The sequence below is a fragment of the Fictibacillus sp. UD genome (assembly GCF_043558025.1).
Taxonomy (GTDB): domain Bacteria; phylum Bacillota; class Bacilli; order Bacillales; family Fictibacillaceae; genus Fictibacillus.
The window spans coordinates 288,176-345,846 of sequence record NZ_JARUHH010000003.1 but is presented as its reverse complement, the minus strand read 5'-3'; the positions used below and the strand labels follow the sequence as shown (position 1 = coordinate 345,846).

Annotated in this window: 54 protein-coding genes, 1 tRNA gene and 1 pseudogene (2 of these 56 running past the window's edge); 40 read left to right on the top strand and 16 right to left on the bottom strand. The window is 38.6% G+C overall.

Translation table 11 applies throughout. From position 1 onward, the window contains the following. From spoVS to hfq, 12 genes and pseudogenes are all read left to right on the top strand, one after another. A protein-coding gene (gene spoVS, locus P8610_RS07970; protein WP_010193268.1) for a stage V sporulation protein SpoVS crosses the window boundary here: on the top strand, positions 1 to 112 show its 3' portion. The gene continues 149 nt to the left of window position 1, outside the view; the window shows 112 of its 261 coding nt (coding positions 150-261); its start codon lies beyond the left edge, outside the window; it ends in the stop codon at positions 110 to 112. A 351-nt stretch (positions 113 to 463) separates the two neighbouring features. Beyond that, positions 464 to 2,206 (top strand): 2-oxoacid:acceptor oxidoreductase subunit alpha, encoded by a 1,743-nt coding sequence (locus P8610_RS07965; protein ID WP_394603885.1) that lies wholly within the window; start codon positions 464 to 466, stop codon positions 2,204 to 2,206. A gap of 1 nt (position 2,207) precedes the next feature. Further along, on the top strand, positions 2,208 to 3,074 hold the full coding sequence (locus tag P8610_RS07960; RefSeq protein ID WP_289495627.1) for a 2-oxoacid:ferredoxin oxidoreductase subunit beta: 867 nt from the start codon (positions 2,208 to 2,210) through the stop codon (positions 3,072 to 3,074). 178 nt (positions 3,075 to 3,252) lie between these two features. Next, complete coding sequence (gene tdh / locus P8610_RS07955) at positions 3,253 to 4,293, top strand: L-threonine 3-dehydrogenase (RefSeq protein WP_394603883.1); 1,041 nt, start codon at positions 3,253 to 3,255, stop codon at positions 4,291 to 4,293. A gap of 22 nt (positions 4,294 to 4,315) precedes the next feature. After that, on the top strand, positions 4,316 to 5,491 hold the full coding sequence (locus P8610_RS07950) for a glycine C-acetyltransferase (RefSeq protein ID WP_394603882.1): 1,176 nt from the start codon (positions 4,316 to 4,318) through the stop codon (positions 5,489 to 5,491). A 360-nt stretch (positions 5,492 to 5,851) separates the two neighbouring features. After that, on the top strand, positions 5,852 to 7,372 hold the full coding sequence (gene miaB, locus P8610_RS07945) for a tRNA (N6-isopentenyl adenosine(37)-C2)-methylthiotransferase MiaB (protein ID WP_394603881.1): 1,521 nt from the start codon (positions 5,852 to 5,854) through the stop codon (positions 7,370 to 7,372). Next, positions 7,372 to 7,806, top strand: coding sequence for a RicAFT regulatory complex protein RicA family protein (locus tag P8610_RS07940; protein WP_289495623.1), 435 nt, complete (start codon positions 7,372 to 7,374; stop codon positions 7,804 to 7,806). The genes miaB and P8610_RS07940 overlap by 1 nt, the downstream gene beginning before the upstream one ends. Before the next feature lie 475 nt (positions 7,807 to 8,281). Further along, positions 8,282 to 8,854, top strand: a complete 573-nt coding sequence (gene cotE / locus P8610_RS07935; RefSeq protein WP_289495622.1) for an outer spore coat protein CotE — start codon at positions 8,282 to 8,284, stop codon at positions 8,852 to 8,854. A gap of 104 nt (positions 8,855 to 8,958) precedes the next feature. Beyond that, positions 8,959 to 11,550: a DNA mismatch repair protein MutS gene (gene mutS / locus P8610_RS07930; protein WP_394603880.1), complete on the top strand. Its 2,592-nt coding sequence runs from the start codon at positions 8,959 to 8,961 to the stop codon at positions 11,548 to 11,550. A 16-nt stretch (positions 11,551 to 11,566) separates the two neighbouring features. Beyond that, positions 11,567 to 13,432 (top strand): annotated as a pseudogene (gene mutL / locus P8610_RS07925) (DNA mismatch repair endonuclease MutL). 9 nt (positions 13,433 to 13,441) lie between these two features. Next, positions 13,442 to 14,392 carry a tRNA (adenosine(37)-N6)-dimethylallyltransferase MiaA gene (miaA, locus tag P8610_RS07920; RefSeq protein ID WP_394603878.1) on the top strand — a complete coding sequence of 317 codons (951 nt, stop codon included), beginning with the start codon at positions 13,442 to 13,444 and terminating at the stop codon, positions 14,390 to 14,392. A 31-nt stretch (positions 14,393 to 14,423) separates the two neighbouring features. After that, entirely contained in the window at positions 14,424 to 14,660 is a 237-nt protein-coding gene (hfq, locus tag P8610_RS07915; protein ID WP_289495618.1) for an RNA chaperone Hfq, read from the top strand. 54 nt (positions 14,661 to 14,714) lie between these two features. On the opposite strand, the gene P8610_RS07910 is transcribed toward hfq, so the two are convergent. Continuing rightward, positions 14,715 to 15,689 (bottom strand): tyrosine-type recombinase/integrase, encoded by a 975-nt coding sequence (locus tag P8610_RS07910; protein ID WP_394603876.1) that lies wholly within the window; start codon positions 15,687 to 15,689, stop codon positions 14,715 to 14,717. Between the two features lie 101 nt (positions 15,690 to 15,790). Here P8610_RS07910 and P8610_RS07905 point away from each other — a divergent pair, with 101 nt between their 5' ends. Then, positions 15,791 to 16,369, top strand: a complete 579-nt coding sequence (locus P8610_RS07905; RefSeq protein ID WP_394603875.1) for a YhcN/YlaJ family sporulation lipoprotein — start codon at positions 15,791 to 15,793, stop codon at positions 16,367 to 16,369. 108 nt (positions 16,370 to 16,477) lie between these two features. Here P8610_RS07905 and P8610_RS07900 read toward each other — a convergent pair whose 3' ends face one another. Next, positions 16,478 to 17,101, bottom strand: coding sequence for a YitT family protein (locus P8610_RS07900; RefSeq protein ID WP_394603873.1), 624 nt, complete (start codon positions 17,099 to 17,101; stop codon positions 16,478 to 16,480). 274 nt (positions 17,102 to 17,375) lie between these two features. On the opposite strand from P8610_RS07900, the gene spoVK reads away from it, so the two are divergent. From spoVK to P8610_RS07865, 7 genes are all read left to right on the top strand, one after another. Next, positions 17,376 to 18,326 (top strand): stage V sporulation protein K, encoded by a 951-nt coding sequence (gene spoVK / locus P8610_RS07895; protein ID WP_289495613.1) that lies wholly within the window; start codon positions 17,376 to 17,378, stop codon positions 18,324 to 18,326. Between the two features lie 39 nt (positions 18,327 to 18,365). Then, complete coding sequence (gene hflX / locus P8610_RS07890) at positions 18,366 to 19,622, top strand: GTPase HflX (protein WP_289495612.1); 1,257 nt, start codon at positions 18,366 to 18,368, stop codon at positions 19,620 to 19,622. Position 19,623: 1 nt separating this feature from the next. Next, a complete protein-coding gene (locus P8610_RS07885) occupies positions 19,624 to 20,898 on the top strand; it encodes an aminotransferase class I/II-fold pyridoxal phosphate-dependent enzyme (RefSeq protein ID WP_394603872.1) in 1,275 nt (424 codons plus the stop codon). Positions 20,899 to 21,013: 115 nt separating this feature from the next. Then, positions 21,014 to 21,415, top strand: a complete 402-nt coding sequence (locus P8610_RS07880) for a MerR family transcriptional regulator (RefSeq protein WP_394603870.1) — start codon at positions 21,014 to 21,016, stop codon at positions 21,413 to 21,415. 74 nt (positions 21,416 to 21,489) lie between these two features. Next, the gene (glnA, locus tag P8610_RS07875) at positions 21,490 to 22,824 is read left to right on the top strand and encodes a type I glutamate--ammonia ligase (RefSeq protein WP_289495609.1); all 1,335 of its coding nucleotides are present in this window, start codon (positions 21,490 to 21,492) and stop codon (positions 22,822 to 22,824) included. A 185-nt stretch (positions 22,825 to 23,009) separates the two neighbouring features. Further along, positions 23,010 to 25,259 (top strand): nucleotide sugar dehydrogenase, encoded by a 2,250-nt coding sequence (locus P8610_RS07870; protein WP_394603869.1) that lies wholly within the window; start codon positions 23,010 to 23,012, stop codon positions 25,257 to 25,259. A 1-nt stretch (position 25,260) separates the two neighbouring features. After that, positions 25,261 to 27,117, top strand: a complete 1,857-nt coding sequence (locus tag P8610_RS07865) for a polysaccharide biosynthesis protein (protein ID WP_394603868.1) — start codon at positions 25,261 to 25,263, stop codon at positions 27,115 to 27,117. Positions 27,118 to 27,457: 340 nt separating this feature from the next. On the opposite strand, the gene P8610_RS07860 is transcribed toward P8610_RS07865, so the two are convergent. The 10 genes from P8610_RS07860 to P8610_RS07815 form a co-directional block, all read right to left on the bottom strand. After that, the gene (locus P8610_RS07860) at positions 27,458 to 28,474 is read right to left on the bottom strand and encodes a hypothetical protein (RefSeq protein ID WP_394603867.1); all 1,017 of its coding nucleotides are present in this window, start codon (positions 28,472 to 28,474) and stop codon (positions 27,458 to 27,460) included. Positions 28,475 to 28,501: 27 nt separating this feature from the next. Beyond that, positions 28,502 to 29,659 (bottom strand): DegT/DnrJ/EryC1/StrS family aminotransferase, encoded by a 1,158-nt coding sequence (locus P8610_RS07855; protein WP_394603866.1) that lies wholly within the window; start codon positions 29,657 to 29,659, stop codon positions 28,502 to 28,504. 33 nt (positions 29,660 to 29,692) lie between these two features. Next, on the bottom strand, positions 29,693 to 30,607 hold the full coding sequence (locus P8610_RS07850; protein ID WP_394603865.1) for a glycosyltransferase: 915 nt from the start codon (positions 30,605 to 30,607) through the stop codon (positions 29,693 to 29,695). Between the two features lie 30 nt (positions 30,608 to 30,637). Further along, a complete protein-coding gene (locus P8610_RS07845) occupies positions 30,638 to 31,294 on the bottom strand; it encodes an acetyltransferase (protein ID WP_394603864.1) in 657 nt (218 codons plus the stop codon). Positions 31,295 to 31,367: 73 nt separating this feature from the next. Next, positions 31,368 to 32,495 carry a glycosyltransferase family 4 protein gene (locus tag P8610_RS07840; protein WP_394603863.1) on the bottom strand — a complete coding sequence of 376 codons (1,128 nt, stop codon included), beginning with the start codon at positions 32,493 to 32,495 and terminating at the stop codon, positions 31,368 to 31,370. After that, positions 32,492 to 33,787, bottom strand: coding sequence for a hypothetical protein (locus P8610_RS07835; RefSeq protein ID WP_394603862.1), 1,296 nt, complete (start codon positions 33,785 to 33,787; stop codon positions 32,492 to 32,494). Before P8610_RS07835 ends, P8610_RS07840 begins: the two co-directional genes overlap by 4 nt. Before the next feature lie 10 nt (positions 33,788 to 33,797). Beyond that, a complete protein-coding gene (locus tag P8610_RS07830) occupies positions 33,798 to 35,249 on the bottom strand; it encodes an oligosaccharide flippase family protein (protein WP_394603860.1) in 1,452 nt (483 codons plus the stop codon). 26 nt (positions 35,250 to 35,275) lie between these two features. Beyond that, entirely contained in the window at positions 35,276 to 35,911 is a 636-nt protein-coding gene (locus P8610_RS07825) for a YveK family protein (protein WP_394603859.1), read from the bottom strand. A gap of 55 nt (positions 35,912 to 35,966) precedes the next feature. Beyond that, positions 35,967 to 36,590, bottom strand: a complete 624-nt coding sequence (locus tag P8610_RS07820) for a sugar transferase (protein WP_289497627.1) — start codon at positions 36,588 to 36,590, stop codon at positions 35,967 to 35,969. 11 nt (positions 36,591 to 36,601) lie between these two features. Then, the gene (locus tag P8610_RS07815; protein WP_394603858.1) at positions 36,602 to 36,931 is read right to left on the bottom strand and encodes a hypothetical protein; all 330 of its coding nucleotides are present in this window, start codon (positions 36,929 to 36,931) and stop codon (positions 36,602 to 36,604) included. A 230-nt stretch (positions 36,932 to 37,161) separates the two neighbouring features. Here P8610_RS07815 and P8610_RS07810 point away from each other — a divergent pair, with 230 nt between their 5' ends. Continuing rightward, complete coding sequence (locus P8610_RS07810; RefSeq protein ID WP_394603857.1) at positions 37,162 to 37,641, top strand: hypothetical protein; 480 nt, start codon at positions 37,162 to 37,164, stop codon at positions 37,639 to 37,641. A 114-nt stretch (positions 37,642 to 37,755) separates the two neighbouring features. Here P8610_RS07810 and P8610_RS07805 read toward each other — a convergent pair whose 3' ends face one another. Together P8610_RS07805 and lexA are read right to left on the bottom strand one after the other, a co-directional pair. Further along, complete coding sequence (locus P8610_RS07805) at positions 37,756 to 38,004, bottom strand: DUF2642 domain-containing protein (protein WP_394603856.1); 249 nt, start codon at positions 38,002 to 38,004, stop codon at positions 37,756 to 37,758. 151 nt (positions 38,005 to 38,155) lie between these two features. Continuing rightward, positions 38,156 to 38,770, bottom strand: a complete 615-nt coding sequence (gene lexA / locus P8610_RS07800; RefSeq protein WP_289495595.1) for a transcriptional repressor LexA — start codon at positions 38,768 to 38,770, stop codon at positions 38,156 to 38,158. A 159-nt stretch (positions 38,771 to 38,929) separates the two neighbouring features. On the opposite strand from lexA, the gene yneA reads away from it, so the two are divergent. The 14 genes from yneA (at position 38,930) to P8610_RS07730 (ending at position 51,591) form a co-directional block, all read left to right on the top strand. Next, a complete protein-coding gene (yneA, locus tag P8610_RS07795) occupies positions 38,930 to 39,196 on the top strand; it encodes a cell division suppressor protein YneA (protein ID WP_066241054.1) in 267 nt (88 codons plus the stop codon). Between the two features lie 20 nt (positions 39,197 to 39,216). Beyond that, complete coding sequence (locus P8610_RS07790; RefSeq protein WP_394603855.1) at positions 39,217 to 39,861, top strand: YneB family resolvase-like protein; 645 nt, start codon at positions 39,217 to 39,219, stop codon at positions 39,859 to 39,861. A gap of 60 nt (positions 39,862 to 39,921) precedes the next feature. Next, on the top strand, positions 39,922 to 40,161 hold the full coding sequence (locus P8610_RS07785; protein WP_066241060.1) for a DUF896 domain-containing protein: 240 nt from the start codon (positions 39,922 to 39,924) through the stop codon (positions 40,159 to 40,161). Positions 40,162 to 40,266: 105 nt separating this feature from the next. Then, positions 40,267 to 40,551, top strand: a complete 285-nt coding sequence (locus tag P8610_RS07780) for a HesB/YadR/YfhF family protein (protein ID WP_394603854.1) — start codon at positions 40,267 to 40,269, stop codon at positions 40,549 to 40,551. A gap of 172 nt (positions 40,552 to 40,723) precedes the next feature. Next, positions 40,724 to 42,727 carry a transketolase gene (tkt, locus tag P8610_RS07775; protein WP_394603853.1) on the top strand — a complete coding sequence of 668 codons (2,004 nt, stop codon included), beginning with the start codon at positions 40,724 to 40,726 and terminating at the stop codon, positions 42,725 to 42,727. 150 nt (positions 42,728 to 42,877) lie between these two features. Then, positions 42,878 to 43,318: a sporulation inhibitor of replication protein SirA gene (gene sirA / locus P8610_RS07770; RefSeq protein ID WP_394603852.1), complete on the top strand. Its 441-nt coding sequence runs from the start codon at positions 42,878 to 42,880 to the stop codon at positions 43,316 to 43,318. Positions 43,319 to 43,396: 78 nt separating this feature from the next. Further along, the gene (locus tag P8610_RS07765; RefSeq protein ID WP_066241071.1) at positions 43,397 to 43,615 is read left to right on the top strand and encodes a YneF family protein; all 219 of its coding nucleotides are present in this window, start codon (positions 43,397 to 43,399) and stop codon (positions 43,613 to 43,615) included. Positions 43,616 to 43,701: 86 nt separating this feature from the next. After that, positions 43,702 to 44,748 carry a tRNA 2-selenouridine(34) synthase MnmH gene (mnmH, locus tag P8610_RS07760; RefSeq protein ID WP_394603850.1) on the top strand — a complete coding sequence of 349 codons (1,047 nt, stop codon included), beginning with the start codon at positions 43,702 to 43,704 and terminating at the stop codon, positions 44,746 to 44,748. Positions 44,749 to 44,857: 109 nt separating this feature from the next. Continuing rightward, on the top strand, positions 44,858 to 46,609 hold the full coding sequence (locus P8610_RS07755) for an ABC transporter transmembrane domain-containing protein (RefSeq protein ID WP_394603917.1): 1,752 nt from the start codon (positions 44,858 to 44,860) through the stop codon (positions 46,607 to 46,609). Then, positions 46,606 to 48,411: an ABC transporter ATP-binding protein gene (locus P8610_RS07750; RefSeq protein ID WP_394603849.1), complete on the top strand. Its 1,806-nt coding sequence runs from the start codon at positions 46,606 to 46,608 to the stop codon at positions 48,409 to 48,411. The genes P8610_RS07755 and P8610_RS07750 overlap by 4 nt, the downstream gene beginning before the upstream one ends. 567 nt (positions 48,412 to 48,978) lie before the next feature. Next, positions 48,979 to 49,821, top strand: a complete 843-nt coding sequence (locus P8610_RS07745) for a M15 family metallopeptidase (RefSeq protein ID WP_394603848.1) — start codon at positions 48,979 to 48,981, stop codon at positions 49,819 to 49,821. Positions 49,822 to 49,930: 109 nt separating this feature from the next. Beyond that, a complete protein-coding gene (locus P8610_RS07740; protein ID WP_289495587.1) occupies positions 49,931 to 50,641 on the top strand; it encodes a cytochrome c biogenesis CcdA family protein in 711 nt (236 codons plus the stop codon). A gap of 27 nt (positions 50,642 to 50,668) precedes the next feature. Then, entirely contained in the window at positions 50,669 to 51,124 is a 456-nt protein-coding gene (locus P8610_RS07735; RefSeq protein WP_289495586.1) for a Na(+)/H(+) antiporter subunit B, read from the top strand. Between the two features lie 2 nt (positions 51,125 to 51,126). Then, positions 51,127 to 51,591: a CcdC family protein gene (locus P8610_RS07730; protein WP_289495585.1), complete on the top strand. Its 465-nt coding sequence runs from the start codon at positions 51,127 to 51,129 to the stop codon at positions 51,589 to 51,591. Between the two features lie 47 nt (positions 51,592 to 51,638). Here the strand turns inward: P8610_RS07730 and P8610_RS07725 are convergent, their stop codons facing one another. Next, a complete protein-coding gene (locus P8610_RS07725) occupies positions 51,639 to 52,064 on the bottom strand; it encodes a DUF2621 domain-containing protein (protein WP_394603847.1) in 426 nt (141 codons plus the stop codon). Between the two features lie 26 nt (positions 52,065 to 52,090). Continuing rightward, positions 52,091 to 52,187 (bottom strand) — tRNA-Sec (locus P8610_RS07720). Positions 52,188 to 52,587: 400 nt separating this feature from the next. On the opposite strand from P8610_RS07720, the gene selB reads away from it, so the two are divergent. The 5 genes in view from selB to phnC are tightly spaced (at most 13 nt apart) and all read left to right on the top strand, a layout consistent with a single transcriptional unit that may run on beyond the window. Beyond that, entirely contained in the window at positions 52,588 to 54,477 is a 1,890-nt protein-coding gene (gene selB, locus P8610_RS07715) for a selenocysteine-specific translation elongation factor (protein WP_394603846.1), read from the top strand. A 2-nt stretch (positions 54,478 to 54,479) separates the two neighbouring features. Further along, on the top strand, positions 54,480 to 55,496 hold the full coding sequence (locus P8610_RS07710; protein ID WP_394603845.1) for a glycosyltransferase: 1,017 nt from the start codon (positions 54,480 to 54,482) through the stop codon (positions 55,494 to 55,496). Positions 55,497 to 55,509: 13 nt separating this feature from the next. Beyond that, positions 55,510 to 56,403 carry a phosphate/phosphite/phosphonate ABC transporter substrate-binding protein gene (phnD, locus tag P8610_RS07705; RefSeq protein ID WP_394603843.1) on the top strand — a complete coding sequence of 298 codons (894 nt, stop codon included), beginning with the start codon at positions 55,510 to 55,512 and terminating at the stop codon, positions 56,401 to 56,403. Positions 56,404 to 56,412: 9 nt separating this feature from the next. Further along, a complete protein-coding gene (gene phnE / locus P8610_RS07700) occupies positions 56,413 to 57,171 on the top strand; it encodes a phosphonate ABC transporter, permease protein PhnE (protein ID WP_394603841.1) in 759 nt (252 codons plus the stop codon). An 8-nt stretch (positions 57,172 to 57,179) separates the two neighbouring features. Continuing rightward, a protein-coding gene (phnC, locus tag P8610_RS07695) for a phosphonate ABC transporter ATP-binding protein (RefSeq protein WP_394603839.1) crosses the window boundary here: on the top strand, positions 57,180 to 57,671 show its 5' portion. 246 nt of this gene lie beyond the right edge of the window; only the first 492 of its 738 coding nucleotides appear in the window; the start codon lies at positions 57,180 to 57,182; its stop codon lies off the right edge, out of view.

Here is a 57,671-nt window from a genome sequence, read left to right as displayed (position 1 = left end):
AGGTTTCGTAGCACCGAGCGGAGTCGACCTCATTTGTATACCAGCATTTACAGATATCTTAATTGATGGGGAAGAAAGAACGGCCATTAAATTAATAGTTGAACCGCGATAACAAATGAAACCTGTTTACTTATCTAGATAAGTAAACAGGTTTTTAGTTTATAGTAAGAGTCTTTGAATGATTATATAAGATGAGACATAAGGAGGAAATCGAGTAACTTTACTCGAATTCATTAAATAGTTTCATGTTGTTTCTATGAACTTTTAATTTTTACCTTTTTTTGCAATAGTTTGAATTATACTAGTCGAATACTTGCATTTTTATGAAGTTAAGTCTAGAATTGTAGACGTTTAGTACATAATTAATTTAAACGTGTAAAAGCGTAAAAATCAGCATGAAACCATACTAAATTTAGTTATTGGTTAAAAAACTAACGTTTGGGTTACTGAAAGGGTGGAGTACATGATTGATCAACTTTCTTGGAAAGTTGGCGGACAGCAGGGTGAAGGAATTGATAGTACAGGTGAAATTTTTGCAATGGCACTCAACCGCCTAGGCTACTATCTGTATAGCTATCGACACTTTTCTTCCAGAATTAAAGGCGGTCATACCAACAATAAAATTCGTGTAAGCACGAGTGAAACCCGTTCGATTTCTGATGATCTTGATATTTTAATAGCATTCGATCAAGAAACGATTGATGTGAATGTTCATGAGCTTCGTGACGGAGGAGTAGTGATTGGAGATTCTAAATTTAATCCTACTGTTCCAGAGGACCTTAATGTTAGATTGTATGCGGTTCCATTTACAGAAATCGCGAGTGAACTTGGAACATCTCTTATGAAAAACATGGTGGCGATCGGTGCTACGAGTGCTGTATTAGGTCTGCCTGTTGAAAGCTACCTTGAAGTAGTAGAAGAGATCTTCTCACGTAAAGGTGCAAAAGTAGTAGAAAAGAACATGGAGGCTATTCAAAAAGGCGCAGATCATTTTAACGAACTATCTGGCGGACAGATTGATGGTTTTCAATTAAATAAAGCAGATGGCAAAAAAAGAATGTTCATGATCGGAAACGATGCGATCGCTCTAGGTTTTGTTACAGGCGGCGTGCGCTTTATGGCAGCATATCCAATCACTCCAGCGTCTGAGATCATGGAATACTTGATCAAGAAACTTCCGGAGTTCGGTGGAACCGTTATTCAAACAGAAGATGAGATCGCAGCATGTACGATGGCAATTGGAGCAAATTATGCCGGAGTAAGAACCATAACGTCTTCAGCAGGTCCTGGTCTATCCTTAATGATGGAAGCTCTTGGATTATCAGGGATGACTGAGGTACCTCTCGTTGTCGTTGATACACAGCGTGGCGGACCTTCAACAGGCCTTCCTACAAAACAAGAACAGTCAGACTTGATGGCGATGATCTATGGTACTCATGGAGAAATCCCTAAAGTTGTAATGGCACCAAGTACTGTGGAAGAAGCATTTTATGATGCAGTAGAAGCATTGAATATTGCAGAAGAATATCAAATACCAGTTATCTTATTAACAGATCTTCAGCTTTCTCTAGGTAAACAATCTGTAGAACCATTAGACTTCAGCCGCGTGGAAATTCGCCGCGGAAAGCTAGATCCAAACCAAGAACTTCCTGTTACGGAAGATAAGGATGGTTATTTTAAACGCTACGAAGTGACAGAAGATGGAATATCTCCTCGTGTTATTCCAGGCATGAAAAATGGCATCCACCATGTAACGGGTGTTGAGCATGATGAGACAGGTAAGCCTTCTGAAGTGGCAGAAAACCGTCAGAAACAGATGGATAAACGTCTTCGCAAGCTTCAAAGTTTGCGCTTCAACGTTCCAGTTGTTAAACAAGCTCCACATGAGGAAGCTGACATCCTGCTTGTCGGATTCAACTCAACAAGAGGTGTTATTGAAGAAGCGATCCCTCGTTTAGAGGCAGAAGGACTAAAGGTAAATCATGCACATATTCGTTTAATCCATCCGTTCCCTGCGGATGAAATGAAATCGATGATTGATCGTGCAAAGAACGTTATTGTCGTTGAGAATAACGCAACAGGTCAGCTTGCTAATATTCTTAAAATGAATGTTGGGCAACATGAAAAGATTAAGAACTTATTGAAATATGATGGGAATCCTTTCTTACCATCAGAAGTTGTCATGAAATGCAAGGAGCTGATTTAATATGGCTACATTTAAAGATTTTCGTAACAGCATCAAGCCGAACTGGTGCCCAGGCTGTGGTGATTTTTCCGTACAAGCTGCCATTCAAAGGGCATCTGCCAATGTAGGTTTAGAACCAGATGATCTTGCTGTAATTTCAGGGATCGGATGTTCTGGACGTATCTCCGGTTATATTAAATCTTACGGATTCCATGGCATTCATGGACGTTCACTTCCAATCGCACAAGGTGTTAAGATGGCCAACCGTGATCTGACTGTTATTGCTTCGGGTGGAGACGGTGATGGTTTTGCGATAGGTATGGGTCACACAGTGCATGCGATTAGAAGAAATATTGATATTACTTACATCGTTATGGACAATCAGATCTATGGTTTAACAAAAGGTCAAACATCTCCGCGTTCTGATGTCGGTTTTAAAACGAAGAGTACACCAGAAGGTTCAGTAGAATCTGCGATCGGTATCATGGAATTAGCCTTAACAGCTGGTGCTACATTCGTTGCTCAAAGTTTCTCCACTGACCTTAAAGAGCTAACGTCCATCATTGAAGCAGGAATCAATCATAAAGGATTCTCTCTGATCAATGTGTTTTCACCATGTGTTACATATAACAAAGTGAACACATATGATTGGTTTAAAGAACATCTGATTTCTTTAAGTACGATAGAAGATTATGATTCTTCTAACCGTATGATGGCGATGCAGACACTTATGGAGAATAAAGGTCTAGTTAAAGGGATCATCTATCAAGACAAGGTGAAGCCTTCATACCAAGATCTTGCTCATGGTTACAGCAAGGATGCTCTAGCAAAAGCTGATTTGAAAATGCCGGAAGAAAAGTTCAATCAATTGATGGCAGAATTTATGTAATATCAAGCTCTTCTCCTGATTTAGGAGAAGAGTTTTTTACTTATAGAAAAAATTTTTAAAATTTTTTTCAGTATCTGCGAATGTCCGTGTGATGTGGACAGTGCCCTTTACCTCACTATTTAATCCATGTACAATAATTGTGGATATGATATTTTGTGTTTAGTGAGGAGTGTTTTCTGTGCAAGGAAAAATGAAAGCAATTGTTAAGCATCATGCGGGTTACGGAGCTAAATTAGATACAGTAGATATTCCTGAGATTAACGAGAATGAAGTTTTGATCAAAGTAAAAGCAACTTCAATCTGCGGGACTGATGTCCATATTTATACATGGGATGAGTGGTCGCAAAGCCGTGTTAAGCCTCCATATGTATTTGGTCATGAGTTTTCTGGAGTGGTTGAGAAAATCGGGGATGCTGTAACAAATGTTTCAGTAGGAGATCATGTTTCAGCTGAAACACATATTGTTTGTCATTCTTGTCCACAATGCTTAAAGGGACAGTTTCATATTTGTAAAAACACCAAGATTATCGGTGTAGATACTCATGGCTGTTTTGCAGAATATGTTGCGATGCCAGCAGAAAACATCTGGAGAAATGACCCTAAGATGCCTTTCGAACATGGTTCGATTCAAGAGCCGATGGGTAATGCGGTGCATACCGTTTTAGCGGGTGATGTTGCTGGTAAGACAGTTGCAGTCATCGGCTGCGGACCGATTGGTGTCATGGCGGTAAATGTAGCCAAAGCTGCAGGAGCAAGCCAAGTGATTGCAATCGATCTGAATGAATATCGTTTAGATCTTGCGGAAAAAGTTGGAGCGACAGAAGTAATCAATCCTAAAACCCAAGACCCTGTTGAAAAAGTTATGAACTTGACAGATGGCAATGGAGTAGATGTCGTATGCGAGATGAGTGGTCATCCTGTAGCAATCGATCAAGGATTTAAAATGATCACAAACGGTGGCCGGGTATCTATTTTGAGTCTTCCTGTAAAACCAGTTGAGATCGATCTAACGAATGACGTTGTGTTTAAAGGTGTAACGGTTCAAGGAATCACAGGAAGAAAGATGTACGAAACATGGCAGCAGGTATCAGGACTTTTACAGTCAGGCAGCATGCATCCAGAAACGATTATTACACACACTCTTCCACTCGAGCAGTTTGAAGAAGGCTTTGATTTAATGATAAAAGGGAATTGCGGAAAAGTAGTTCTTATTCCTTAAATTTGAAAGGAGCTTGAAACGAATGAAAGGTTTTGAATACTTACAAGAAGAATTGGACCACATGAAAGATGAAGGTACGTTTAGAAAATTAGTACCTCTAGAATCAGAGCAAGGTTCCAAAGTTGTGATCAACGGAAAAGAAGTGATTCAGCTTTCTTCTAACAATTACTTGGGCCTTACAAGCCATCCTAAGATGAAAGAAGCAGCTTTAGAAGCTGTCGAGAAGTTTGGTGTTGGGACGGGTTCCGTTCGTACGATTGCTGGAACGCTTTCTATGCATGAAGAATTTGAACAAAAACTTGCTGAATTTAAACATACTGAAGCGTGTCTTGTATTCCAATCAGGTTTTTCTACAAATCAGGGAATACTTTCTGCAATTCTTACTGATCAAGACGTTGTTATTTCTGATGAGTTAAACCATGCATCTATCATTGACGGTATACGTCTAACAAAAGCGAAGCGCAGAATTTACAAACACGTGGATCTTGAAGATTTAGAAGCAGCTTTAAAAGAAACACAAAAATTTAGAAAAAGAATCGTCGTAACAGATGGCGTGTTTTCAATGGACGGAAATATTGCACCACTCCCTGGAATCGTGGAGCTTGCAGAAAAATATGATGCTCTCGTTATGGTAGATGACGCGCATGCAAGTGGTGTGTTAGGAACAAACGGCCGTGGTACGATCGACCATTTTAACTTGAATGGACGCGTTCACATCCAAGTTGGAACCTTAAGTAAGGCGATTGGTGTTCTTGGGGGATATATTGCAAGTACACAAACATTAAGAGACTACCTGATCCATAAAGGCCGTCCGTTCTTGTTTAGTACATCTCATCCGCCTGCAGTTATTGCTGCAAGTTCAGCAGCAATCGATGTATTAGAGGAAGAACCAGAGCATATGGAAAGACTGTGGGAAAACACAAAATTCTTTAAAGCAGGATTAAAAGAACTTGGGTTTAATACAGGAGTAAGTGAAACACCGATTACACCAGTACTTGTTGGTGATGATGCCTTAGCACATAAACTATCAGATACGTTGTTAAAATACGGTGTTTTTGCTCAAGGAATTGCATTCCCAACTGTAGCAAAAGGAAAAGCGCGTGTCCGTACGATCGTAACGGCTCAGCACACGAAAGAAGAACTTCAAACAGCGCTAGATGCGTTTGAAAAAGCAGGGAAAGAACTAGGAATTATATAATCTAACGATAAAGTTGACTTATTAAGGGCTTATGAGCTTTTTAAGTCAACTTTTTTAAGCTGTTTGTAATTTGTTTTGCTAATACATAAACATGAATAGGTTTAGTTGTTTTACAAGGAAAGACAGACTTGTACCTACTACTGAAGTGGAGACCAACCAATTATAAGCTGTCTTATAAGCGTTACAGACATGTCGTAAAACCTTAGCTAGAAATTTACTGTAATATCATTATGTTAACTAATAGATTGCACGTTTAACTATAACCTAATATTTGATATAATGTTACAGTTAGATGATTCATTAGACTCAAAAATTGGAACGGATAAGTAAGCAGTAGAGGCAATAAGGAGTGAAGGTGTCTTGGATACTACGAAAGACAATCTTAAAGAAACTACGAACGATAAAAAAAGAGACTACTCACAATACTTTCAAACTACTTATGCTCCACCATCGTTAAAAGATGCAAAAAAGCGTGGTAAAGAGCAGATTCAAATACTTAAAGATTTTTCCATTCCGGAAAATTTGAAAGATATTGGTGTTGGAAAAAAGTTTTATATTCGTACGTATGGCTGTCAGATGAACGAGCACGATACAGAAGTTATGGCTGGTATTCTAAATGAAATGGGCTATGAGACTACACATTCTACAGAAGAAGCGGATATTATCCTTCTTAACACTTGTGCGATTCGTGAAAATGCTGAAAATAAAGTGTTCGGTGAACTTGGGCATTTAAAACATACGAAAGCAAATAACCCGAATCTTCTTTTAGGTGTATGCGGATGTATGTCCCAAGAGGAATCAGTTGTAAATCGAATTTTATCAACGTATCCTCAAGTAGATATGATCTTTGGTACACACAACATCCATCGACTTCCGCAAATTATTGAGAATGCATTATTCTCAAAAGAAATGGTAGTTGAGGTTTGGTCCAAAGAAGGGGATATCGTTGAGAATCTTCCGAGAAAGCGTAAAGGAAACGTTAAAGGCTGGGTAAACATTATGTACGGCTGCGATAAGTTTTGTACGTATTGTATCGTTCCATATACAAGAGGAAAAGAACGAAGCCGCCATCCACAAGATATTATTGAAGAAGTTAGACAGCTTGCTAGAGAAGGATATAAAGAAGTTACGCTGTTAGGACAAAATGTTAACGCATACGGTAAGGATTTTGAGGATTTAGAATACGGACTTGGCGACTTGATGGACGAGATCCGCAAGATCGATATTCCTAGACTTCGCTTTACAACAAGCCATCCTCGTGATTTTGATGACAGGCTGATTGAAGTTCTTGCTAAAGGCGGAAACATTGTAGATCATGTGCATCTGCCTGTCCAACATGGAAACAGCGATATACTCAAATTAATGGCTCGTAAATATACACGTGAACACTATTTAGAGCTTGTAAACAAGATCAAAGCTGCAATGCCGAATGTAGCTTTAACAACGGATATTATTGTCGGTTTCCCAAATGAGACCGAAGAGCAATTTGAAGAGACCTTATCTCTTGTTAAAGAGGTTCAATATGATGCTGCTTATACGTTCATTTATTCACCGCGTGAAGGTACTCCAGCAGCAAAAATGCAAGACAATGTACCGATGGAAGTTAAACGAGAGCGCCTTCAGCGATTGAACGCGATATTAAATGATATTTCTTTAGAAAAAAATAAGGCTTACGTTGGAAAAGTAGTTGAAGTATTGGTTGAAGGTGAAAGTAAAAAGAATCCTGATGTACTCACGGGTCACACAGGTTCAAATAAAGTAGTAAACTTTAAAGCACCTAAGCACCTGATAGGTGAAATCGTTAAAGTTCGGATTACCGATGCTAAAACGTGGAATCTTGGCGGAGAATGGGTAGAAGAAAAATCAGAGGTGGTAAGCTAATGAGCACTTATACAAAAGAAGATATTTTAGGAAAAGCGAAAGAACTTGCAAAAATGATCGCTACGACTGACGAAGTGGAATTCTTTAAAAAAGCAGAAGCACAGATCAACACGAATGCAAACGTAGCTAGACTTATGGGGCAAATTAAGAACCTTCAAAAACAAGCTGTAAATCTTCAGCATTATCAAAAGCATGAAGCTTCAAGAGAAGTAGAGGGGAAAATTGATGCGCTCATGGCTGAACTAGACAGCATTCCAGTTGTTCAAGAATTTAAACAGTCTCAAAGCGATGTAAACGACATTCTGCAGATGGTATCTCATACGATCTCAAACAAAGTGACGGATGAAATCATCGAATCTACTGGAGGCGACCTATTAAAAGGAACGACAGGTTCTCAAGAAGGCTGCTCACCTGGCGGCTGCGGCTGTCACTAAAAATCTTTCATATTTTAAGCACGGTGTCTCTCCTAGGCATCGTGTTTTTATTTTAGGCTCAGTTTTACTTTTTTGTTGATACCACTAAAATCTCACTGCAATTTCCAAAGCTCTTTTTTATGGATCGTTTCTATTGAATCATTTTTTCTTCATTCGAAAGTTGATTGGAGCGCAAGGTGCGAGACTCCTGGGGGATGAGTGGGCCAGGTGAGACTCCTAACAGCGCAAGCGCTAGGTAGGCTCACCGCACACCCCCCCCCGGAAAGCGAGCAACATGGAGCGGAGATCAACCACTTCCAAGTGCAACAACGATTGCGGAAAATAATTTCACGTACCGTACATAAATAATATTTTTAGAACATTGGACAACAAGCGCCCATATACTTAGAGTAATTGTGATTATAAAATTATTCAAGCACAATAGGCATCAGCCCAGCATACTATGTATGGAGATTGGTAGAGGAGGGGTTCATGTATGTCAAGACGCGTTGAACAAGACCTGACTTACAGAGAAATCATCACGAAAGCGGTTTGCGGGAAAGGAAGAAAATTTTCTCAGGCCACACATACAATTGCACCGAGCCATCGGCCGAGCAGCATTTTAGGGTGCTGGATTATCAATCATGCTTATAAACCAAACCGAAACGGTGAAGCGGTGGACGTAGAAGGAAGCTATGACATCAATGTCTGGTATTCGTACAATGATAATACACGTACCGAAGTAGTGACCGAAACCATTCATTTCGTAGACAAAGTGGATCTTAGTGTGAGAGATAAGAATGCTTTGGGGAATCAATATGAAGTTACATGCCGAGCACTTCAAGAGCCAAATACGTTAGAAGCTACGATTTCTCCAAACGGAAGTAAAGTTATTGTCCAAGTAGAAAGAGAATTTGTATGTGAGATTATTGGAGAAACAAAAGTATGTGTGTATGTAAATCCGGATGGTTTTGACGATGACCACAAGAGGGATTGGGAATATGATGTAGAAGATGAAAATTTCGAAGATCTAGATCCTAATTTTTTAATCGGTGATTTGGAAGAATAACGAGCGGGGAGAAAGCTTCCCGTTTTTTTCATGCAGAGAAAACGATAGAACTTATAAATTATGATATAATAGCGACATTGAAATGTTATGAAAAAGGTGAAATTATGGCTCAATATACTCCAATGATTCAACAATATTTATCAATCAAGGCAGCTCACCAGGATGCCTTTTTATTTTTTCGTCTAGGCGATTTTTATGAAATGTTTTTTGATGATGCCGTTAATGCATCACAGATTCTTGAAATTACACTTACAAGCAGAGATGGTGGATCTAAGGACAGAATTCCGATGTGCGGTGTGCCTTATCATTCTTCTGCAGGTTATATTAAAACGCTAGTTGAGAATGGTCATAAAGTGGCGATCTGTGAACAAGTGGAAGACCCGAAGCAGGCTGTTGGGGTTGTAAAGCGTGAAGTGATTCAGATCATTACGCCAGGAACAGTTATAGATGATCATCTGTTGCATGACAGAGAAAATAACTATCTTGTTTCAATCGAAAAAGAGAAAGAGTCCTATGCTTATATCCTTTGTGATTTGTCTACCGGTGAGTTGAAAGGCTATACATATTCCGGAAATGATCTTTCTTTTATTCAATTACTATTAAGTCATGGTGTTAAAGAAATAGTAGGTAACAAAGAGTTATCCGATGCATGGACGAGCATCATAGCACAAACTGGACAAGCATCAATTTCTATTCAAGAAGAAAACAGACTTGAAGACCAGTTCAGTCATCTTGTCAAAACAATTACCCATCCAGCATTAATACGTGCTGCAGGAAGATTGTTTTGTTATTTAACACATACACAAAAACGCTCTTTTCAGCACATTAAAACGGTTGAATTTCAGCAGAACGATAAAAGAATGAAGCTAGATGCGTTCTCTAAACGCAATTTAGAACTAACTGAATCAATCCGTGCAAAAGGAAAAAAGGGTTCATTGCTTTGGCTGTTAGATGCTACGATGACCGCGATGGGTGCCAGGAAGTTAAAGCAGTGGGTAGAAGAACCCTTGTTTGTAAAAGAGACGATTGAGAAGCGCCTTCAACTTGTTGAGAATTTAATCGGTGAGTTCTTTGTTCGTGAAGAAATAAAAGAAAAATTAAAGTCTGTTTATGATATGGAGCGTCTTATTGCAAAAATTTCATACGGAAACGCTAGTCCAAGAGATTTAGTTCAATTAAAACGATCTCTTTTTAGTGTTCCTGTACTAAAAGAAAAGATAAAAGACATTCAAGGAGTATATGCTGCTGAACTGCACGCGAAGATGAACGATCATAAGGCACTTGCAGACTATTTAGACTCTGCGATCCATGATGAAGCACCTATCAACATTAAAGAAGGCGGCTTAATTAAATCAGGTTATAATGAAAAGCTTGATGAATATAAAGACGCAAGCAGCAACGGCAAAGCGTGGATTGCTGCACTCGAACAGCAAGAGAAGGCAGCTTCCGGCATTAAGTCGTTAAAGATCGGTTTCAATAAAATTTTCGGCTATTATATCGAGGTAACAAAATCTAATTTATCTCAAGTACCTGAGCGCTATGAACGAAAACAAACACTGGCGAATGCTGAGCGCTACGTTACACCTGAACTCAAAGAGAAAGAGCGGATTATTTTAGAAGCCGAAGAGAAGATTTCAGGACTTGAATACACACTCTTTTTACAAGTTAGAGAACATGTGAAACAATATATCCCAGGGCTTCAAGAACTCGCTTCAGCCATTTCAGAACTGGATGTTATTCAGTCTTTTGCAGCGATTAGTGAACAATATAGATATGTAAGACCAACTGTTTCTGAGGATGGAAAAGTAAATATTCTCGGAGGAAGACACCCTGTTGTCGAAAAAGTCATGGACGCGCAAGAATATGTTCCAAACGACATCTATTTAAATCATGAACGAAGCATGCTCCTGATCACGGGACCAAACATGGCTGGTAAGAGTACGTATATGCGTCAGCTTGCTTTAACATCTGTTATGATGCAGATCGGCTGCTTCGTTCCGGCAGAAAGTGCAGAGCTGCCTATGTTCGATCAGATCTTTACGCGAATTGGAGCTGCTGATGATTTAGTAGGTGGACAAAGTACGTTCATGGTCGAGATGCTTGAAACGAATTTTGCTTTAACGAGTGCAACGGAAAATAGTTTAATTCTATTAGATGAAATCGGTCGCGGAACATCTACGTATGATGGTATGGCTTTAGCACAATCAATCATCGAATTCATACACGAAAAGATATCAGCAAAGACACTGTTTTCAACTCATTATCATGAACTGACCGTTTTAGAAAAATCACTGCCGTCTCTTAAGAACGTATTTGTTAGTGCAGTAGAGGAAAATGGAAGCCTAGTATTTTTGCATAAAGTAATTGATGGGCAAGCCGATAAAAGCTTTGGTATCCAAGTGGCTGAGTTAGCTGAACTGCCAACAGAGGTCATATCAAGAGCTAAGACCATTTTACAAACATATGAGAATCATGAAAAAAGAGAAACACTCCCTATTCAAGAGGTTTCGGCTTCAAAAGAAGATGAGATGGAAGAAAGTCAGCTGAGTCTTTTTGCAGTCAAAAGTGAGAATGTAAGAAAAAAAGATTCAAAAGAACTCGACATTATTAAAGAAATAAAGGATTTAAATGTATTAGAGATGACACCTCTTGATGCGATAAATGCTCTGTATAAACTTCAGAAAAAAGTAAAATAAAAGGAGGCACTATATTATGGGCAAAATCGTCCAGTTAGATGAACATTTATCAAATAAGATCGCTGCTGGTGAAGTAGTTGAACGCCCAGCCTCTGTTGTGAAAGAACTTGTTGAAAATTCAATCGATGCGAATGCAACAAGAATCGAGATCGAAGTAGAAGAGGGCGGACTGTCACTGATTCGTGTGCTAGATAACGGAGACGGAATCGAGCCAGATGACTGTGTGCTGGCTTTTAACCGCCATGCAACAAGCAAGATTAAAAGTGAGCAAGACTTAATCCAGATTAAAACGATGGGTTTTCGAGGAGAAGCATTGCCAAGTATCTCGTCAGTCGCACAAGTGGAACTTAAATCTTCTACGGGGGAAGGTCCTGGTGCATATCTGTTCATTGAGAACGGAAAGATCAAGAATCAGCAGCAGACGAATAGCAGAAAAGGTACAGATCTGACGGTACGGAATTTGTTTTATAACACACCGGCTCGGTTAAAGCATGTTAAAACAATACAGACTGAATTGGGTACAATCAGTGATCTAGTAAACAGACTTGCCTTAGCGAATCCTAACATTTCTTTTCGTTTAAAACACAATGGCAAAGAGCTTCTGCATACATCAGGAAATGGCAATCTTCTGCAGATCATTGCTTCTGTATATGGCATTCAAACAGCAAAGAATATGATTCCTGTTTCTTTTTCGTCACTGGATTATGAAGTGTCAGGATATATTGCAAAACCTGAGATGAACCGTGCTTCACGGCAATATATGTCTCTTTTTATGAACGGAAGATATATTAAAAACTATGCAATCTCTAAAGCCATACAAAACGCCTATCACACGTTCTTGCCGATCGGACGTTTTCCAATATCCATTCTAGCCGTAAAAATGGATCCGACCATCATAGATGTGAACGTCCATCCATCTAAACATGAAGCGAGATTAAGCAAGGAAGCAGAACTCGTTCAGTTGGTAGAAAACGAGCTAAGAAAAGTTATAAGAAATCAGCAGCTTATACCGGATGTACAGTATAAGAAGAAAGAGCAAAAGAAAATAGATAGTGATGAGCAGCCTTCGTTTTCTTTTGATTATCGAACGAAAAAAGAAGACATAGAACTCGATCCTATCATCGATATAATGCCGGCTAGAAACTTGAACGCTACTCTTATTACTCAAACAAATCCTACTCATGTAAAAGAAGCGGCTAAACTTTTAGATGAGAATGAAGAAGTGCCAATTCCGACTAATGAGCCAGAGTCAGACATAATTCAGGGTCAAAATCTTTCAAAATCAGAGGGAATTCAAGAGAAAATACCGGTCATGTATCCCATCGGACAGATGCACGGAACATATATTCTAGCTCAAAATGAAAACGGACTTTATATGATTGATCAGCATGCCGCACAAGAACGGATAAAGTACGAGTATTTCAGAAAAAAAGTAGGACAAGTAGATCGAGAAGTCCAGCTTTTAACGGTTCCTTATACGTTTGAATTTACAGCGAGTGAAGCAGCATTTTTAGAAAATCATATACAAACCTTAAGTGAAGTCGGTCTGTTTCTTGAATCGTTTGGACAAAATACATTTATTGTAAGAGAGCATCCACAATGGTTTCCTAAGAGTTATGAAAAAGAAATCATGATGGATATTATGCATCAGGTGCTCGAATATAGAAAGATTGACATTGAAAAACTTAGAGAAGAAGCGGCCATCATGATGTCTTGTAAAGGATCCATTAAAGCTAATCATCATTTAAGAAATGATGAAATCTTTGCATTGCTAGAGTCACTAAGAGCATCTGAAGATCCATATACATGACCGCATGGAAGACCGATTACCATTCATTTATCAACTTATGAACTCGAAAAAATATTTAAGCGAGTCATGTAGGAGTCTATGATGAAAGAAAAATTAGTAGTGATTGTAGGGCCAACTGCTGTTGGAAAAACGAAAACAAGTATTGAACTGGCAAAAGCGATAAACGGTGAAATTATTAGCGGTGACTCCATGCAGGTCTATAAGGGGCTCGATATTGGAACGGCTAAGATCACTGAGGAAGAAAAGGAGGGAATCCCTCATTATTTAATCGATATAAAAGATCCTTCAGAGCCTTTTTCAGTTGCAGAGTTTCAAGTGTTAGCCAGAGAACGAATCTCGGAAATCAACAAAAGAGGTAAAATTCCGATCATTGTAGGAGGTACAGGTCTATACATTCGAGCTGTAACACACCATTATGAATTCTCGGAAGCCACTAAAAACATTGAAGTACGTAATCAGCTGCAAAAAAAAGCTGATACAGAAGGACGAGATGCTCTATATGCTGAATTGCTGAAAATTGATCCTGAGCGTGCGAAAGAAATTCACCCAAATAATGTGCAGCGTGTAATCAGAGCGCTTGAAATCTTTTATGAAACAGGAAATGCGCCATCAACACAACAGGGAAACCGAAAAAATGAGTATGAATCTCTCTACCAATTAGCTTTAGTAGGTTTGACGATGGATCGTGAACGGTTATATGAGCGAATTGATGAACGAGTGGATCTTATGGTTCAGCAAGGCGTAATTGAAGAAGCTAAAATGCTGTTTCAACAGGACATTACAAACAGTCTTGCAGCAAAAGCAATAGGATACAAAGAATTCTTTCCTTATCTTTCTGGTGAAAGTACATTAGAAGAATCGATCACACTTTTAAAACGTGACTCGAGGAGATATGCTAAGAGACAATTCACATGGTTCCGAAACCAAATGGATGTAGAATGGTTTTCGATGGATGAAGCTTCATTTCATAAAAAATTTACAGAAATTCGTCACTTTGTTGAAGGGAAATTAAAAATTTCCGAGAATGTATAAGGGTAATGCCCAAAGAGGAGGATCTGTTCACATGAAGCAATCAATCAATTTACAGGATCATTACTTAAACCAATTACGTCGCGAAACTATTTATGTGACCGTATATTTGCTGAATGGTTTTCAGCTTAAAGGTTTAGTGAAGGGGTTTGACAACTTTACTGTTGTACTAGAGGCAGATGGTAAGCAGCACCTCATTTACAAGCATGCCATTTCTACGTTTACCCCGCACCGAAATGTCGATTTATCTTCTGCAAATACGAATGAATAAAAAATACTCCCTAAGAGCCTGGATTTAAGGTTGTTAGGGAGTTTTTATATAGTTTTATGCTTTTAAAGTCTCGTCTAAGAATGTCTCATACCGATGTAGGGTAAGATGCGATTTTAAACCAAACCACATCTGTACTTCTTCTTCATCTTTTCCTTCTTTTAACAGATTTAGTATGGAAGTCCTCCTTAAATGGTGAGAACTAATTCCTTTTCTTAAACCCGAGCGCTGAATTTCTTGTCTTAGCATTTTTTGAATGGCAATAACCGTAAGTGGTTTTGGTTCATAATTTGCATAATCAAATCGGAAAGTTCCCCTCTGATAATCAAAAGCTATAAAGAAGCGGTCACAAGAATAACTCCTCGGTCTAATAGCTTCAGGAATATCTTCTTTGTAATCGTAAATGAAACGTTGTGTTTCATCATCAAGAGGAATCAAACGTGTTTCATTTTTATTTACAACAGTTAACTCATGTTGAGTAAAATGTACGTGTCTCATTTCAATGTTTGTTATTTCTTGCAATGTAAGGCCGTAATGATACAGAAGTGAAACGATTGCTTTGTTTCTTTTAATCAGCAAGTGTCTATATTTTTGTTGTTTTTCAGTTAAACCTTCATACGAAGACAGTGTATGAAAGAGAATTTGAAACTCTTCCTCTGAAATAAAATCCTCTTCAGTAAAATGAGTGTCCTCTTTAAGCTTTTGTTCGATTTCAACAAAAGGGTTGTATGTAATAAACCTGTTTGCATGCAGAAAGTGAAATAGACTTTTTATCACGGTAAACACTCTTTTAGTCGTTGCGGTCTTATATTCCCTTTGTTCGGTAAGAAATAAAAAATATTCTTCTAAAGCAGCAGCATCTAATTGTTGGATCACTTTCAAGTCATCTGTTTTCTTAATTACGCGAACCCAAGCAAAAAAATCACAAAGATCATAATAATAACGTTTAATCGTACTATTTTTTCTGCCTTTACTCTGTAAATGGGCAATAAATGAATCGGCATATTCGGGTAAGTGTGGATATTCTTCCATAATTGCCTCCTATAACCTCTTTTTCCCATTATAACAAAGGCTTATTTTTTTGCATATTTCAAACAAGTCCTATGGAAACTATGTAAAAAAGGATGATGAATATGCGAAAAGTAGGATTGCTGCTGTTATGTGCTATTTTTACTGTAAGTGCTTGTTCTGGAAAAACGGGGTCAGGTGATGAAACGCTCGATACGAAGCAAGTTAAATACGATACTTCAGAACGCAAACCGAATACTCAGATTGATTCACCGCTTGTTGTCGAAAAGTCTGATGAAGTTCATCAATCAAAAGATTTAGTTCAACTTGCCGAGAAAGTAAATGGAGTCGATAAAGCGTACGTAATTGTTAGTGGTATTTACACTTTAGTGGGGATTGTTCCTTCAGTACCGGTGGAGCCAGGTGAAGAAAACGATTCATTACGAAAAGAAGTATATAAAGTATTAAAAGGCAATGCACACGGAAGAAATGCTGCGATCACGACTGATCCTGTAAAGATAAAAGAAATAAAAAAAATAGGAAGTATTGCAGCTCAGAGTAAAAATGACTCAAAAAGCGGTGTTTACAATGAAATGGGAATTTTAATCGGGAAAATTAAGCCGGTGAAAGGACATTCACAATCAACAAAAAGGCAAGATATGCACGAAAATATGAATCAGCATCGTGATGATTTGTACGAGTAGTAGTCGGATATTTCCTAAGGAAGCGCAGAAAATGACAATGGTAGACATCAAGTTAACATAATAATGTTTATGTAAATAAAAAAGCATTTTCCTTAATGGAGAATGCTTTTAGCTGTTTTGAACGGGTTCAGATTCAGATGTATGGTAAATCGTAGAAGAAGGTTTGACTGAAGTTTTTAATTTCCCCGTTAACAATGATGCAATTGCGATTGCGATTATTGATATAAGTGCATTTTTAAATCCAAACATAACAACCGCAGATGATACGATGATAAAATCAGTTACGAACAATGAAACACCTCGGTTGATGTCCGACTTTTGCTCCAAGTAAAGAGCCAATATGTGAATTCCGCCTAAGGAAGCCCCAGAATTCAAGACGAAACTTACGCCTATACCGATTAACGTGCCCGCAATTAAAGAAGCTGCAATCGGAGAAATGAGAGGAAGAGTTAAATAATCCATCATATCTGAGATTGCCGAAATTAATAAGATGCATAGAAAGGTCGATAAAGAGAAAGTCCATCCTAGTTTTTTTATGGATAAAATAAAAAAGGGCAGATTTACGATTAAGAACAAGATGCCCCAAGACCAGCTCGTCATAAAGGAGCCGAGAGTAGCAATTCCCGCTGTCCCGCCGAACGTTAAAGCGTGAAGCGTTAACAGTTTTATGCCGATAGCTGTTAAGAATAATCCCGATAAGATCAAGATGATTTTTTGAAATTTAATATGCATGATTTTTTCTTCCATTCGTAAGTAAACTTTTTTCACATTATTTAACATAACACGGAAATCTTGCATACTTGAGTATTTTTATTCGTCTGAAAATAGAAAACGGTTTCAATTATCTAATAATTATTCATATTTAAAAACAAAGCTTGTCTTTGTAGTAGATCTAAAGAATTCAACATAAATTGATAACAGTGATCAAGAAAGAGTATAGGCATTTGTCACGGAAAATGATGTTGCTGCGTATAATGATTCGACTGGCAAAGTGAGGTGATCCCGCTTGAATGAACCTATTGCGATAAAAAAGCAAAGGCAGATTAACATTGTCTTAAACCAAGGAAACGAAAAAACGAAGATTGACGATGGAGCAACCCTTGCTGGAAAAGAAAAGGCATTGGAGCAGCATCATCCGTTGCTTCGAATGGAAAAAGATTTAAATCGTTTGGTTGGAATGGAAGATTTAAAATATCACGTAAAAGAAATCTATGCATGGCTTCATATTAATAAATGCCGTCAAGAATTGGGATTGAAGGCAGAAAAACAAGCACTTCATATGTTGTTTAAAGGAAATCCAGGAACAGGAAAGACAACGGTAGCTAGAAAGTTGGGCACCCTTTTTCATGAGATGAAAGTACTTTCAAAAGGGCATCTGATTGAGGCGGAAAGAGCCGATCTTGTAGGTGAATATATTGGCCATACTGCTCAAAAAACAAGAGAGTTGTTAAAGAAAGCAAGCGGGGGAATTCTGTTTATTGATGAAGCGTATTCTTTAGGACGCGGCGGGGAAAAAGATTTTGGGAAAGAAGCCATTGATACACTTGTGAAAGCAATGGAAGATCAACAGCATGATTTTATACTCATCCTCGCAGGATATCCAAAAGAGATGGAACGTTTTTTGAAACTAAACCCTGGTTTGCCATCAAGATTTCCAATCAAGATTTCTTTTCCTGACTATTCTGTTGAAGAATTAATGGAGATTGCGAAAAGGATGATAATCGAAAGAGAATATGTTCTTACGAGAGACTGTGAATGGAAATTAAAAGCTCATATTGAAAGAGTAAAGAATTCGAACCCCGGCTCATTCTCTAATGGGAGATACATTCGTAACATGATTGAAAAGGCAGTCAGAAGGCAATCGGTACGTCTTCTAAACGAAACGAGCCAAGACAAAAAAACATTGATGACGATACAAAGTGACGACCTTGTGCTAGAAGAACGTGATTCGATTTGATATGATGATAGGAGACTATGGAAAGCAGGGATCGCGAATTTGAACAATAACAAAGATTCAGTTCAGGAAAAAGCGATTCTCGTCGGCTGTCAGCTTCCACGGCAGAACGACGAGCGTTTTTTTTATTCGATGGAAGAATTAAAATCATTAACAAAAACAGCTCAAGGAACAGTCTGTGCTGTTATTACTCAAAAAAGAGATAGATACGACTCAGCCACTTTCATCGGTAAAGGTAAAGTAGAAGAAATCATCACGCTTGAAGAAGAACTTGAAGCAGACATTATCATTTTTAACAGTGAACTCTCACCATCTCAAGTACGAAATCTATCGCAGCATTTCAACGCTCGAGTGCTTGACCGAACACAGCTGATTCTCGATATCTTTGCACAGCGTGCGAAAACACGTGAAGGTAAACTTCAGGTGGAGCTTGCGCAACTTGAATATTTGCTTCCGAGGCTTTCAGGAATAGGAACAAGTCTCTCTAGATTAGGGGGCGGAATCGGAACAAGAGGTCCGGGTGAGACGAAACTCGAAAAAGACAGACGACACATTCGTTTTCGTATTCATGAGCTTAAACAGCAAATCAATTCAGTAGTAAGTCATAGAGAGAGGTATCGTGAGCGCCGCAAACATCAAGGGGCATTCCAAGCAGCTCTTGTTGGCTACACAAATGCTGGGAAGTCAACAATATTCAATAAATTAACGGAAGCTGATAGTTATGAAGAAGATCAGTTATTTGCAACTCTCGATCCGTTAACAAGAAAAGTTAAACTTAAAAGTGGGTTCCAGATGCTTCTTACTGATACAGTAGGTTTTATCCAAGACTTGCCAACTTCACTCATTGCTGCTTTCAGATCAACACTTGAAGAGGCGGCTGAAGCAAATCTACTCATTCATGTGATCGATGGATCAAGCGAGGATCGAGCACAGCATGAAAAAACGGTAAAACGCATATTAAATGAACTAAATGCAAGCCATATACCTATGTTAACGGTCTATAATAAGAAAGATCAGTTTGCAGATGACTTTATACCAGAAAACCCTTCGATCTCCATTTCGGCTTTATCTGGTGAAGACATATCACAATTACAAGAAACCATTGAAAAAGAAGTAGTGAAGCAGATGACTTTTTATCAGATTAAAGTACCTGCTCACGATGGTAAGCTTCTTTCACAACTGCGTGGAGAAACGATTCTTATAGAGCAAGAATTTAATAAAGAAGAACTGGTTTATGAATGTAAGGGATACGCGCTATCAAATTCTTCCATTCCATCCATCAGCACCAAAGGAGAATAACATGTATTCGCAGTTTCAAAATGAAAAGATTTTAGAACAAACAACACTAACGGTTTCTGAACGAATTAAAGACGTACATGCATCCATTGATAAAATGAGTGAGTTTAATCAGCTAAAGGTTTTAAAGGCTTTTCAAAACAATCAAGTTGGAGACCATCACTTTCATCCTTCAACAGGCTATGGCTATGATGACAATGGGCGTGACACACTCGAAAAGGTTTATGCAGATGTTTTTAAAGCAGAAGCAGCAATCGTAAGACCTCAAATTATTTCGGGAACTCATGCTATCACATTAAGTTTGTTTGGGATGCTTCGACCTGGTGACGAATTACTTTATATGACCGGAAAACCTTATGACACCCTTGAAGAAATTGTTGGTATCAGGGGTACTGGAGAAGGCTCTTTAAAAGAATATGATATTTCTTATCAGCATGTAGATTTAACTTCTGACGGAAAAATTGATTTTGAAAATGTACAAAGGGCTATCTCGGACAAAACAAAAGTAATCGGAATTCAGCGATCAAAAGGATATGCGGATCGTCCTTCATTTACTGTTGATGAAATTGAAGAGATGATTACCTTTGTCAAAGAAATCAAAAAAGATGTAATCGTTTTTGTTGACAACTGTTATGGAGAATTTGTTGAACAAAGAGAACCTATTGAAGCGGGAGCCGATATTATCGCAGGTTCATTAATTAAGAATCCAGGAGGCGGCCTAGCAAAGACTGGGGGTTACATCGCTGGAAAAGAAAGTCTGATCAATAAAATCTCTTATCGTCTAACATCACCAGGAATTGGAAGAGAAGCTGGTGCGTCTCTTTACAGTCTTCAAGAGATGTATCAAGGATTCTTTTTAGCTCCTCATGTCACAGCTCAAGCGTTAAAAGGTGCCGTGTTTACAGCTGCGTTCTTAGAAGAACTAGGTATGCAAACGCGTCCATCATGGAATGCAAAAAGAACAGATCTTATTCAGTCCGTAATCTTCGAAGACAAAGAGCGGATGATTAAATTTTGTCAGTCCATACAAAAAGCTTCTCCAATCAATTCATATGCTGTTCCATATCCGGATTATATGCCTGGCTATGAAGACGATGTTATTATGGCAGCAGGAACATTTATTCAAGGAGCAAGTATCGAACTAACTGCTGATGGTCCGATTCGTCCGCCGTATATTGCGTTCGTACAAGGCGGATTAACGTATGAACATGTCAAAATTGCTGTTGTTTCAGCAGTAGATGAACTTTTAACTCATGGACTCATTAATAAACCATTATAGAAAAAGAGGCAGATTGCCTCTTTTTTTATTTGATGTCATTTTTTCTAACATTAAGATTGACATGTGAGCTTTTGTGACATAAGATATAAAAAGAAGTTGAAAGGAGGTAGGCAAAATGAACGATTTGAATCGTCGGAACTTACCTTTGTTCCCAATCAGTATTGTAATGCAGCTGACTGAATTATCCGCAAGACAGATTCGTTATTATGAAGAAAACGATTTGATTCATCCTGCACGAACTGAAGGGAACCGTCGTTTGTTTTCATTTAACGATGTTGATAAACTTCTTGAGATTAAAGCACTCCTTGAACAAGGTGTTAACTTAGCCGGAATCAAAAGAGTGTTTGAGCTCAATGAACAAGCAGCAGAATTTATCAAGAACCAGCCAAATGTGCAAGCTGCTCAACAAATTTCTGAATCTGCGCTTCATCGCAGGTTAAAAAGGGAATTGATTCATGCTGGGCGGCACGGAAAGACGTCTTTAATTCAAGGAGAACTTTCCAGGTTTTTTCATTGATAAGTTCTAAATAATACTTAATGAGTGAACAATCGCCATAAAAGGCGTTTTATATTCAAAAGGAGGAGAAAGATTTGTCTAAGTATACTAAAGAAGATATCTTAAGAATGGTAAAAGAAGAAAACGTAAGATTTATTCGTTTACAATTTACTGATTTATTGGGTGTAATCAAGAACGTTGAAATTCCAATCGGACAGCTTGAAAAAGCTTTAGAAAATAAAATGATGTTTGATGGTTCTTCAATCGAAGGATTTGTACGTATTGAAGAATCTGATATGAATCTTTTTCCTGATTTAGACACATTTATGATTTTCCCTTGGACATCAGAAAAAGGCAAAGTAGCACGTTTGATCTGTGATATCTACATGCCTGATGGAAATCCATTCGATGGAGATCCGCGCGGTATTTTAAAACGAGTATTAAAAGAGATGGAAGAGCTAGGATTCTCGGACTTCAACATCGGACCTGAGCCAGAATTCTTCTTATTTAAAAACGATGAGAAGGGTGAACCTACTCTAGAACTTAATGATAAAGGCGGATACTTTGACCTTGCTCCAACAGATCTAGGTGAAAACTGCCGTAGAGATATCGTATTAGAACTTGAAGACATGGGCTTTGAAATAGAAGCTTCTCACCATGAAGTAGCTCCTGGTCAGCACGAAATTGACTTTAAATATGCTGATGCAGTAAGTACATGTGATAACATTCAAACGTTTAAACTAGCTGTTAAAACGATTGCGCGCAAACATGGTCTTCACGCTACTTTCATGGCAAAACCTTTGTTTGGTGTAAACGGATCTGGAATGCATGCGAACATGTCTCTATTCAAAGATGGAGAAAACGTATTCTACGATGAGAAATCAGAAACTGGTTTAAGTGAAACTGCTATGCATTTCCTTGCTGGAATCTTAAAGCACGCTCAAGATTTTACAGCGATTACAAACCCTACTGTAAATTCTTATAAGCGTCTAGTTCCAGGTTACGAAGCACCTTGTTATGTTGCTTGGTCTATGCAAAACAGAAGCCCGCTTATTCGTATCCCGGCTTCTCGCGGAATCAGCACTCGTATCGAGGTAAGAAGCGTTGATCCAACTGCTAACCCGTACCTTGCGATGGCTGTACTTCTAGCTGCTGGTCTTGACGGAATTAAGAATAAATTAAATGCACCAAAACCAATCGACAGAAACATTTATGTAATGGATAAAGAAGAGCGTGAAGCTGAAGGCATCAAAGATCTTCCTGCAACACTTAAAGAAGCTCTAACTTTATTCGCTAAAAACGAAGTACTTACAAAAGCTCTTGGAGCACATGCTACTGAGCACTTCGTAGAAGCAAAAGAAATCGAGTGGGATATGTTCCGTACACAAGTTCACCCTTGGGAACGCGAACAATATATGAGCATGTACTAAAACTAAAACTAAAACCCCTGATACCAATGGTGTCAGGGGTTTTTTTATTTGTGGGCGAATAATTTTTCTTTTTGAACTTCTTAATATTTGGGTTTCACCTATTTTTCTAATAGCCCTTAACTTCTTGTACACTTCTGCATATACAAGCAATACAGGAGTTAATTCAAAATGTAAGGGAGAAACAAATGAAGGTTCTAATAACAGGATGTGCAGGTTTCATTGGATTTCATGTGGCTCAACGTTTACTTTCAGATGGATTTAAGGTTATAGGAATCGATAATATCAATGACTATTATGATCAAAACCTAAAGAGGGCGAGGTTAAGTCAGCTTACGAAGTGTGATCATTTCGATTTTGTTTATGGTTCGATTGAGAACCGTTCGTTGGTTGAAGATATATTTATCGAACGCGGAGTAGATATCGTCATCCATTTAGCTGCACAAGCTGGAGTTCGCTACAGCATCGACCATCCTCATGTGTATATTGAGTCCAATATTGTCGGGTTTATGAATATATTGGAGGCCTCGCGCCGCCACAAAATTAAACATTTTCTATACGCTTCCTCTAGTTCTGTTTACGGGTTGAATGAGCAGAATAGTTTTTCTGTTGAAGATCGGGTAGACCAGCCTATCAGTTTATATGCTGCAACAAAACGGTCGAATGAACTGATGGCATTCACATATAGCCATCTTTATGGATTACCAACGACGGGCTTGAGGTTTTTTACAGTTTATGGACCGTGGGGGAGACCGGATATGGCTTTATTCAAATTCACTCAGTCAATTTTAAAAGATGAGCCAATCCAAGTATATAATTACGGACGTATGGAACGAGATTTTACCTATGTTGACGATGTAGTAGAATCCATTAGACGATTAATGGATCGACCTCCTTCAGGAGAAAAAAACGCACCATACGTGCTTCATAATATCGGGAATAACGGTCCTGTTTCATTGGAAAATTTCATAGGAGCTCTAGAGAAGCTGCTTGGTAAAAAAGCTATGAAAGAGTATTTACCTCTACAGCCAGGAGATGTACCCAAAACTTATGCGGAGACAGGTTCATTAATTAAATCAATCGGATTTACTCCTCAAACACCGGTCGAGAAAGGTGTAGCTGCTTTCGTGAAATGGTATATGGATTACTTTCAAAGTCTTCCTCGTCAAAGGATGGGGGTCGTTGGTCTTGGTTATGTAGGACTTCCTTTAGCTGTGGCATTGTGCGAACAATACGAAGTAGTAGGTTATGATACGAACTTAAGACGGGTGAAGGATTTACGGAAAGGAATAGATGTAAATAAAGATATTAGTTCTGAGAAACTAGCCACTTCTTTCATGTCATTTACTGAAGACCCCTCCTCTCTCTCTTCGTGTGAATTTATTTTCGTTACTGTTCCCACCCCTGTAAATTCTGACAATAAGCCTGACCTCAATCCGTTGCGTTCAGCCTCTGCTGTCATTGGTAATCATCTGTCAAATGGGTGTATCGTTATCTATGAATCAACAGTTTATCCAGGTGCGACAGAAGAAGTTTGCATCCCTATTCTAGAAGAAAAGTCAGGGTTGAAAGAAGGTAGGGATTTTTTTGTCGGCTATTCACCAGAAAGAGTCAATCCAGGTGATCATGAACACACTCTGAAGAATGTTGTGAAAGTCGTTGCCGCTGAGAAACCTGAAATCCTTGAGAAAATTGCTTCTGTCTATCAAAAAGTAATCGAAAGAGTTCACAAAGTAGGTTCAATAAAAGTGGCCGAAGCTAGTAAGATTGTGGAAAACACTCAGAGAGATATCAATATCGCTTTTGTTAATGAACTTTCTATGCTATTCACAGGAATGGGAATAGATTCATCAGAAGTGTTTGAAGCAGCAAAAACAAAGTGGAATTTCTCTCCATTCAAGCCTGGATTAGTAGGCGGACACTGCATAAGTGTTGACCCGTATTATTTAATTTATAAGGCAGAAGAATTGAATTTCACCCCATCATTGATGAAAGAGGCAAGGAACACGAACGAACGGATGCCTATTTTTATCGCAAATTCTATCAGATCTTATCTACTTGAAAAAGGAATTCCGTTGAAAGAGGCAAGAGTGACAGTACTAGGAGTAACTTTTAAAGAGGGAGTCTCAGATATTCGTAACTCCAAAGTCTTCTCTATCGTGGAAGTATTGAAAGAGAATGGGATTCAAGTTCAGGTATCGGACCCACTAGCTAACCAAAAAGATGTTGAGGATCATTATAACATGTCACTGGATTCTTTTGCGGATCTTGAGCGGAGTGATGTTGTCTTACTCGCAGTTCCTCATGAACCGTATAAAATGCTCACATGGAAAGTCATAGAAAACCTACTGAAAGATGGAAAAGGTGGAGTCTTTGACTTGAAAAGAGTTTTGGACCACACAACCTGCCCTGATTCGATCACTTACTGGGGAGGGTAATGTGTATCGGAATACCTCATTTGAAAAAGGTGGAAAAATGAAATTTAATAAGAAAAACTTCGTTTCAGCAGGGCTTTACTTTTCTTTGATAACAGCTTTTGTGATAGTTGGGATGAGTGTACTTGGGTATCCATCGGAGGAGAGTCTGTGGATAGCCGTTTTATATGCTTTTTCTATTACAGGATCAATTTTCTTTAGAACCGTATACCACCATTTGGGAGCTTTTAAGCATCTCCGGGACGTAAAAGAAATGACGAAAGCTTTGTTGATCTCTGTCATGTTTGTTGTCGTGGTGACAGCTGTGTCGAACTTAACAGGATTTTATATGGTATCACTGGAACAGCTGTTGGTTGGAGGAGGGGGAGCGATATTCGGATTGATTATCTCACGATTTCTTTACAATGTGAAAGCGGCTCCGTCTTACCCATTGAATAAAAAGGGGAAGCGGACGTTGATCATCGGTGCAGGTGAGGCCGGTGGAATCGTGCTAAATGAACTGAAAAAAGAATCTGAGCAATCATTGCTACCTGTCTTGTTTCTGGATGATGATGATTCGAAACAAAAATTAAAGATTCAAAGCATTCCGGTATTAGGAAAAGTGGATGACTTGGATTGGATTATCCACAAGTTTAAGATTGAAGTAGTTATCATAGCCATCCCTTCTGCACCGAAAAAACAAATTTTCCGAATTGTACGCCTTTGTAAAGAACATAAACTGGAAGTAAGAATTCTCCCTTTAATCCGGGATATTATTGATGGCAAAATCAATGCGCAATCTTTGAGAGAGGTCAAAGTTGAAGAGCTGCTAGGGAGAAATCCGATTCAGTTAAATTCCATGGGGATTTTGGAATACGTGAAAGGTAAGGTTGTCCTTGTATCAGGAGCAGGAGGATCGATCGGCTCAGAGATCTGTCGACAAGTCGCGACATTTGATCCAAGTTCTATAATATTATTAGGACACGGTGAAAACAGCATTTACGCCATCGAAAAAGAAATCCAACAAAGTTTCCCTCGATTGACCGTTCATGCCGTCATCGCAGATGTTCAAGACTTTCTTCGCTTGAAAAATGTATTCTCTAAGCATCAACCTCAAGTTGTATTTCATGCTGCTGCCCACAAGCATGTCCCTTTAATGGAAGCAAACCCGACAGAAGCTATAAAGAACAATATTTTTGGAACTAAGAATATGTCGGAATGTGCTGATCAGAGTGGTGTAGAACGATTTGTAATGATTTCGACGGATAAAGCGGTCAACCCTACAAGTGTTATGGGTACGACGAAGAGAGTTGCAGAAATGGTCGTTCAGAACCTAAACAAAACCAGTGAAACGGAATTTGTAATTGTAAGGTTCGGAAATGTACTCGGCAGCCGTGGGAGTGTCATTCCGTTGTTTAAGAAGCAGATTTTGGAAGGTGGTCCTGTTACCGTCACACATCCTGAGATGACCCGTTATTTTATGACGATTCCAGAGGCGGTTCAGCTGGTGCTTCAGTCCGGGGCACTAGCAAAGGATGGAGATGTGTTTGTTCTAGATATGGGGGAACCTGTGAAAATTTATGACCTGGCCAAAAACTTGATTACACTTTCAGGTCTCGTTCCGGAGAAAGACATTGATATCGTATTTTCAGGAATGCGGCCGGGAGAGAAGCTATATGAAGAGTTGATGACACATGAAGAAGAGAGTGTGTCGTCCAAACATTCGCTTATCTTTATTTCAAAGTCTATGCCTGTTGATGAGAACATAATGGTGGAGACTTTAGTGGAATTGAATGAGAATCTTTATATTAATGAGTCGATAGAAAAAGAAGATCATTTGAAACAACTTCTTCGCAAATTGGTTCCTACTTTTAAATTATAAAAGTAATTAACCCACTATTATTCTCGGTCTTTCTGACATAGATATAAATCAAACGTACAAGTTCCTAAAGGTTAAGGTTTTATGGCTGTTAGTCAAAGGCAAGTATGCACCTTTGAAATGAATGGCTCCAGAGGATTGGGTGTCGTTAATGAAAAGCCACGAATAGGCGAAATCTATAAAAGGATAGGGGCATATCTCCGAGAGTCCAAACCTATACAAAACCCTAAACGATTCCTAACCGTTTAGGGTTTTAACATTTAAGATGACAATTCTTACATCACTCTTAAAGAAACAGCTGTATATGGAAGATTAAGTACGGTGGAGGTTTAGTCACCTCCTCTTACTCAATGATGATTTTTTCCTGTACATATCGGACGTTTGTATGATCTGAAGAGGTGTATTCATCGAGTAGCTTTAAGCCTCCTGTGCCATTTGCGACACCGACCAATTGTTTAGGTTGACTGATGTTATCGACTACTATATCCCCTTCGAACCCGATAATCCCACCAGCAACAATTCTGATATGATCAACAAAGATTTCCCCTTGGATGTGTTGATAAAAATTCTTAGTGTGCTCATTCAAGTAAAGGACAGTGTGCGGAAAGGCTGTACGAACATCAAGTCGGTAGCACTGTAGGTTGTAATCTGCCGCCTTTTGAATAAATTCCGGTGTGAAATTATCAATCCCGCCATCGATGGCAAGGCCGTTTTTCTTCATGAAGTGAAGAGAAGAAGCAGGGATCACATTAGAGGCAGAGGTAAAAGCGATAAAGACATCCATTTTACTTGAAAGTTCCTGTGGGTCCTGAACCGATTTAATGAAGTTCTTGGATTGACGAGGTAGTAGATAATTTAATACTCTGACGATTTCTATTGTTTTTGATTGATTTCTTGAATCAAGATAAACTTTAGACCCTCGTTCAGCTAACCGCAAGGCCAGTTTTGTTCCTAGGTTACCTGCCCCGTAAATGAGAATTTTTTTGTCTTTTAGCTGATCCTCGAAATAATTCCGTAGAAACATATCGGCAGCTTCTAATGTGGTATCGTTGGGCTTATAAGTGTGAATCTTCGATTGATGAATATGTGTTTTTGCAAGCGTCATCAAGTCAATGTTTTTCTTTAACTCGATATCGATCAACAGGTAACGTACTTTGCCATCAAGATATTTCATACAGGTCTTCGCACTCTCAGGGTCCTCGATTAGAAAATTGATCGCTTGAAAACCGAGCGCTTGCCTTCTCGGAAGAACAGCAAAGGACTGCGAAGTTCGGGCAGTCGTACCAATCGTTGCGATACGTTTGTTCATTTGGCATGTGAAACTTTCAATTTCTTTCTTGATCTTATTTTCAATACTCACACCAATCACCCTGTTTCATTATTGTTGTCAATGTATTGAAAAGAACTGATTGATCATTTTGATGATTCTTTTCTGATCTTTTGCACTTAGGTTCGATCCGGAGGGCAGACATATTCCTTGCTTAAATAATTCATCACTTACGCTTTTGTTTTCTGTATGGGAATAATAGAGGTACTGTCGATAAAGGGGTTGCAGGTGCATCGGTTTCCATAACCGACGCGTCTCGATATTATGATTTTCAAATTCGTTGATGAATTGATCAGGTGTGGCTTGTGTGTGTTCGGGTTTTATGGTGAAGCACGACAACCAATGGGTCGGTTCACCATATGTAGCAACAGGCATGAATGATATGGCGTCAAGATGGGACAGTTCTTTCTGATAAGTTTCGAAAATTTTCCTTCTCGCTTTAACACGCTGGTCTAAGACTCTTAGTTGACCACGTCCGATGCCGGCAAGGATATTACTCATCCGGTAGTTATAGCCGACTTCGGTATGTTGATAGTGATTTGCTTTTTCTTTCGCCTGGGTAGACCACTTGCGGATTTTTTCTAACGCTTCAAGATCATCAGAGACAATCATTCCCCCATTTGAAGTGGTGATGATTTTATTTCCATTAAACGAATAAATACCAAAATGCCCGTAAGTTCCGCTAGCGTGGCCTTTATACGTTGTACCCAGTGATTCCGCAGCATCTTCGATGATTGGCACATTGTATTGAGTGCACAGGCGTCCGATTCTTTCCATGTCGGCATTTTGACCGTACAGATGGACTACGATTACAGCTTTAGGTAGCTTGCCTTCTTGATCGGCTTCAATCAGTGCTCTTTCTAAGGCTTTTGGACTCATATTCCACGTTGCAGGGTCCGAATCGATAAAGACGGGGGAAGCTCCTTGATACAAAATGGGATTGGCGCTTGCGACAAATGTAAAGGAAGAGCAGAACACAGAATCCCCGGCTTGCACACCAATTGCTCGGAGAGCCAGATGAATCCCTGCTGTTCCTGAACTTATCGCAACCGCTCCTTTGGAACCCGTATAGGCCGCTAATTCCTGCTCGAATAAAGTGATATGAGGCCCCACAGGTGCAATCCAGTTATTCTGAAATGCTTCTCGTACATACTTCATCTCTAAGTTTCCGATGTGAGGAGGAGACAAGTAAATACGTTTTGTCTGATGATTCATCATCATTCACTTCTCTTCCATTAATAATAAATGCACTCATAAAATTTTAATTAATTGTTCTTCAATCCCAGACTGTTTGATGATTCCATCCCACAGGTATCGCTCCATGTTCAAGGAGGAGGTGACTGGGGATTGGTAAGATGTGAGCTGTTGTTCAAGATTGGATAACCTCTCATCAACGGTAATCAATTGTATTTCATTTTTCTCCATGAAGGTTCGTACCCACTTATAATCCGTTGTAATTACATCCAATCCCATCGCAAGGTACTCAAGCAATTTCGTGGATGTTTGGAGGTTAAAGGGGTATTGATCGGGAATATAATTTATCCCGAATCTGGCTTTGGTTGCATACTTTGGAACTTCTTCATAAGGCACTCTTCCAGAAAAGTGAATATTAGAGATACCTGAGAATTCTTGGTGGATCTCATCAGGTACATCTCCGATTAACAAAATCGATCGTTTCTTGTTTTCATTTTTGAAATACCTTAAAAGAGTGGGGATCTTTCGAGCTTTCGTGATTGAGCCGATATAAACAAAATCGTACTCTTTATTTCCACTGGAACGGTGAAAAAAAATATCGTCCACACCCATATCCCGGTAGCAGTACTTGATGTTATCTTGGAAATCAAATCCTTCTTTAACTTGGCTGTTAAGAAACACGCGCAAGTCCGGTTTTACATTGAATGTCTTTTTTATCCAGTTCTTGCTGTGGGGAAATGCCCCTGTTGATAAAGATGGATACTCATGGATAAGGGGAAGACCGTTTACTTTACTGAAGTGGGTTCCCATGCTTTTCCAAACACCATCAAAATCATTAAGTTGATAATGTTTTAATTTTGAGGCATCGTGAAATTTGATGCCAAGCTCTGGTCTTTGATCAAAGTATTTAATCATTGCCCATATACCAGGGGAATAGGATTTCCCTGTAGGTTCGACTAAAATATTTTTCATAAACAAAGCCTCTCCATTCGTTGAGTTTATCTACAAGTAAGGGTCGCCAATTCTCCTTTTCCTCACTACTCTTGCTGGAGTACCATAGGCAGTACAGTGGGACGGAATATCTTTCAAAACTGTTGCACCTGCACCAATGATTGAATGGGGGCCGATCGTTCGTTCATGGATTACGTTTGCACCTAGGGCGACTGCACTGCAAAAGGACACCACTACTGATCCACCAAGCGTACAACCCGGCCCTATGCTCACAAAGTCTTCTAATATACAGTCATGGTCTACGTTTGCTCCCGTATTAACAATACAATGGTTACCGATTATCGTATCGTTTGTGATGGTCGTTCCGGCCATCACAACCGTTCCGCTGCCGATCTTTGTGCTTGGACTGATATCAGAAGAAGGGTGAATCAGGGGAGGGAATTGGAACTCGGGTACTTCCCTAGAAATTCTTTCAACAAATTGTTTGCGAATCCAGTTGTCCCCTATGGCCACAAAGCCGAATGGGGTTTTTTTCAATAATGTTCGATCCAATTTATTAGATAAAATCTGATAGCCTCTGATCCTTTTTGTGACCTTTAATCGCTCATCCACTACGCCTGCAATATCGTAATGACCGCATTGTTCAATCAGGTCGATGATGACCTTAGCCTGTGATCCTCCTCCAAAAATTAGAATACGCTGTTTCATATTTCACCTGCTTTTAATCGGCTTTATCTAAACAATCATATGCGTGTGGGATAAGAATATGAAGCCGCGTTTTTCATTCGTATATTTTCAGCTCTTTATAAATCTTGTCTAACTCATCCATTACATGTTCTAGGGAGAAATGATTTTGTATTCGTTTTAATCCTTGTTCACCAAATTCATTAATATTGTCATTCTCGAGTAAATCGCGGCATCTCTTAGCCACAACCAAAGGAGATTTTATAGGAACGAGATACCCAGTTATCCCATCTAGCAGCAAATCCCGGTTACCTCGGATATCAGTTGCCACTACGGGTAATTCCATGCACATCATTTCCATTACCGACCGAGGAAGACCCTCTCTCAAAGATAGTAATATCCCTATATCACTTATCTCGAGCAGGAGGGGAATATCCTTTCTGAAGCCAAGACACTTTACATGTTCAGTCAATTTTTCTTTATGAATGACATCCTGAATGTCTTGCATAAGCTCCCCAGTTCCGATAAGGAGAAGGAGTACGTCTGGATGAGTCTTTCGCAGTTCAAGTATGGAAAGTACTGAATCTATCTGTCGCTTATTTGCATTGAACTCTGCAATGTGGACTAGAATCGTACGGTCTTCTCCAATACCGAGCGATTGCCTAAACTGCTGCTTTTGATCCGTTGTCAGTTGACCTTTTGAATAATGGGACAGATCTACACCGACACCGGGAACGTATTGGATCAAGTGTCTTGGAATAAGTTCATTTGCCGCTACCAGGTCTTCAGTATTCGTTACGATAATCAGCGATGTTTTAAAACCAGCTAACTTTTCTGCACATCTGTAGATGAAGTTGGTCAACCAATTTCCATTTTCATTGAAATGAAAACCGTGAGACATATAAATCGTAGTTTGTCTCCTTGTTGAAGCCATTCTGGATAAAAAGCTTGAGATGGGAGTATGTGCATGAAGGATATCATAGTGTTTCATGCATTTTCTTAATTGGAGGAAGGCTCGAATATTGTCAAAATGCCAAGGCTTTCGACTGAATGGAATAAAATGTACCGTCACCCCAAGCTCTTCAAGATCCTTCAAGTCATCTGAGGTGGCATTTGTTGCAACACCAACATCAAAACCGCGTTCTAGAAAGAACTTCAAATGAGGGATGAGAAAAGATTGAATTGTCAGTCCTATGGTTGAGGTAAATAGGATTTTTTTTCTCACTTATTCTCATCCTTTCTTGACTTTCGACCAGCAGATTTTGCGTAGACTAGGGGAAGAAGCAGGGTCAAGGCAGCTAAACGGTAACGGTAAATAGAGCCAAGGTTAGGCAGGCTGAAAGAAACGGCGATGAAAACAGAGAAGGCGTAAATAAGCAGAAAGAGGCCTGTTTTATTACCTAGGAACCATGATTTGTTTTTCCACATATAGACATATATAAAATACCAGCCGATCATCTCAAAGGCGGTTAAAAAGTAAATCATCTGTCCAAAGTTGAACCATTGCCATGGAAAGGGAGCTAGAATAGAAAAGGGAAGCTGTGCGATCCATTTTACTTCTGCTGGCACTGTGGTGAGAAAATGAATGGCTGATCCACCTTTAAGTGCAATATCATTCGTATGTTCTACCCCTTCTGTAGTCGTTGAATCTTCAAGCCGGTCGCGAATAACTTCCCCACTTGCAGCCGCTCCGAAGAAACCTATACAACATAGAATCAGAATCATATTTCTTAAGAATGAAGTTTTTCCCTTTAAAAATTGATAACCGATGATAGTAAGCATAGGAAGCGCTATCGCCAACAAAAATTGGGGCCTCATGTAACTAACTAAAATGATGCCGCAGAAGCCTAGAAAGATATCAATCCTATTAAATTTTCGTTGACTTATTCCTAGTATGAGAAAGGCAGCAAGGACCATGCCCAAATTCAAAAAAGAGTCTTTGAGTAATGACACAGACCAATAAATGGCGCTTGGGAATACGGACCATAGTAGAGATGCGATAACACCTGCTTTTACTCCGTTGATTCGTCGACCTAGTTCAAACAATAAAGGTACAACTAGAACGGAGGCACCTAGATTAAATAATTGAGGGATGATCATATCAACACCGAGAGTTTTATAAAGGAAAGCAACGAAATGTGCATAAGGCAGGTTGCCTTCTAGCGCCTGTATCCATGAAGCCGATCGGATTGCCTCGAGTGCTTCCCGATGATAGGCGTATGCATCCACATCACCTGGAAAGAAACCATCCAACCCAAGTTGATAAGAGTGTAGCTTCAAGTATAGAAAAATAATGATTCTGACGGATAGGGCCAAAACAATAATTTGGATAACGATTGGGGGGTGCTTGAATAGAATCGAAATGAATGTCGAAAGCGTGAGAGTTAGTAGTACGATAAGGAAGTAGATGTTCATAGACATATTGTTAAAAGAGACAAGTAATCCGATGGTAGAAGAAAGAAATAGAATTCCAATCATCCAAGAAAAGACTTGTATTTTGGGGAGTGTGGTGTACACAGGCATCACCTTACTTTCCGTTCAATTTAGCCATTATCGATTGAAAGGTAGCATTTGGCAGATTGAATAAAAATGGTAGGAATCTCGAAGCTACGAACAAGAAAAAGCTGTAAAGCAAGACATAACATGAAATCAAGAGTAAAACGTGTTCCTCAATGTGAGAAAGGAAGAATAGAGTTACGGCCATGAAGAGGAAGGGAAGTATAATAATCCCTGCCTGTTTTAAAAAAATTTTAGTAGATAGACTCATGTCTCTGAAACATAGCCACATCAACAGAAGCGGGTAAATCATATACGAGATGGAGGTAGCTAAGGCGATCCCTTCAATGTATAACCCCTGAAGCACAAAGCCTATATTTAGAAGGATGTTTACGATTACTACGATAATCAATAATTTTAACTGTAGCCATTGTTTATTGACGACATTCAAGTAATGTGAAAAAAGAGCAGCCCATAATAAGAAGAACAACCCCATTGTAACGATCTGGGCCGAACGGGTACCTTCATCATACTGAGGCATGTAGTTATTAATAAAAGAAGGAAGTCCTAAATAGATGACACCAAGAGTGAAAGGACTATAGTAAGATAAGTAGACAGTAGGATTCAAAATTAATTTCTTTAATGCCTTTTTGCTTTTAACCTTTCCGTAGGTGAAGCTAATCTTAGGATAGGCAACCTGATGAAGGACTTTAGGAAGCACCATTATTCCTTGATAGACAAACGCTGTAATTCCGTAAAAACCAACGGCAGTCGAATCAAAGAAATATAATATTATTAATCGATCGAGTGTTGTAAACACACTGAGAAAAATTGTAACCATGGTAATCGGGAAACCGATACTCATCATTTTTATTAACAATTTTTTGTCTAGTGTAAATGTTAACCTGAATTTGAGTCTGAATCGCGCATACGTAATGGCCAGAATATTTCCTAATACGACTCCTATAAACAATCCAAGCAATCCTAAGTACACTGAGAAAACGGTCATTAGAATATATTGAACACAACCAATGATGAACTGAATCATAGCGACGCCTTTGAATTCCTGCATAGTTAAAAAAATAGCATTGTGGTAAAGGGTCATATTTTGAATAGGGATTAACAGGAGCGCAATCACCGCAAATATTTTTGTTGCCAGTGGCATGTGCATAAATAAAACTATAACCACGGCCACTATAGATAACACGCCAGACAAAGCCATCCAGGAAAAGACGACGTTCCGTATATGGGCTACTTGTTCATGTTTTTTTTGGCCCGTAAGGAGTGGTATGTCACGGTTGAAGCTGTCTAGAATACCTAAATGCATAACATATCCATAGGTCAAGACCAGCGAGAAAACTAGCCACATTCCATATTCTTCAGGACCGAGAATGTTACGTAGCCAGATCCCAGATAAGAAAGCGATTAACGCTGAAAGAGCTGAAGTCAAAAAGAGTACGTAACTATCTTTAATGAGATACATAAGCGTTCTCCTTCAATGTCCAATCGCTAAACAGAAGTTCTAATACGTTTGACGTTGTGTATAAGGAGCGTGATCCATACAGAAACGATGAGAGAAGTGATAAAAGTAATTCCCATAATTAAGATCGGATTAGGTTTCACAGGATCTTGGGATACAGTCGCATCGCTCAACAATTTCACGTTGGATTGGCTCAGATTCATGAGCGAATCGATATTGTGATTGAATGCCTTAGCTAGGGCATCTGCAATTTGCTTACCTATTTGTGGGTCTTCGTGATAAACAATAATACTGAATACTTGAGAATCGTTTTTTGTGACTATCTTCACATCTTCTTTTTTGATAATGATGTTTTTATTATTGGTAGTATTCAGTTCGGATTGGGCGTATTTCAGAATGAGAGGGCTAAGGACGATATCCTGATAGGTAGGTACTAGCTTTATCGATTCGTCAATGGTGGTATTTAATCCAATGTTCTCTTCTTCCGAGTTTTTCTCAGTTCCACTGATCAGAACGTCTACTTTAGCTTCATAGATAGGTGTGAGGGCATAATAAGAAACTAAAGCACTGACTAAAACAGAAATTAAAGTAAACAGAACGATGATCCAACCTCTTTCCCAAATAACGGCTAAGAAACCCCATAAACTTAATGAACCTTTATTCATAGATTCTCTCCCTTTCTGAAAATAAGTAACTTAACTAAATCACGCTGTAAATTCTTCATTCGAAGGGGTGTTTTTTGGGATCCTTACACTTTTTATGCCCCTTAAACTGATCTCGCGTGACATGGCCGGGATGGTTGATTCCTTTTGACTTTAATGCTATCGGGATGGTTTTTATAAGAATCTTTATATCGAGCCAAAGAGATTGGTTATGGACATACCACAGGTCTAAAGCAAAGGTTTGATCCCAAGAGTTTTGGTTTCGTCCGTTCACTTGGGCCCATCCCGTCAATCCTGGTTTAACATTATGCCTTTTACGCTGGTTCGTTGTGTACAAAGGAAGATATTCCAACAATAATGGTCTAGGACCTACAAGACTCATGTCACCCTTCAAAACGTTATACAACTGAGGGATTTCATCAATGCTGAACTTCCGAAGCCATTTTCCATAAGGAGTGAGCCGTTCCTTGTCTGGGAGAAGTTCTCCGTCAACTCCTGTGATCGATTTCATGGTCCTGAGTTTATAAAGGAGGAATGGTTTTTCATAAAGTCCCGGACGCCACTGTGTATATAGAACAGGGGGACCAAGCTTTAAACGGACACCAATCGATGCCAGTAGAAGCAAAGGTCCGAGAATCACGAGAAGTATAAAAGATCCTATAACATCCATTAAACGTTTCAGCTGCTGGTTGTTCATTTCGATGATTTCCTGTTTACATCTCTTATAGGCATAAAAGGTTCAGCAACTTCCACACCAATAAGATTCCCCCAGGAGGCAGCGGTGTAGGGACGTAAATCGAATTGATAATGGGAGATCGCCTTCTGCTTTTTTTTCAGTTGATTCGTGATTTCGAGATTGACGTTTGGAATAAACCGGTTCTGTGCCTGCGTTTCCCATTCTGTGGAAGAGCCTTCAATGACTACGAACACGTAGATATCTTTTGCTTTTAAGTGGTTGATATTGGCACCGCCTACTCCTAAAACTTCATCATCTAGATGAGATGCAAATACCGATGCTTTCATCGAATAACCTCCATCCTATATGGGTTCATTTCGCAGATGAACAAATATGACCCCAGATTAGACAACAGACACCTAAACTACTCCGGAACGCGACTTCCATATGCTCCTTTTAGCAAATTGAGCATATGTCACCACCTACACCTTTTGTATATGACCCGATAGATAAAGTGTGAATGAATAGTTACACGCAACAAGTTCTTTGTTCATATATCATAGCGAGGAGGGATTGCATGAACATCATTCGGTGGATAAGCGTCATTGTATTAGCAGTCATCTTATGTCTGGTCATTTGGAAAGGAGCTAGTGAGAATCAAAGACTTTCGGAAAGTCTGGACATTAATAACATAACACCTGGTTCTCTTGCAGATCGGGTGACATATCCTTTACAATTAACCGATTCTGAGTGGGAAAACTTGACGGAATCGTATCAGTACTTTCATGAGCAAGGCATTTTGGTTGAAGATACATGGATAAAGAGATCTGATAACAAACAATTATCTTTGACAGATGTCCTTGTCAGTCATCAGGAGATACAAAAGGGATTGCAAAAGTATATTCAGGAATTGCAAGAGAAGAACCTCAAACATACTGATCAAATCCACTCGTTGCGTATTGATCTTACTGAACTGCAGGAAAGGATCGGGATGAAGAATCAGTCCAAGGACGCTGATACTAAAGCTGAAACTAAAGCTGATGGTAAAGGGGAATAAACCCAAGACAACTTAGCCTTAAAAGCAATAAGACAAAGGACAGAAGCACCCCTTATATGAGCGTGTATAAAATACCACACCCCTGACAATTTTTTTCAGGGGTGTGGTATTTTATTAAACAGGCATTATAGAAACAATTTGTTGAATTCGAACAAAAAAAGTAGAGTCGCCTCCAGCACTTAATGCAATGTGATCAGGCTGTACTTCGACAAGAACGCCTCTAATCGTATCTTTAGTTGTTTCTACTACTAGATCTTTACCTACTACTGATCGCAGTCGATTTACAACGAAGGGATCTACTAACGTCAAATACTGAGTGTTCAGATTTTGGTTCCTTGTCTGATCATAAGGGTTATAGTACATTTTTATTCCTCCTGTATGGGTATCCATACAGCATATGCATACATAAAGAGGGAGGAGAGGGAGAAATGGTGATAACATAAAATAGAGAAGCCGCATAACGTTAAGCGGCTTCTCTTTTATATGTCTCTTTTTAAATTTTAATCAATTTAATTTAGTGAATACTTCTATATACTCCGATTACTTTACCTAGTATCGTACAGCTTTGCAGTATAATCGGCTCCATTGAGGAATTCTCTGGCTGCAGACGAATGTGATTACTTTCTTTAAAGAACCGTTTTACCGTTGCTTCGTCTTCATCAGTCATAGCTACGATGATATCTCCGTTATTGGCAGTAGGCTGTTGTTTTACAACAACTAAGTCCTTATTGAAAATACCTGCTTCAATCATACTGTCTCCGACTACAGACAGCATAAACACATTCTCGTCACCTACAACATGTTCAGGCAATGGAAAATATTCTTCTACGTTCTCGATCGCACTTATTGGAAGCCCCGCTGTTACTTTACCGATTACAGGGATAGAGACTGAACGAACGGAAGGAATATTGTCTTCAAGGCCTAATACTTCAATCGCTCTAGGTTTTGTTGGATCTCTGCGAATAAGCCCTTTTTTTTCAAGTCTAGCTAAATGTCCGTGAACTGTAGAGCTTGAAGCAAGACCTACCGCTTCCCCAATTTCTCGAACGGAAGGGGGATATCCTTTTTGTGAAACTTCCTCTTTTATGAAAGCCAGGATATCCAATTGTCGTCTGGATAACTTAGTCATTTTAAGCACCTCACCGAATTTTTTATCTATAAAAAGTATAGCATGGGGAATAAAGAGATACAAACATAAGTTCGAAAAATTAGTTGACACCGAACAAACGTTCCAGTTATTATAATATCATAAGATGCGAACAAACGTTTGTTGGAAGGGGATATCACAATGAAACAAGGGACAATGCATGTTATTGTATTTTTAGGGTTGTTAGGTGGTATATTTTTTACGTTATCAAATCTTGCATCACAAGAAGCTCAATATATTGAAGTAACCATACAAGAGGGAGATTCACTTTGGAGTCTTTCCGAAGAATATAACGCCAAACACCATTATTCCAACTGGGAGTTTATACAATGGGTCGAAAAGAAGAACAGCGTAAATGCGTCAGCTGTATTTCCAGGGCAGAAAGTAATCATACCAGTAAATAAATAGACAAAGCGGGTTTTGGGCAAATGAAAGCTATTATATACTGTAGAGTAAGTACTGAAAAAGAAGAACAACTCACATCTATTGAAAGACAGGAAGCTGAATTAAAAAAGTTAGCAAAACAATTTGGTTTTGAAGTAATAGCATGTTTTAGTGAGAGGGCAAGCGGATATTCGCTTGATCGCGAAGAATTATTAAACGTGCTTGATTTGGCAAGAGACGGTGAATTTAACTGCCTTCTCATTCAAGATGATACTCGGCTAGGAAGAGGAAAGGCAAAGATGGCTATTCTCCATCAGTTAATGAAATACAATATTAAAGTTTATACACTGTCCAATAACGGAGAATACACGTTGACTGAAGCAGATGAAATGGTGCTGGAGATCGTCTCCACTGTGGAAGAGTATCAACGTAAGCTTCACAATATGAAAATAAGGCGCGGCATGAGAAAAGCGGTTAAAGATGGTTATAAACCGCAGAGGAATTTAAGTAACAACACAAGTGGCGGGCGAGACAAAAAAGAAGTGCCAATTTCTGAAATTGTTCGCTTAAAGAACATGAAACTGACTTTTCATGACATAGCATTAACGCTAAAAGGATTAGGTTTCAATGTATCAAAAGCCACCGTACATAGAAGATACAAAGAACACATGGAAAATACAGATAACTAGAAATTCCTTTCATACTGCTGTAGGATAGAATGAAGAATGCTGCAAAAGGAGTTTTTAATCATGTTATCAAAAGATAAAATGCAAAGAATAAATGAACTGTCTAGAAAGTCAAAACAAACGGAATTGACATCAGCAGAAAAAGCAGAACAAAAAAAGTTAAGAGAAGAGTATTTACAAGTCTTCCGCAAGTCTTTCGTTCAAGATCTGCACGGTATGACTTTTGTAGACCCTAACGGTGATGATGTAACACCTGAAAAATTAAAAAGAAGTAAAGATAATAAAAAGAACCTTAAACAATAATATAGAATGCCTATTTACTTAACTGTAAATAGGCATTTTTTTCTGTTGCAATCTATACATATTAGTATATACTGTTATATAACAACTTTGAAAGGGGAGAATATTTTGACTTTTTCAATTACAAGTGCAGCTGCTAATCTGTATAAGGATATTAAATTAGAGGCTAAAGAGGGTTTGAGACTCTTTGTGAAATATGCAGGAAGTGGAGACTCAGGAGGTTTTTCACTCGGTGTGACACCTGCAGTTCCTGAAGAAAACGATTATATCCAAGAAGTTGATGGCCTTCGTTTTTTTGTTCGATCTGAAGAAAAATGGTTTGTTGAAAATATGGAACTTGATTACGATGAGCAAACGGATTACTTTTCTTGTCATATCCCAGGAATCGCATAAAACTTGAAACCGTCTGTACTACAACAACAAGAATGTTGGAAAGTATCAGGCGGTTTTTGTATGTTTTCATAGGGGAATGGTAAAATAACAATAGCTTATAAAGTGTTTATCTTGTCTAAATGGACATGAACGTTTATTATGAAAGTCAAAACTGTTTAGTACATATGAAGGGATGATTTTTTTGTCACGTAATATTGATGAATTAGCAATTAATACGATAAGAACACTATCTATTGATAGTATTGAAAAGGCTAACTCAGGACATCCAGGTATGCCTATGGGTGCTGCTCCAATGGCCTATAGCCTTTGGGCGAAGTTTATGAACCACAATCCAGCAAATCCTGAATGGTTCAACCGTGATCGTTTTGTTTTATCAGCAGGACACGGTTCTATGCTATTGTACAGTCTTCTTCACTTAAGTGGATATGGATTAACAATTGATGACCTTAAGAATTTTAGACAATGGGGAAGCAAGACTCCAGGGCATCCGGAATTCGGTCACACTGTTGGAGTTGAAGCAACTACAGGCCCACTTGGTCAAGGTATTGCAATGGCTGTTGGTATGGCTATGGCAGAGCGTCACTTAGCAGCAAAATATAACCGTGATGGACACGAAGTTATCGATCACTATACTTACTCCATTTGTGGTGACGGTGATCTAATGGAGGGTGTTTCAGCTGAAGCTGCTTCTTTAGCAGGTCATCTTGCATTAGGCAGAATGATCGTACTCTACGATTCAAACGATATCTCGTTAGATGGCGATCTTCATCATTCATTCTCTGAAAGTGTTAAACAAAGATTTGAAGCATATGGATGGCAGGTCCTTTATGTGGAAGATGGAACAAATTTAGAAGAGATTGAAAAAGCATTAGCAGAAGCTCGTGAAGAATTAAACAAACCAACACTGATCGAAGTGAAAACCATTATCGGTCATGGTTCACCGAATAAGTCAGGTAAATCAGCTTCTCACGGTGCACCACTTGGTAAAGACGAGATTTTATTAACGAAAGAAGCTTACAAATGGACGTTCGAACAAGATTTCCACGTTCCTGAAGAAGTTAAATCTCACTTTGAGCAGTTAAAAAGTGAAGGACAATCAAAAGAAGAAGAATGGAATAAGCAATTTAAAGCTTATAAAGAAGCATATCCAGAATTAGCTGAAGAGCTAGAGCAATCAATCAAAGGCAACTTGCCAGAAAACTGGGATAAAGATCTTCCTGAGTTCGATAAAGCAATCGCAACTCGTTCATCTTCGGGTAAAGCGATTAACGTTTTAGCTAAAAGTGTACCATCACTTTTCGGTGGATCTGCTGACTTAGCTGGCTCCAATAAAACGCTAATTGAAGGAGAAGCCAATTTCAGCCGCAATGACTACAGCGGACGCAACATCTGGTTCGGTGTTCGTGAATTTGCTATGGGGGCTGCACTAAACGGTATGGCACTTCATGGAGGTTTGAATGTATTCGGCGGAACATTCTTCGTGTTCTCTGATTATGTAAGACCTGCTATTCGTTTATCTGCTCTAATGGGACTTCCGGTTACTTACGTTTTAACACATGACAGCGTAATGGTTGGTGAGGATGGGCCAACACACGAACCAGTTGAACAGCTTGCATCACTTAGAGCTATGCCTAACCTTAACTTAATTCGTCCAGCAGATGGATATGAGTCAAATGCAGCTTGGAAAGTGGCATTAGAAAGCAATGATAAGCCTACTGCTTTAGTGCTTAGCCGTCATGATCTTCCGATTTTGGCTAATACGAAAGAAAAGGCTTATGAAGGCGTTAAGCGTGGTGCTTATGTAGTTTCACCAGCTGATTCAGAAGCAGATGTGCTTTTACTTTCTGCAGGATCAGAAGTGAGTATTGCAGTTGCGGCACAAGAACTTCTGAAAAAAGAAGGAATTTCGGCTTCTGTCGTATCCATGCCTTCTTGGGAAAGCTTTGACAAGCAAGATAATCAATATAAAGAATCTGTTCTTCCAAAGCATGTTACGAAGCGTTTGGCGATTGAAATGGGAGCTTCACTTGGCTGGCATAAATATGTTGGTCTAGACGGAGAAACATTAACGATTGATACGTTTGGTGCATCAGCTCCTGGAGAAGTGATTCAAAAAGAATTCGGTTTTACTCCTGAAAATGTTGTAAAACGCGTAAAAAATATGTTAAATCAATAATTGCTTATTTTGAAAGAAGGTTTTCTATGTGGAAACCTTCTTTTCTTTCTGTTTCGACAAAAATAGTTGCTTTTTACTCTCCTTTTTAGACAAGCTTTTCTTAAACTTTTGGATATACTTTCAAGAAAGCAGTCGGAAAGGAGCTTATTCATGAGAGAATTTTTTATTTATTTAATAACAAAAGAAGTTGCTCATTCCTACTATGGTAAAGAAAATAAACTGTTTCAATTATTTTTTGAAGAACAGCGATCAACAGGAATCTCTAAAACGATTTTGCAAAAACAGGTGAGTTACATTACAACATTATTAGCAGTGTCTCAAATAGAGAAGCATTTTTGGGAAAGCTTGAGCGGTACGCACGATTGGAGAGTAGAAGGAGAAACCTACTCTTTGTCATGCAAAGATAGTACTGTACACCTGGAACTGTCTGATCAATACATACATCTATACAGCATCGGAAATTTCGAAGCGGAAACCATCATTTTTGAGGCTTTGCGTCATTACGAATCCTATTTTTTAGCTATGGATTATGGAGAAAGAAAATACGGATGGCTCTCTCCCTTTAAATTGAATATGGTATATGCCACTTAAATCTCTATCAAATCTTGTATGTGATGGTAAACTTGTAGTAAACTAGTTCTAGACAACATGAAGGAGGAAGTTTTAACAATGGGTACTGGTATGATAATCCTTGTGTGTGCACTTTCACTGATTGCAGGTGTTGCGATCGGATTTTTTATTGCCCGCAAGTATATGATGAGTTATTTACAAAAAAATCCACCGATTAATGAAAATATGTTGCGTGTGATGATGATGCAGATGGGTCAAAAGCCTTCTCAAAAGAAAATTAACCAAATGATGCAGGCTATGAACAAGCAAATGAAGTAAGTGTTGTACAAGCACCCTGATATGAATCGGGTGCTTGTTTTCGTTCTACTATAGCTATTGATAGCAGCAACTAAAGGATGATGGCCGTGAACAATTTAGAGACGATTTCCATTAATGACTTGGATTTAGATAAATATTTGCTTTTTGATGTAAGGTCTCCAAAAGAATATGAAGAATATCATCTTCCAGGAGCTATTAACCTTAGTATATTTACAAATGAACAAAGAGCAGAAATTGGAACGCTCTATAAGCAAGAGAGCAAAGAGGCAGCGATAGAGCGTGGACTTGAAGTTGTTGGTCCAAAGCTGCCTGCTCTTTTTCAAAAGATAAAAACAGAAAAGAAGAAAAACCCAGATAAAAAAGCGGTAATCTACTGTGCAAGAGGCGGTTTACGCTCCAAAAGCATCGCTCAAACGATGAACATGATTGGAATTCAATGTTTACAGCTTGAAGGCGGAATTCGTTCGTATAGAAAACAGATCGAATCCTTTTTTGAAAGATTTATAAAGACTCCTCGAAAGATAATCGTACTTGAAGGCCACACTGGCACGATGAAAACGAAAATTTTAGAACAATTGCAAAGTGAGGGATACCCGGTCATAAATTTAGAAGAAATGGCTGGGCATAAAGGATCGATCTTTGGAAGAATAGGTGAACAGCCTTCTTCGCAGAAAAAGTTTGAATCAAATCTTTTTGAACGCCTCAAAGAATTAGAAACATCACAATCGCTTATCATCGAATCAGAAAGCAAAAGAATAGGAAGAGTTGTTGTTCCAGATTTTCTTTTAGAAGGAAAATACAGCGGGACACGTATTCATGTTGAGATTCCGTTTCACTTAAGAGTTCATTTTATTTGTAATGTGTACAAGCCACTTCTGCATAAAGATGAGATTGTTGAGGCTGTAAATAAGCTATCTAAAAGAATACCATTACCTGTTATGGAGGATTTGCAGCATCGTCTTCAAAATCAAAATTATGAAAAAGTGGTATCTTTATTGTTAGAAAACTATTACGATCCGAAATACGAATTCGCCGAACAAAAGTATGAGAGTGAATGTGTAAAATTATATGGAGATTCGTTTGAAGAGATTTATATAAAAGTAAAAGAACAAATAAAACGTCTAATCCTATAAAGAAGACCCATTTAGAGGGTCTTTTTTTGTGAAACTTTTTCCTTTTCGGAATTTTCATATATTGGTAAACTATACTTGTTTTTGATTTGCTTACAAGGGGGAACAGGTGTTGAAAGTTTTTCTGCAGTTAATGTGGTATTTCAAACAGGAGAAATGGCGTTATATAGGCGGTATTATCATGCTCGCCTTCGTTTCATTAGGTTTACTAGTACCTCCGAAAGTTGTTGGACTCATCGTCGATCATATAGAGAGAAAAACGATAACTGAAGGGCTATTGTGGCAATATGGTGGGCTTCTCATCGGTATCGCTATCGGAATATATGTCCTGCGCTACATATGGAGAATTTTGATCTTTGGTGCTGCAGTAAAACTTGCGATGCTTTTAAGAAACCGGTTATATGAGCATTTCACAAAGAAATCTCAAGCTTTTTATCATAAACGGCGTGTGGGGGACTTGATGGCTCATTCTACAAATGACCTTCAAGCGATTCAGCAAACAGCTGGGGATGGTGTTTTAACACTAGTTGATTCATTAATGATGGGTGGATTTACACTAATCGCTATGGCCACAACGATCAGCTGGAAACTGACACTTGTTAGTTTGTTGCCTTTACCGATTATGGCGTGGGCTACTAACAAATATGGAACGATGCTCCATAAACGGTTTCATAGTGCTCAAGAAGCATTCTCCACTTTGAATGATAAAGTGCAAGAGAGTATTTCTGGAACTAGAGTAATTAAGGCATTTGGTCAGGAAACAGATGATATTAAAAGTTTTGAAGATCTTTCAAAAGATGCAGTTAAGAAGAATATGGCGGTTGCACGGATCGATTCTTTATTCGATCCAACAATATCGCTAATTATCGGTTTATCATTCTTCTTGGCTGTAAGCTATGGTTCTATTCTCGTCACTCGAAATGAACTAACAATCGGAGAGCTCATTTCATTCACGAGTTATCTCGGATTGTTAATATGGCCGATGCTGGCTTTCGGATGGTTGTTTAATATTGTTGAACGGGGAAGAGCGTCATATGACCGAGTTGAATCACTGCTTGCTGTAAAAGAAGAAATCGAGGACTCGGGCACAATTGAATCCAGTCCACATGGTGATATCTCTTATCAGTTGAAAGAGTTCTCTTACGCTGAAAGTTCACCTGTACTAGAGGAGATTACTTTTACGTTAAAACGAGGGCAAACACTGGGGATTGTCGGAAAGACAGGGAGCGGAAAAACTAGTCTTTGTAAGTTATTGCTGCGTGAATATAACTTAAATCATGGTGATATTTTAATAGATGGCCATGACATTAGTGATTACAAGTTGCATGCATTAAGAGGAGCAATCGGTTATGTTCCACAAGATCACTTTTTGTTTTCGGCGACCATTGTTGAAAATATAGCTTTTGCCAAAATTGACTCGCCTTTTTCAGAAGTGAAAGAAGCTGCAGAGCTCGCTTCCATTCATAAAGATATCTCTCAATTCAAGTATGGCTATGAAACGGTAGTAGGAGAGCGGGGAGTAACACTTTCGGGAGGGCAGAAACAAAGGATTTCAATAGCTAGGGCTTTACTTAGAAATCCTGAAATTTTAATTTTAGACGATTCACTTTCTGCGGTTGATGCCAAAACTGAAGAATCGATCCTTCAGCATTTAAAAGCGAAACGGCAAAATCAAACGACTATCATTACGGCACATCGTCTTTCTTCAATCGCTCATTGTGATTTAATCATTGTTTTGGAAAACGGCACGATCAGTCAAAGAGGAACTCATCACAGCTTAGTTAATGAAGAAGGATGGTACAAAGAAACATATGAAAGGCAAGCTTTAGAAACGTTGATTTCAGAAGGAGGTGTGATGAAATGAGTGCACCAGAACAAGAACACCATCAAGATGAACTGCAGCAAATGAAACAATGGACAGTGTTCAAGAGATTAATGTCGTACACAACCCCGCATAAAAAGCGGTTAGCGCTAGCATTCTTTCTACTATTGATTGCAACAGCTGCTGAACTGACCGGACCAATCTTAGTTAAGACGTTCATTGACGATTACGTAACGCCTCGTAATTTTGAACAAAAAGCATTGCTGATTCTGGCATCTAGTTATATAGGATTAATCTTAATCTCAGCGGCTGTTAACTATATTCAATTTGTTTTATTTCAATCTGTAGCATTAGACATCATACAAACATTACGGATCCAAGTATTTTCAAAGGTGCATTCATTGGGGTTAAAGTTCTTTGACCGCACACCAGTTGGAAGTTTAGTTTCAAGAATTACAAACGATACAGAAGCTGTAAAGGACTTGTATGTTAGTGTGCTTTCCACTTTTGTTCAAAATATCGTATTTTTATTCGGGATTTTCGGATTCATGTTCTACTTAAATGTGAAACTCGCACTGTTTTGCTTATGTATATTGCCGTTTATTGTAGCAATCATGTGGATGTATCGTAAATATAGTTCAAAATCGTTTTACGAGATGAGAGAAAAGCTCAGTCAGTTAAATGCAAAACTGAACGAATCACTTCAGGGCATGTCAATCGTTCAGGCATTTAACCAAGAGAGACGTCTTAGAAAAGAGTTTGCGCTCATTAATAATGAACACAATGACGCCCAGATTCGAAACATCAAATATAATGGTTTGTTATTGCGCCCGGCAGTCGATCTCGTTTATATGCTCGTACTGTTGATGATTCTATCCTTTTTTGGCATCAAATCCTTCAATTCGCCAGTAGAGATTGGAGTAATCTATGCGTTCATAAACTATTTAGATCGATTTTTTGAACCAGTTAACATGATGATGATGCGTCTCTCAATTTTTCAGCAAGCCATTGTTTCAGCCGGCCGTGTATTTACCGTCATGGATGAAAAAGAATTCGCTCCGGTAAAAGAAGGAAATCAAGAACCTGTTATTCAAAATGGAAAGATTGAATTCAAAAATGTTACTTTTTCCTATGATGGGGAACAAGAGGTACTCAAGAATATTTCCTTCACTGCACTTCCTGGGCAGACGGTCGCACTAGTCGGCCATACCGGAAGCGGGAAAAGTTCAATCATCAATTTGCTCATGCGTTTTTATGATGTGAAAAAAGGACAAATCTTTATTGATGATGTTCCCCTTAAACATTATGAAAATAAGGAACTAAGGGAAAAAGTAGGTCTCGTTCTTCAAGATCCATTTTTGTTTGTGGGAGATATCACCCAGAATATTAGAATGTACAATGAAGATATTTCAGATGAAGATGTGACGTCAGCTGCTCGATTTGTTCAAGCGTCAACGTTTATCGAAAAATTGCCTGAGGGGTATCAGACTGAAATAGGAGAGAGAGGTGCTACGTTCTCTAGCGGACAAAGACAGCTGATCTCGTTTGCAAGAACAATGGCTTTTTCCCCAAAAATTTTAATTTTGGATGAAGCTACAGCAAATATTGATACAGAAACCGAAGAAGAGATTCAGCTAGCTCTTAATAAGATGAGAAGCGGCAGAACGACGATCGCCATCGCACACAGACTTTCTACGATTCAAGATGCTGAGCTCATTTTGGTACTGCATAAAGGCGAGATCGTAGAACGTGGTACACATCAAGAGCTCTTAAGAGAGAGGGGACTGTATCATAAGATGTTTCTTCTGCAGCACGGTAAGGATTCAATGGATGAAGTAGGATAAAATGGAGGCAGTTCCTAATCAGAGGGAGCTGCCTTTTTGTATTTTGTTATGGTGGTTTATATACTATGTTCTTTTCTAAAGGATTGTTTCTACTAATTAATTTGTTTTTTCCTTCACTGACAAGTTGATAGTAGTGTAAGGTGCGTGCCTACCACCTGAAAAGCTTCCTCGCAAGGCATGCGACGAGGAAAATCACTGCGGTAGCATTAACTTGTAGACGCAGGAGCAAGGGAACTTACTTGAAGCGGTCAGGTGAGACCCTTAAGGGCGCCAAGCGTCAAGGGGCTCACCGCACGCCCCGCGGAAAGCGAAGCAACCTGGAACGGAAATCAACTACTTTCAAGAGCAACAGAGTTTGCGAAAACAACTTTTCTAATTGTCTCTTCTCTATTAAGTAATTTTGTTTTGCCTTCATCAATATAGGGATTGGAGACAGAGAGTTACCTATTTATTGTCTTTAATTTTTCGAATATATGAACTTATGTCATATGTCATTGACTTATTTGCAAATTATCCTATGATAAGATAGCATACACATACAAACTGAATAAAAAGGATGAGAGTACTTTGAAGAACTATGTATTACCATCAATGCTAATTGGAAGCATGTTACTCCTTACGGCATGTAAACCCGTTGAATGGGCTGAAAAACAATGGAATGCTGCATTTAAAAATGAAAGCTCTGAAAAACAAGAAAAAAAGATTTCAAATGAACAATCGACTCCAAAAACGAACGAAAACGAAACAGAACCTAACGAAGAACAACCTTCTCCTGAAGCTGATCTACCATGGCTTGAAGAAACGGTAACCGTATCTGGTGACGGACAAGCAGTTGTTCAGAATCTAGATGATCTTTTAATTGTTGCGAACAAAGAAAGAAATTTACCTGAAGATTATGAACCAAAAGATTTGGTAAAACCTAATGTTCCGTTTCCGTTTAAAGAGGATCTTCCTAAAAAGAAATTAAGAAAAGAAGCAGCTACTTCGTTAGAAGCGTTGTTTAAGGCAGCTGAGGAGAACGGGTTAGAACTTCTTGCTCAATCTGGTTATCGATCTTATGACACTCAAGTGTCAATCTTTGCTTATAATGCAGAGCAAAGAGGAGAAGAAGTTGCAAATAAAACAAGTTCTAAGCCTGGACAAAGCGAGCATCAAACAGGTTTATCGATGGACGTTACTTCTCCAGAAGTGAATTATGAACTCGTGGAGGCATTCGGAGAAACAAAAGAAGGTAAATGGCTTGCTGATAATGCGCATAAGTATGGATTTATCATTAGATACCTGAAAGGAAAAGAACATATTACTGGGTATCAGTATGAACCATGGCATTTAAGATACGTAGGTGTAGATCATGCAAAGAAAATTCATGCACAAGGAATTACACTTGAAGAATATTTGCAAAAACCATAAGTGATAGGATTTGGACAGCTTTTCACGAAGCTGTCTTTCTTTATGTTTGAACAATTTGGCTATTCCCATTAAGATAGAGAGAGAACTGTAAAAAAGGAGCTTCTGCTAAATGAACGATCTCAATATTTGGCTTGCGTTTGGGGCCGGACTGCTGTCTTTTATATCCCCTTGCTGCTTACCGTTATATCCTGCATTTTTATCTTACATTACAGGTATATCGGTTCAGGAACTAAAAGAAGAAAACGCTATGCTTAGAAAAAGAGCGCTTTTACATACGACATTCTTTTTAATAGGTTTTTCAATAATATTTCTTTTCTTAGGATTATCTACTACAATTATTGGAGATCTTTTTGTAGAATATCAAACGTTGCTGAGGCAAATTGGCGCAATCGTGATTATCTTTTTTGGACTCGTTGTAATGGGATTCATAACTCCAACATTTTTGATGAAAGATAAAAAAGTAAGATTTCAATCGCGACCTGCCGGGTATGCGGGTTCTGTACTAATAGGAATTGGGTTTGCAGCAGGATGGACACCTTGTATGGGACCAATTCTAGCTGGAGTCATTGCACTAGGAGTATCAAATCCAGCAGCTTCATTAACTTATATGGTTGCTTATGTTTTAGGATTTGCTGTTCCATTTTTTGTATTAAGCTTCTTTTTGGATAAACTAAAGTCAATCAAACGATTTAATCGTCAGTTTATGGTGGTAGGGGGTACCTTGATGGTAGTTATGGGGATCTTACTTTACTTTGACTGGTTGACCCAGCTAACATCATTTTTAACAAATCGAGTTTTTGGTGGATTTAAAGGTTTTTAAGATTACTTACGAAAGGGGATTTACATCATGCATACACGTTCTAACGACCTTATCTTAAAAACAACAACGAATATCATTGTTTTTGTTATTTTAGCTTTTTCTGTAAACATGTTATTTTCAGGGCATAATGCACCTGGCGGAGGTTTTATAGGAGGATTGATGGGAGCAGGCGCCATTCTTCTTTTATATGTTTCTTACGGACTACAGCCTGTAAATAGAATTCTGCCTATTAACTATACATATATGATTGCAGCTGGACTTTTAATAGCGATTCTTACTGGTGCGGGTTCATTTGTTTTAGGAGTACCATTTTTAAGCCAAAGTTTTGGCTACTTCTACCTTCCGATACTAGGAAAGACTGAACTTGCAACTGCTATGCTTTTTGATTTAGGTGTATATTTCACTGTAATAGGTGTTACTATGACAATCATCCTCTCTATTGCAGAAGATAAGATTGAGAAAGAAGTAGGGGAAGGGAACTAATCGTGTTTTTTATTGCGAGTACATGCTTTGCCATTATCATGGCTGTAATTGTTTTTAACTTTCGTATGAAAGAAACAAGAGAACCTGTAACAGCAAAGAGAATTATTATACCTCCTTTAGCTATGAGTACAGGGTTTCTTCAGTTCGTAATACCTGCTTTTCATATTACATGGATCGAAGCAGGGGAGGCCTTTGTGGTTGGTCTTATGTTTTCAATCTTCCTCATCATGACAAGCAAATTCGAAATAAAAGGTGATCATGTATACCTTGTAAGATCGAAAGCCTTCATTTTTATTATTATCGGATTGTTTGCCATTCGTTTAGCATTGAAGTGGTATATCGGCTCGACGATATCCATCTTTGAAACGAGTTCGCTATTCTTTATCGTTGCTTTTGGTATGATTCTACCTTGGCGGCTAGCGATGCTGTTCTTGTTCATGAAAAAGAAAAATGAAATCGCATTATAAGTTCTAGTGAAAAGGAAACCCCTGAATCTATTCGATTCAGGGGTTCTTTATGCGAGCAATGATTGATAAGGCTCGATATCAATATTCTTCTTCTTTAATGTCTTAATAAGCCACTTATGATCCCGTTTTGGTGTTGCGATAATATATCCTCGAATGATCAAATCCTGCGACATAGAACTTGCATTTTCTTCTAATGCTAATTCTCCAATCTTTCCAGCAATCTTTTCTTTTGCGACATCACGAAAAAGTTCAGGAACTGGAGCAACTAGTTCATTTAAAAGCTTCTTTTGATCTTCATTCCATAAATGAATGGTTTGGTTAATATAATGTTCCTGCCAATCTAAGATCGATTTTCCATCTTCTTTAGGAAGGCGTTTTAAGAATTTGCGAAACATAAAATACCCACCGATTGCAAACATAGTGAATAAAAAAATGGACCACAGCACGATAAAAGTGATGAACCATCCAGACAATGCGTCCACCTCGTATGTATAAATTTTGGCGGGACCATGTGGGAATCGAACCCACCGGAGACGGCACGCGCCTCCCAAAAGGTTTTGAAGACCCAGGCAAGCACCAGCTACACATCTGGCCCCATAAAAAATCTCTTGCTCGCTATTGCATTATACATGATTTTATACCGATTGGACAAGACTCTAGACTTAATAGATCGGATAGGGGAGGGGAATACTGTCGAATTATGGTGTGAAAATACTAGTACAGCATTTTTTCGTACTATAACAGACCATCGACTATAACAGGAAAATAATTGAACTATAACAGTTCAGGTTGTGGACAAGTGTGAATAACTTGTTCTGTGGATAACCTGTGGGTATACACACGTGAATAAATATACATTCGCGTATAAAGATTCGGGAAATAATTACAAAGGGCTAAAAAAGCTATACCAATCTCTTTGAAAATGCATTATCCTTGTTTTTTACATGTGCATTACATAAAGTGTAAGAAGTATGTAAGTATAGGTGGTTAAAACATATGACAGTTAGATATTATACGATTGGTATGGCGGGTCATATCGATCACGGTAAAACAACACTTACAAAAGCTTTGAGTGGAGTGGACACAGATACACTTAAAGAAGAAAAAGAACGTAAGATAACCATTGAGCCAGGTTTTGCCCCCTTTCCATTAACTGATGAAATAAATACCTCGATCGTTGATGTTCCTGGTCACGAAAAATTTATTCGTCAAATGATTGCTGGGGTTGCTGGAATCGATCTCGTTCTTCTAGTAATTGCTGCAGATGAAGGAGTTATGCCGCAAACACGCGAACATTTTGAAATTCTTTCTTATTTAGGTATTGAAACTGGTGTCATAGTTGTAACAAAGTCTGATCTGATAGACGAAGAAATGAGACTGCTAGTTGAAGAAGATATTGGAGAGCTTACAAGGTCAACTGCATTTGCAACGTTCCCCGTTCATTTTGTAGATAGCATCACTATGTCTGGAATTGATGATCTAAAAAACGAGATTGGTCAACTGTTGCAAGGGGCCCAAACGAGATCTTCACAAGGAGCGTTTCGTATGCCTATCGACCACATCTTTACTGTAAAAGGACAGGGAACCGTTGTACGTGGAACTGTTTACGAAGGAGAAGTCCGCGCGGGTGATGACCTAATCATAGAGCCTGGAAATGACAAGGTGAAAATCCGTAAATTGCAAGTACATAAACAAGATGTGAATTCTGCAAAAGCAGGGCAGCGAGCAGCTCTTAATCTTTCAGGAGGATCCAGAACAGCTTGGAAGAGAGGACATGTTTTATTATCACCTCATGTCTTTTCGACAACAGATATGATCGATATCGTGCTATCAACAGGAAATGGGTGGGACGGTAAAATAAAACAGAGAGCACCGGTTAAGTTCTACACAGGAACATCTGAAGTTATGGGGAAACTTGTCTTTTTCGATCGAAATGAACTTGAAAACAATTCACATCAAATATTCTGCCAAGTTAGATTAGATGAAGAAATTGTAACGAAACGCGGGGACAAGTACATCATAAGGCGTCCTTCACCAGAAGAAACGATCGGAGGCGGTGAAGTTATCGACCCGAACGGTTCAATTTATAAATTTGGTACGAACACGATTGAACTTTTAAAAGGGAAATATGAAGGGACTCCTCAAGAGAGAGTTCTTCATACACTTGAAAAAGAAGGGTCGTTAACGGAGATCGATTTAAAGAAACTTACAGGATTTGAAGAACAGGATTTTAATGAAGCGATCGATCAACTTTTGGAACTTAATTCTATTCATCAAATACAAGGGTATTATTTTGCGGCATTAACTCTTGAGAGAGTGCAATCTGAATGGATCGATAGACTTAAACAGTTCCATGAAGAAAATCCTTTACGTCAAGGTATTCCAAAGGCAGAAGCTGTTCAATATTTAAAAGGAAAACTCCATCCAAAAGTGGTTAATGGTCTTATTGATCAATGGATTGAAACATCCATTATATCTGTTACAGATCAGTTTGTTCATTTGTCAGATTTTAAGCCTGATTTCCCACAAAAATGGTCAAAGAAAATGTCACAAGTTCTAGAGCGTTTAGAGGAAATGAAACTAGAGCCGGATGATCTTCTATCGCTTTTCAAATCGCAGCAATTACCAGAAGAGCTGTATAACGATTATAAATACCATTTGATTAAAACGAATCAAGCAGTTGTTCTTTTTGACGAAGTGCTGCTGAGCAAATCTGCTTTTGATACAGCTGTGGAACAGTTACGAAGCAAGACGAACGGAAGTTTCACTGTACAAGAAGCAAAAGCAGCTCTTGATACATCTAGGAAATTTCTAATTCCATTTTTGGAATGCATGGATACCAATGGTTATACGATTAGAGATTCGAATGTAAGGAAATGGGTGTAACTTTGAGAGATACTAACATAAACGTACTGTTCTTCACACCGTATTATTACCAAAATCGAGGCAATGCCACTACTGCGAGACGAATAGAACATGGGTTATCTCGTGAAGGTGAAGTTGAGATGAATATCTTTTCATATGAAGAGATGTCTTATGATTCCGTAGTAAGAGAGAGAATGGAGAAAGCTGACGTTTTCCACATTCTTCATTTTGCTCGATTTGTAAAGTGGGCTGAGAGAAATCAAGTGGGATTGGACAAGCCCTATATCGTAACGTCTGGCGGTACCGATCTAAACCATTCTTTGATAGAAAATGAACAAAGGTATCTTCCACTATTAAAAAAGGCAAAAGCAGTTACAGTTTTCACTCAAGATGCAAAATGGATGCTAGTAAATCAATATGGCTTAAACGAGGATTTTGTTCATGTCATACCACAGAGTGTGTATTTGCCAGCTCATGATCGTTCTAGTGAACCTCTTCCATTACCGATCGGAACACCAAAACTGTTACTGCCTGCTGGGCTTAGACCAGTTAAGGATGTTTTATACGCACTAAAGAGCATCTTAAAATTAAAGAAAGATTTTCCCGAAATTACACTTTTAATTGCGGGGGCAAATTTAGATCATGATGTTTATACCCAAGTACAAGAAGCTGTAAAAAAGTATGAGTGGCTGCATTATTTGCCGGAAATCGATTTATCTCGAATGAAAGAACTTTATGAATGGACAGATCTTGTGTTAAACACATCATTTACGGAAGGTCAGTCTACCTCGCTAATAGAAGCGATGAGTCTTCATAAACCTGTAATTGCCCGAAGTAATACTGGGAATTGCAGCATTATTCGTCATAATGAAAACGGAATGCTCTTTCAAAATCATGAAGAGTTATATCAATCTTTGAAAAAAGTGTTATCAGACGAAAATTTTTATAAACATCTATGTGCTAATGGGTATCAAACGATCATTGAGAAACACACTATTGAAAAAGAAGTAGTTTCATACTTAAACTTATACAAAATATAAAGGAGAGAATAAAATGAAAAAGTTAGGCTTGTTATTGATGGCACTTATCTTGGTCCTCTCAGCTTGCGGAACGAAGAAAGAGGATACAAAAAATAATAAAGCAAATAAAGATGATGTGTTTACGATCGGAGTCATACCAGCTCAAACAGAAGGTGAAATGAAAGGTGCACTTGATAAACTTCAGAATCTCCTTATTAAAAAAATGGACAGAGAAGTTAAGATTACATCGTATCCGGACTACAATGGTGTAGTAGAGGCAATGAACTACGATAAGATTGATATGGCTTACTTTGGTCCACTTACATATGTTGTGGCACATGAAGAGAGCGGTGCTAAAGCAATCGTCACTCAATTGATTAAAGGGGAACCGTTTTACTACTCTTACCTGATCACACATAAAGACAGTCAATATGAGAGTATTGATGATATGATTTCTGATGTAAAAAATGTTAAGTTTGCTTTTGGTGATCCATCTTCAACATCTGGCTCTTTAATTCCAAGCATTAAATTAAAAGATGAAGGCGTTTATAAGAGTGAGTCAGAAAACGAATTTAATAACGTAAGATTTACAGGTTCACATGATGCAACTGCACTTGCCGTGCAGAATAAACAAGTAGACGTCGGAGCAATCGACAGCGCCATTTATGACAAACTGGTTGAGGAAGGTTCTATAGACGGTGATCAGTTTAAAGTTATCTGGAAGTCTGAGAAGCTATTCCAATATCCTTGGGCAGTTTCGAAAAATACAGATTCAGAAACAATGAAGAAGCTGCAAGATATCTTTTTAGATATAAAGGACAAAGAAATTTTAGATGCTTTTGGAGCAACAGGTTTTACAAAAGCGGATAATAAAGATTATGAGAGTATCCGAAAGGCAGCTATTAAAGAAGGTACGATTAAAGAATAGAGGGGAATAATGGTTTGGTTTAAGAGGAGCCAATTGTTTGTATTTTTGTGCTTGATTGTCGTTGTCGGTTTAAGCATGAGATTAACAGAATTTGATCTATCAAAATTTAAAGACTTTCAAAATATGAGTGACTTTCTGTCAAAATGGTTTCCGATGAACACGGAGAGTCTTCCATATTTATTTCAAGAAAGTTTATTAACGATCGCAATCGCATTTTTGGGGAGCTTGTTTGGTTTAATCATTGGGCTGCCGTTAAGTTTTTTTGCAGCACGAAATACAAGTAGTAATCGGATCGTTTATGTTATCACCCGGTTCTTTCTAAGCTTTATGAGATCGGTTCCGGAATTTGTTTTTGGTTTAATCCTTTTAACAACATTGGGTCTTGGTCCTTTTCCGGCCGTAATCGCTATTGTGCTTCATAATATCGGTGTATTAGGCAAGCTGATATCAGAACTAATTGAAGCGGCTGATAAAGGCCCTATGGAAGCCATGAGAGCTGTAGGTGCAAAGAAGTGGATTGGAAACTTGTTTGCTATTCTACCTCAAATATGGCCAAATGTCCTTTCTCAATTTTTCTATCGTTTTGAAGTAGCGATTCGAACTTCACTTATTTTAGGACTGATCGGTGGCGGTGGAATCGGTCAGCAGTTATTTATCCATTTTAAGACGTTTCAATATCAGCTTGTGTCTGTAGACGTTCTGCTCATTATGGTCATGGTTATCTTAGTAGATTATATTGGCGGAAAAATACGGGAAAAGGTTATTTAGGTGATGAAATGATTGAATTTGAAAATGTTACTGTTTTATATCCTGGTACAACTGAACCTGCATTACAAGATGTGAATATTTCTTTTCAACGAGGCGAATTCGTTTGTGTCTTAGGAAGAAGCGGTGCAGGAAAATCAACGTTTATCCGTTGTATCAACGGTCTTCAGCCAGTTTCAAAAGGAAGCATAAAATGGGAAGATAAATCCTTAACAGAGATGACAAACAAAGAAAATTTAGAGGTTCGGCGCAAAACAGGAATGATTTTTCAGCATTTTAACTTAATTCCAAGAATGAGCGTCGTTCAAAACATTTTAACGGGTTTGTTCGGTTATAAAAAATCTTACGAAAATCTGATTGGTCTATTCAACTCCACTGAAAGACAGCATGCTTTAGAGGCAATTCAACAAGTGGAACTTACGGTTGAACCAACAAGGAGAGTAGAAAATCTTAGCGGGGGCCAAAAGCAAAGGGTAGCGATCGCCAGGGCACTCGTTCAAAAC

What these genes read in the sequence shown, in the direction of transcription:
- mutS (WP_394603880.1), top strand. Translation starts at nt 8,959, where the DNA reads ATGGCTCAATATACTCCAATGATTCAACAATATTTATCAATCAAGGCA.
- P8610_RS07900 (WP_394603873.1), bottom strand. Translation starts at nt 17,101, where the DNA reads ATGCATATTAAATTTCAAAAAATCATCTTGATCTTATCGGGATTATTC.
- sirA (WP_394603852.1), top strand. Translation starts at nt 42,878, where the DNA reads ATGAGAGAATTTTTTATTTATTTAATAACAAAAGAAGTTGCTCATTCC.
- P8610_RS07765 (WP_066241071.1), top strand. Translation starts at nt 43,397, where the DNA reads ATGGGTACTGGTATGATAATCCTTGTGTGTGCACTTTCACTGATTGCA.
- phnD (WP_394603843.1), top strand. Translation starts at nt 55,510, where the DNA reads ATGAAAAAGTTAGGCTTGTTATTGATGGCACTTATCTTGGTCCTCTCA.
- P8610_RS07830 (WP_394603860.1), bottom strand. Translation starts at nt 35,249, where the DNA reads ATGTATCTCATTAAAGATAGTTACGTACTCTTTTTGACTTCAGCTCTT.
- P8610_RS07940 (WP_289495623.1), top strand. Translation starts at nt 7,372, where the DNA reads ATGAGCACTTATACAAAAGAAGATATTTTAGGAAAAGCGAAAGAACTT.
- hfq (WP_289495618.1), top strand. Translation starts at nt 14,424, where the DNA reads ATGAAGCAATCAATCAATTTACAGGATCATTACTTAAACCAATTACGT.
- P8610_RS07740 (WP_289495587.1), top strand. Translation starts at nt 49,931, where the DNA reads ATGAACGATCTCAATATTTGGCTTGCGTTTGGGGCCGGACTGCTGTCT.
- P8610_RS07950 (WP_394603882.1), top strand. Translation starts at nt 4,316, where the DNA reads ATGAAAGGTTTTGAATACTTACAAGAAGAATTGGACCACATGAAAGAT.
- miaA (WP_394603878.1), top strand. Translation starts at nt 13,442, where the DNA reads ATGAAAGAAAAATTAGTAGTGATTGTAGGGCCAACTGCTGTTGGAAAA.
- phnE (WP_394603841.1), top strand. Translation starts at nt 56,413, where the DNA reads ATGGTTTGGTTTAAGAGGAGCCAATTGTTTGTATTTTTGTGCTTGATT.
- P8610_RS07855 (WP_394603866.1), bottom strand. Translation starts at nt 29,659, where the DNA reads ATGATGAATCATCAGACAAAACGTATTTACTTGTCTCCTCCTCACATC.
- P8610_RS07910 (WP_394603876.1), bottom strand. Translation starts at nt 15,689, where the DNA reads ATGGAAGAATATCCACACTTACCCGAATATGCCGATTCATTTATTGCC.
- tkt (WP_394603853.1), top strand. Translation starts at nt 40,724, where the DNA reads ATGATTTTTTTGTCACGTAATATTGATGAATTAGCAATTAATACGATA.
- P8610_RS07790 (WP_394603855.1), top strand. Translation starts at nt 39,217, where the DNA reads ATGAAAGCTATTATATACTGTAGAGTAAGTACTGAAAAAGAAGAACAA.
- P8610_RS07815 (WP_394603858.1), bottom strand. Translation starts at nt 36,931, where the DNA reads ATGAAAGCATCGGTATTTGCATCTCATCTAGATGATGAAGTTTTAGGA.
- P8610_RS07735 (WP_289495586.1), top strand. Translation starts at nt 50,669, where the DNA reads ATGCATACACGTTCTAACGACCTTATCTTAAAAACAACAACGAATATC.
- P8610_RS07885 (WP_394603872.1), top strand. Translation starts at nt 19,624, where the DNA reads ATGTATTCGCAGTTTCAAAATGAAAAGATTTTAGAACAAACAACACTA.
- P8610_RS07960 (WP_289495627.1), top strand. Translation starts at nt 2,208, where the DNA reads ATGGCTACATTTAAAGATTTTCGTAACAGCATCAAGCCGAACTGGTGC.
- P8610_RS07810 (WP_394603857.1), top strand. Translation starts at nt 37,162, where the DNA reads ATGAACATCATTCGGTGGATAAGCGTCATTGTATTAGCAGTCATCTTA.
- yneA (WP_066241054.1), top strand. Translation starts at nt 38,930, where the DNA reads ATGAAACAAGGGACAATGCATGTTATTGTATTTTTAGGGTTGTTAGGT.
- P8610_RS07785 (WP_066241060.1), top strand. Translation starts at nt 39,922, where the DNA reads ATGTTATCAAAAGATAAAATGCAAAGAATAAATGAACTGTCTAGAAAG.
- lexA (WP_289495595.1), bottom strand. Translation starts at nt 38,770, where the DNA reads ATGACTAAGTTATCCAGACGACAATTGGATATCCTGGCTTTCATAAAA.
- P8610_RS07965 (WP_394603885.1), top strand. Translation starts at nt 464, where the DNA reads ATGATTGATCAACTTTCTTGGAAAGTTGGCGGACAGCAGGGTGAAGGA.
- P8610_RS07870 (WP_394603869.1), top strand. Translation starts at nt 23,010, where the DNA reads ATGAAGGTTCTAATAACAGGATGTGCAGGTTTCATTGGATTTCATGTG.
- P8610_RS07905 (WP_394603875.1), top strand. Translation starts at nt 15,791, where the DNA reads ATGCGAAAAGTAGGATTGCTGCTGTTATGTGCTATTTTTACTGTAAGT.
- P8610_RS07845 (WP_394603864.1), bottom strand. Translation starts at nt 31,294, where the DNA reads ATGAAACAGCGTATTCTAATTTTTGGAGGAGGATCACAGGCTAAGGTC.
- selB (WP_394603846.1), top strand. Translation starts at nt 52,588, where the DNA reads ATGACAGTTAGATATTATACGATTGGTATGGCGGGTCATATCGATCAC.
- P8610_RS07750 (WP_394603849.1), top strand. Translation starts at nt 46,606, where the DNA reads ATGAGTGCACCAGAACAAGAACACCATCAAGATGAACTGCAGCAAATG.
- P8610_RS07805 (WP_394603856.1), bottom strand. Translation starts at nt 38,004, where the DNA reads ATGTACTATAACCCTTATGATCAGACAAGGAACCAAAATCTGAACACT.
- P8610_RS07880 (WP_394603870.1), top strand. Translation starts at nt 21,014, where the DNA reads ATGAACGATTTGAATCGTCGGAACTTACCTTTGTTCCCAATCAGTATT.
- cotE (WP_289495622.1), top strand. Translation starts at nt 8,282, where the DNA reads ATGTCAAGACGCGTTGAACAAGACCTGACTTACAGAGAAATCATCACG.
- P8610_RS07850 (WP_394603865.1), bottom strand. Translation starts at nt 30,607, where the DNA reads ATGAAAAATATTTTAGTCGAACCTACAGGGAAATCCTATTCCCCTGGT.
- P8610_RS07825 (WP_394603859.1), bottom strand. Translation starts at nt 35,911, where the DNA reads ATGAATAAAGGTTCATTAAGTTTATGGGGTTTCTTAGCCGTTATTTGG.